The organism is Mucilaginibacter sp. UYNi724 (assembly GCF_054057495.1).
In genome coordinates this window covers 230,687-288,357 of sequence record NZ_JBSRZI010000001.1, presented here as the reverse complement: position 1 = coordinate 288,357, position 57,671 = coordinate 230,687, and the positions used below count along the sequence as shown (strand labels likewise).

The following is a 57,671-nucleotide window of genomic DNA, read 5'->3' as shown; positions in this document are numbered from 1 at the left end:
ATTTCAGCGTACCGCAAGGGGCGTGCAATACCGGATCATCAGCACAAAACCGGGAGCAAAGTTAAAGCAAAACGATGTGATCACCTTTAACGCCACCCAGGCAACGGAAACAGATTCGGTATTGTTTAGCACTTATAAGCAAGGCCAGCCAATAAAAACGCAGATCGTCCCATCTACCAATATAGCCGACCTGATGGACATTTTCCCGCTAATGGCGGTTAATGATAGCGCGATAGTAAAAGTACCGGTCGATTCGGTATTTAAAGGGCACGAAACAGAGATGCCGCCAATGTTTAAAAAAGGGAGCAACCTGGTTTTTAAACTGCGGATACTTTCTTCGCAAACATTAGAACAAGCCATGGCCGAGCGTAATGCCGCTATGGAAAAAATGAAGGCCGAAGGTGAAAAAGTTAAAGCGACCGAAATGGCAACTTTATCAAATTACATTAAAACCAAAGGCCTTGTTGCTAAAACTACGCCATCGGGTTTGCATTATGTGGTTAAAACCGTAGGTGCAAAACCTAAGCCGCTTAATGGCGATACCGTGTATGTAAACTATACAGGCCGCACGCTGGAGGGTAAAATGTTTGATAGCAGTGTTGAGGCCGATGCAAAAGCAGGTGGCTTAAACCAGCCGGGCCGCAACTATGAGCCCATCAGCTTTGCATTAGCTACCGGCCGCGTTATTAAAGGCTGGGACGAAGGTTTGGCCCTGCTCAACGAAGGTTCTAAAGCAACGTTCATCATCCCATCGGCATTAGCTTATGGCGAGCGTGGTGCAGGCGAGGACATTAAACCATATTCTACCTTGTTATTTGATGTAGAATTGGTGAGGGTAGCGCGGATCAAGCATCCGGCTATTAAACCGGCAACTAAAGCGCCGCTAAGTAAGAAAGGCCCTGTTAAGAAACGGGTAATAACCAAAAAGAAAAATTAATTCAATTGAAAAGCCTTCCGCAAAGAAGGCTTTTTTACTTTTGTACCATGGTATTTACTGACACACATACCCATTTATATTACGAAACGGAAAAAGAGAAGCGTACCGCTTTGATGCAGCGTTGCCTGAATAGTAACGTAAGCCGTTTATTTTTGCCAAATGTAGATGCTGCTTCGGTACCGCTGATGTTTGATCTGCTGGCGGCTTATCCAGATAATTGCTACGCGATGCTGGGCCTGCACCCATGTTCTGTAAAGGAAGATTGGGAACATGAACTGTCGCTTATTGTAGCATCCTTACATAAATACCCCGTGTATGCCGTTGGCGAAATTGGGATAGACCTTTACTGGGATAAAACCTTTTTAACCGAACAGATCCAAGCGTTTAAATTGCAGATAGATTGGGCCAAAAGCATGAAAATGCCGATAGTGATCCATTGCCGTGATGCTTTTGATGAGGTTTACCAGGTTTTGCAGGAAACCAAGGACGGAAATCTGCGCGGAATATTCCATTGTTTTACCGGCACGCTGGAGCAAGCCAATAAAATAACCGAAATGGGCTTTTATTTGGGTATAGGCGGGGTAGTTACCTACAAAAATGGAGGACTGGATAAGATATTACCTCAAATTGATTTAAAGCATGTGGTTTTAGAAACCGATTCTCCGTACCTTACACCCGTTCCGTACCGTGGTAAACCTAACGAAAGCTCTTATTTAACTTATGTAGCCCAAAAAGTGGCGGAGCTATATCAAATATCTATCGAGGAGGTGGCTGCTATCACCACTCAAAATTCGAAAAAGATATTTGGTGTATAAAAGGACGCGAGACTTAAGCCTGAAGAATCAAGAAAACAAGTTGACAATTGAGTTTTCTTGATTCCTGCTTAATTCAAATAAATTAATATTAACAGCATAAACCTGACCTGAATGAGCCAGATACTGATCATCTATACCGGAGGGACAATAGGTATGATGAGCGACCCGGTTACAAAAACACTGGTGCCCATTAACTTTGAACAGATAATGGATAACGTGCCCGAACTGGAAAAGCTTAATTGCAAAATTAAGGTGCACTCGTTTGAGCATATCATCGATTCATCAAACATGAACCCCGAGGTTTGGGCAGAACTTGCCGCGCTTATAGAAGCCAACTACAACGAGGTGGATGGCTTTGTGATACTGCATGGATCTGACACTATGGCCTTTACTGCATCGGCGCTTAGTTTTATGCTGCAAAATTTGGATAAACCGGTGATATTTACCGGGTCGCAGTTACCTATCAGCGCGGTACGTACCGATGCCAAGGAAAACCTGATGACCTCTATCGAGATTGCCAAAGCCAAAAAGAACGACAAAGCGCGCGTGCCCGAAGTTTGTATTTACTTTGATTACAAGCTGTTCCGCGGTAACCGTGCATTCAAATATAATTCTTCAAAGTTCGAGGCCTTCCGCTCGCCCAATTACCCGATATTGGCAGAGTCCGGCGTACACTTGCGTTTTAGCGTGAACGATATTCGCGAGCCGGGTACAGGCCCGCTGAAAATTCATAACACTTTAGTTAACGATGTTGCCGTATTAAAACTTTACCCGGGCATCAGCCCTAAGGTTGTCGAAACCATTTTAGGTGCAGATGTACGTGGCATTGTTATGGAAACATTTGGCGCGGGCAATACTACCACTGATCAATGGTTTATCGACCTGCTTAAAAATGCTATCGATAGCGGTAAGGTGATCCTCGATATCTCCCAATGTAAAGTGGGTACTGTTGAACTTGGCCGTTACGAAACCAGCAAGCAACTTAAGGACATGGGCGTTGCCAACGGTTACGACATGACCTACGAAGCAGCCGTCACCAAAATGATGTACCTGCTTGGCGAACTTGATGACCCGCAAGAAGTAAAACGCTGTTTAGAAAAAGACCTAAGGGGCGAGTTGACGGAATCGTAAAGAGCATTATTACCGCTTTACTCCATCCAGCGCGTTATTGAAATGACGTGTATAGACAGATTTCTACCCGCTTTTAAAACAAACGCTTCCTAATCAGCCCCATAAACCCATCCCTAAACTTTTCGCTTACGGGGATCTGTTTATCGCCAATGTAAATATGATTGTCCTGAATCTTGCTTAGCAGTTTTGTGTTGACGATATACGAGTTATGTACACGCACAAAGGGTGTGGACAGTTGCTCTTCTATATCTTTTAAACGGCGGTATATCAGCAGTTCCTCATTTCCCGTAACCAGGCGAACATATTCTTTTTCCCCCTCGAAATAAAGCACTTCATCCAACAGGATCTTGCGTAGCGTTTTACCCGATTTTACAAAGAAGTAACCCTCATCGGCCTTGCTTTCTGCCTTTTCAACTACCGGTTGCTTAGCAAAAGCGGCCTCAATTTTTTGCGTGGCTGTTACAAAGCGTTTTAGGGTGATAGGTTTTAAAAGGTAGTCTATAGTTTGGAAAGCGTAGCTTTCCGCAGCATGTTCTGCGTATGCGGTAGTGAATATGATCTTGGTTTCTTTAGGTAGCAATCCCGCCAGTTCCATCCCGGTTAGGTGCGGCATATTGATATCCAGAAAGATAAAATCTACCGTGTGTTTTTTTAGGAAATTCATTGCTTCCAACGCGTTGTAGCACTTGCCTAAAAGCTGCCATTGGGTGGTTTGCCCTATAAGCACCTCCAGCAGGTTTACCGCATTGGGTTCATCGTCAATAATGATACACCTTAAATTCATGCCAGCGGGATATTTAGGTTTGCCACGTAAATATCGCCTTTATTTTGCACCTGCAATTCAAAATTGCTGCCATATAATAGCACCAGCCGTTTGCGCAGGTTATCAATCCCAAAACCTGTCGAGGAGATGCTTAGCGGGGTTTGCGGTAGCGTATTGGTTGTAGTAAATATCAACCTGCCATTTTGCTGTGTTAGCGAGATCTCTATTTTATTTTCGTTGCTGCTTTTATCAATTCCGTGCTTAAAAATGTTCTCGACGAAGGTCATCAGTAACATGGGCGGCAGGCTTTGGGCGGTACTGGAATCCTTATGGAACGTGAGATCGATATCATACCTAATGCGGATCTTTTCTAACGCGATGTAATTCTCCAGAAACTGGATCTCGGTACCCAGGTTAACCTGTTCTTTGGGGCTTTCGTCAACAAAGTAGCGCATAATATCGCTCAAACGTTCTATTAACGCAGCCGTGCGTGGTGCCTCGAGGTAGGCTTCGTAATAAATATTATTGAGGGTATTGAAGAGAAAATGTGGCTGCACCTGTGATTTTAGCAGGTTGATTTCTGCCTGTGTTTTTTGGGTAAGGATCTCTTCCGACTGCCGTTTAAGGGCGAAATAAGCTATAGCTATCCTGAACACAAAGCTGAGCAGGAAGATCATAATGCCGCCGACAATCATGCTGATCACGGCCTTCATGGTCATAGGCTCGGGGTGTTTGGCGAATAAAAGGTTGTAAATATTTAAGGTGATAAATGCACGCATAGCGCCCACGGCAAGCAGGAAAATAACTACCGAAAGTACATAATACATAGCTTTTCCCTTTAAATATAGCCTTGGGAACAGCCATAAAATGTTACCATAAATAATAGTAGCATAAAAGCAGGTGTTCAAAAGAGCGTAGGTAATGGCCTGCCAAAAGCTATCCATTGCCAGTAACGAGAGGGTGATGACCAGGAAAACAAAACCCCAAACCATCCATTGCAATTGCACAATGGTGGGTTTACTTTTAAACGATAACATGCTTAAAAGTACAAAGCTTTTTCTGAGAAGCCTACCTGTTTAAACAATAGCGGCATTTATTTAAATGCATGCCGCTTTTTCTTAAACGAATGGGTTAAAAGGCAAATATCACAGGAGTAAATGACATCGTTGAAAATATCGCTCTATTAATTAAATACATAGCCAACAAGGTTGAAACAGTTTCATGTGATGGGTGATGAATTGCAGATTTGTAGCAACATGAAAACTTAAATGCACACAACATGAAAATTCAAACATCAATAACGGGCATTATCATATGCCTTTTAACTACATTGTTTTTATCGGCAAACCCAAAATTTGCATTGGCACAGGTAGATACCATAAGGCTTAAAGATCGTCGCTTGAACACAGCGACATTAAAACCCGGCTTGCGCCAGTACCTGGTTTACTTTCAATCGCCCAAAAAAGCCAAAAGCCTTGGCTTTTGGCTTTGGCTGCGCGATACCAAAATAGCAACCCGCAATGGCGAGCAGGTATTAGTTACCAGCCAGCACTGGTACGGCAGTGATAGCACCAGTCACCGCACGGTGTATTCCGTAAACCGGATGAGCGATTTTGCGCCGATCTATCACGTCGAAAACGTTGGTGGTAAAAACAGCGCTTACAATTGGGGTGCCGATAAAATTAAGGGCGCCGATACCGTGGCTAATAATACGAACAAAGATTTTTCGCTTGATTTTAGCTCGCCAAACTTTAACTGGAATTTGGATATAGAAACCTTCCAGATGCTGCCATTGGCCGCCGGTAAAACCTTTGCCATTAACTTTTACGATGCTGGGCTTGGCAAACCCGATTATATTATTTACAAGGTGATAGGCAGCGAGGTGATCATGACCATGGATAACCAAAAAGTAGATTGCTGGAAACTATTTAACGAAAGTGACTACAAAGGCCAGCATGCTACCGAAACTTTCTGGATCAGTAAAAGAGGCCACGAGTTTATAAAAGAGGAAGATGCCTTTCCGGGCGGCTACCGCTACAAAGTAAAGCTGCCTGCCGCCGCTTATAATGTTTTATCGAGGTTTGGTAAGTAGAACAATTTGCCCTTAAAGCATGTTTTAAAGCCATGCATCCCAAAAGTATAACGCTCATTTTTCCGCACCAGTTGTTTCAGAAACACCCGGCCGTGAAAAATGAGCGTTTGGTTTACCTGGTAGAGGAAGAATTGTATTTTAACCAATATACCTTCCACAAGAAAAAGCTGGTGCTGCACCGGGCCTCTATGATGTTTTATGCTGATTTCCTAAGCGAAAATGGCATCCAAGTAAAATACATTGAAGCCACAGATGAACTGTGCGATGTACGTAAACTTATTCCTTATTTAGCAGGGCAGGGGGTGGATAGCATCCATTATGCCGATGTAGCCGACGATTGGCTGGAGAAACGCTTGGATACTCATTGCGCCAAACACAACATCGCATTAGCAAAATATCGCTCCCTTAATTATTTGAATAGTGCCGGTGATGTAGCCGAATATTTTGATGGGCGCAAAACGTATTTTCAAACCGATTTTTACATCGCGCAGCGAAAGGAGCGAAAAATCTTATTGGAAGCCGACGGCAAACCCCTCGGCGGTAAATGGACCTACGATAGCGAGAACCGTTTAAAATTCCTAAAGAACGAAGTTGTTCCTGTGTTGGATGTTCCAGCCGACAACAAATATGTAACCGATGCACAGCAATGGGTAGATAGCTACTACCCCGATAATTATGGCAGCACGGCATCGCCATTTGGAAACCTTGGCGGGTTTTATCCCGTTACTTATAAAGAGGCAGAGCATTGGCTTGGCAATTTCCTGAAACAGCGTTTCCATAGTTTCGGAATCTATGAGGATGCAATGGTTGCGCAGGAGGGTTTTCTGTATCACTCCATACTTACCCCGATGCTAAACATTGGCCTGCTAAACCCGCAGCAGGTAATTGATAAAGCCCTTGATTTTGCTGCGGATAATGAGATCCCCCTCAATTCGCTCGAAGGTTTTATTCGGCAAATTATGGGCTGGCGCGAATTCATCCATATTGTTTACAAGCGCGAGGGCGTAAAACAACGCACCAAAAACTACTGGGGCTTTAAACGGAAGATCCCCGCATCGTTCTGGAAAGGCAAAACAGGGATTTTACCTATAGATACTGTAATTAAACGGGTACTAAATACGGGTTACAGTCACCATATAGAACGGCTAATGGTAATGGGCAACTTTATGCTGCTTTGCGAGTTTGATCCGCATCAGGTTTACCAGTGGTTTATGGAGATGTACATCGACGCCTACGATTGGGTAATGGTGCCCAATACTTATGGCATGACGCAATTGGCCGATGGCGGCCTCATGATGACCAAGCCCTACATCAGTGGCAGTAATTATCTTATGAAAATGGGCAATTGGCCCAAAGGCGACTGGCAGCAAATTTGGGACGGCCTGTTTTGGCGGTTTATGCATGTGCACCGCAACTTCTTTTTACAAAACCCAAGACTGGGAATGCTTATCAAAACCTTTGATAAAATGCCTTTAGATAAGCAGGAGAAACATCTTGCGAATGCAGAATTTTTTTTAAAAGAACTTGATAAATAAATAAAAATAAACTTTCAATATATTTTGAAAGTTTAAAAAGATATGTACATTTGTATATGGAATTACCGGAGGCAAAACAAAAGTTTATTGAAGCATGGGGCAGGTTGGGATCTGAGTGGGGGATAAACCGCACCATGGCGCAGGTACACGCTTTGCTATTGGTAACCCCCGGCGAGTTAACTACCGAAGAAATTATGGAAAGCCTGAGCATTTCTCGCGGTAATGCCAACATGACCCTTCGCGACTTGATGAGTTGGGGCCTTGTTGAAAAATTACATAAAGCAGGCGAACGTAAAGAATACTTTTTTGCTGACAAAAATACCTGGAATATTGCCCGCCAGGTTGCCAAAGAACGCCGCAAACGCGAACTGGAACCCGTACTTAAAATTTTAGACGAGCTTACAAAAGTAAAAGGCAGTAGTAAAGACCCCGAGTTTGCAACTTTCAATAAATCTGTAACGGATATAAATAAGATGGCTAAAAATGTGGATAAAACTTTAGAGGCAATGCTTAAAGCCGAAGAGAGTTGGTTTTGGGGCTCTATTTTTAAAATGTTCAAGTAACATTTTTTTTGCTTTTTAATTTCAATTATTACTGAAAATATAAATAATACCATAATGAAAACCCTTGCCAATTACACCATACTTTACGATGCGGAATGCCCCATGTGCAAACTTTATACAAACGCTTTTATACAAACCGGCATGCTTGATAAAGATGGCCGCGAAGCTTACCAGCAGCTAACACCGGATGCTTGCCCACTGGTTGATAGGCAACGGGCTGCAAATGAGATCGCACTGGTAAACCGCCAAACCGGCGAGGTTACTTACGGGATAAAAAGCCTGTTCAAAATTATTGGCAATGCTGCACCGGTTTTTAAACCGCTCTTTAATATCAGTCCGTTTGTGTGGATAATGAGCAAGGTTTACGCCTTTATTTCATACAACCGCCGTGTAATTATCCCAACCGTTGGTGATGAGGCAGATGTACAACCTACCTTTAAATTGAAATATCGCGTAGCTTACCTCATATTTACCTGGGCAGTTACCTCATACATCCTAACTATTTACGCGGGCCTGCTGCAAGGCATTATGCCGGTTGGTAATTTATACCGTGAGGCTTTGATTTGCGGTGGGCAGGTGCTGTTTCAGGGTATCATTATTAGCATTGTGGCTCTCAATAAGAAATGGGAATACCTGGGCAACATGATGACCATCTCTTTTGCAGGCGGGTTGCTGTTGCTGGTGATGTTACTTGTAGCTAAAATAATTGGCGCACACCCGTTTATTTACGCTGCGTACTTTATGATGGTAGCCGGGCTGATGTTTTTAGAACACATCCGCAGGAGCAAACTACTTAACATTGGATGGGCGTTGACTATCACTTGGGCAATCTATCGAGCGGCTATCCTGGCGGTTATTTTATTCCTTTAATTATACACGATCATGAAATACCAAAAAATAATATTAGCGGGTGGTAGTGGCCAGTTAGGCAAAGCCCTTGCCGAGCATTATAAGTACGATACCGAACAGATCATTATTTTGAGCAGGCGGCCCCAGCCGGACAAAGGGAATATTAAAACTTTGGTGTGGGATGGCCGAACCATGGGCAGATGGGTAACAGAACTGGAAGGTGCCGATATGCTGATAAACCTTTGCGGTAAAAATGTGAATTGCCGGTACACGCAAAAGAATAAAGAGGAGATCATTATTTCAAGGGTAGAGCCTACGACTTTGTTGGGCAAGGTTGTGGACGGACTGATAAACCCGCCAAAGCTTTGGATAAACGCGGCATCTGCAACCATATACCGCCACGCAGAAGACCGCCCGCAGAATGAGGCGACCGGCGAAATTGGTTATGGTTTTTCTATCGAAGTTTGCAAGATTTGGGAGAAAACCTTTTTCGACCAGCAAACGCCAAGCACCCGCAAAGTAGCCTTGCGTATTGGCATAGTGCTTGGTCGTAACGACGGCGCTTTACCACGGCTGGTAAACCTGGTTAAAACGGGTATGGGTGGCCGACAGGGCAACGGGCAGCAGTATGTATCATGGGTGCACGAGCAAGACGTGGTAAAAACTACCAAATGGCTGATGCAGCACCCCGAAATTGATGGTGTAGTAAACTGCACAGCACCTGAACCCGTTAAAAATACCGAACTGATGAAAAAACTGCGGCATGCTATTGGCATCCCGTTCGGTTTACCTGCACCGGCCTGGCTGTTGGAAATGGGCGCAGCAGTAATAGGTACCGAGACTGAGTTGATCCTGAAAAGCCGCTGGGTGTTACCCAAACGTTTGGTGGATGCCGGCTTCCAATTCCAGTTTGCCAAAGTGGAGCATGCCCTTAAAGATATCCTAAGTATTCGTTTTTAATTATTCCTAAAACATGAAACCTACACAAGCACAGTTAACAACAAAAGCCCGACGTTGGATCATCTTCCTAATCGTCGGCTTGGTATTAAGCGGCATAACCGCGTTCCCGATAGAGAGCGAACTGGCCATTGCAATGAACAACCTTGCTGCCTTTTCACCCAAAATGCAGCATTGGCTAACCACTATTTACACAGCGATAAAAACCACTAATGCCCAATACCCCTATTTAAGTTACGGTACCGACTGGCTTGCCTTTGCCCACATCATTATCGCGCTGGTATTCATAGGCCCAATGCGCGATCCGGCACGTAATATCTGGGTGCTGCAGTTTGGGATGATCGCTTGCGTGCTCATCTTTCCACTGGCATTTATCGCCGGCGCCATCAGGCATATTCCGCTGTTTTGGCAACTGATAGATTGCTCCTTTGGAGTGATAGGAATTATACCTTTGTATATTGCTTACCGGTATGCCCGGAAACTGGAAGATATTCAAATCACAACACAAACGGTCAAATAATTTAAACATAGTTCGGTAGCTGCTGTTCTAATTACTCAACTAATCAAAATTATCATGAGTGTTACATTAGAACAGGCAGAACAATTGTCTAAAGCTGCTAAAGAAAAAGCAACTGCGATTGGCGTACCTATGAACATAGCAATTGTAGACGAAGGTGCAAACCTGGTAGCTTTTCACCGTATGGATAACGCGTGGTTGGGGTCGATAGATATTGCCATTAAAAAAGCTAAAACCGCAAGATTTTTTGACATGAACTCGGGAGAGATAGGTAAACTATCGCAACCGGGCGGCCCTCTTTACAACATCGAACACTCAAACGGCGGGCTAATCAGCTTCCCGGGTGGTGTGGTTTTAAAGGATGGCAGCGGTAAAGTTATTGGTGCAATCGGCGTATCCGGTGGTTCGGTAGACCAGGATCATGAAGTAGCATCAGCAGGTGCCGGTGCTTTACAATAGTCGTCTACAAAACTTCTTGAGGTCAGTTTAATTAAAACTTTGCCCAAAAAAAGCCCCGGCAATAATTATTGCCGGGGCTTTACTATTAGTACTTGTCGCGGATTTTAGCGTTTAGTTGTTTTAGGTCCAAGCACATAATCGTAGGGTGGCTCGGCACCTAACAGGTTTTTTACAAAATAATCCCATCGGCGGCGCATCATGTAATAGGAGTATTGGCCGTAACCATGCGCGCTGTTGGGGAATATCACCAGGTCGAAGCTTTTGTTGGCTTTCTCCAATGCTTCGGCAACCAATAAGGTGTTGTATGGCGGTACGTTGTTATCCATCATACCATGTGCAAGCATTAGTTTACCTTTTAAATTTTTAGCGAGGTTTTGGTTCGCCTGCGCATCGTAGTTAGAGTTTTCTACCAACCCGTTGTAGCGTTCGCCCCAATCATCCTCATAGTTGCGGTTTTCGTGGTTGCCGGATTCTGAGATACCAACCTTAAAGAAATCGGGGTATTTAAACATCGCGTTAGCAGTAGCAAAACCACCACCCGAGTGGCCCCAAATGCCCACTTTCGCTGTATCGATAGGGTATTTTGCAGCTAATTGTTTAATGCCCGTGATCTGGTCTGGCAGCGTATTATCACCCATGTTGCCATAGTTCATATCATGGAAACTTTTTGAACGCAGCGGGTTGCTGGTGCCTTCTATCAATACCACAATAAAGCCCAGTTCGGCAAGTGCCTGGTGGTCGCCACGAGATGCGGAGAACGACCAGCTGCCAACGCTACCACCCTGCGGGCCCGGATAGATATAATCTATAACAGGATATTTTTTACCTGCATCCATTTTGGTTGGTGTAAACACCAAACCGTAAATATCTGTAGTGCCGTCATGTGCCTTTAGCTTAACAGGAGTTGGGGCTTTCCAACCGGTGGCGGCAAGCCTCGATACATCTGCTCTTTCTAAAGTAGCTAAAAGGCTGCCTTTCATATCGCGAAGCACGGTAACAGTCGGTACATCTGGCTGTGAGTAGCTGTCTACAAAATATTTATCATCGGGAGAGAAGCTAACACTGTGGTTGCCATCCTCGGGCGTTAAAAGCGTTAAGCCTTTTCCGTTGAACCCTATTTTATAAAAATGAGAAAAGTATGGGTTGCCCGGCTCGCGGCCGCCCGCAACAAAGTATAGGGTGCGGGTTTTCTCATCAACCTTAAGCAGTTTGGTAACAACAAAATCGCCTTTGGTGATCTGGTTCTTAAGTTTGCCGGTTGTGGCATCGTAAAGATACAGGTGCCCCCAATTATCACGCTCCGAAAACCATATGATCTCTTTAGATGCAGCAAGATAACGCCAGTTGATAGCGCCCCAGCCAGATTCGTATTGTGTTTTTACGGTTTCTTCAAATACCTCACGCACCGCGCCGGTAGTAGCGTTAGCGATGCGGAATTTCTCATTCTTGTGATCGCGTGAGGTTGATACGAATGCAAACTCGCTGCCGTCGGCTTTCCAGTCGGCATCATCAAAACTGCCGCTGCTGGCAATATCATCGCTTAGTGTTGCACGATGCGGATCAGGCGCGATGTTAAAGCGCACCACTTTTGGGTTATCAATATCAATAATAACACGTTGTATAGTAACAATGTCCTTATCGCCCGGCAGTGGGTATTTCCATGCCATCAAAGTTGGTTTGCCTACGTTGGTGGTAACCAGGTACATATCGCTTACCTTACGCTGGTCTTGCTGAAAGGTTGCCACTCTTTTAGAATCCGGCGACCATGAAACAATCGGCCTGTCGCTCATGGTCCAGCCCGCGTTATCGGTAGCATAACCAAAATCTTTTACGCCATCTGTAGTCAGTTGGGTTTGTTTGCCGCTGGCAACATCACGCACCCAAAGATTGTAATCTTTTATAAAAACAGCTTTGCTGCGGTCTGGCGACATTACTTCGTTGCCACCACCACGTGCCGCACGGCCGGTTAAGGCAGCGGTTTTACCCGCAATAGCTTTTGAGGTATCGGCACTTACCTGGTTGCTTACCGGGTTATAAGCCCATTTTTTAGCATCCGCAGAAAATAATACCGATTTGCCATCGGCAGAATAGCCAATGCTTTGGAATGGCAATTTGTTTGCATCATAAGTTTTGCCTGATGCAGTTGATAAAGCGGAGGCAAGTTTTTGCGGGTCGAAAGCCGAGGTACGTGTTTTTTTAATTGGGTCTACCAGGACATATTCGCTGCCCTGCGCGGTTGATACGCGATACCAGAATTTATCGCCGGAGAGCCAGTTAGGGAAAACGTTTGCCCTATCAACCAAGCCGGATGTGTTGTAGCTTAAAAAGCTTTCGGCACGCTCATAATCTTTAGCGGTTATTGGAGCGGTTTGCTGCGCGCCGGCTGTTAATGCCATCGCGAAAGCAGATACCGTAAGTAAGTATTTATTCATTTTTGAAGTCAGTTTGTAAAACAAACCAAGGTAAGGCAAATTCTTAAATTATGCGATAGCTATATAGTATAATGTATGTTACAGAGAGGGCAGCATTTTATAACTGGTAATAATTGTTGATCGGGCCTAAAAAGGAGATAGGCGACTCAAAGTTTCGCGCGATACACCGAGATAAGAGGCTATCATGGCTTTTGGGATGCGTTGAAAAAGAGAGGGGTATTGCGCAAAAAGTTGCTTGTAACGGGTTTCGGCATCGTTACTTAATAGGGAGAGGATGCGGTGCTGTAAAGCCACGTAACCACCGGTTGCTTTTATCCTGAAAAAATGCTCCATTTTATGGCTTTCGGCGCAAAGTTTATTTTTATTTTGGATAGTGATGGTTAATAGTTCGGTGTCTTCAATGCAATCAATATCAAAAGCTGATGGTGTTTGGCTGTTGAGGGCCTTATAGTCAGACACCCACCAGTTTTCCATTGCAAACTGCAGTATGTGTACTTTGCCTTGCTCGTTTATAAACGATGATTTAACAAGGCCGCTTAATACGAAGTAATCAAGCGTTACCAAATCTCCGGCTTGTACAATGTACTGGTGCTTTTTAAGCTTTTTGATTTTAAAAAAAGATAAAACGTGGTCAAACTCAGCATCGGTAAGCGTTATTATTTCTTCGATATGATGTCTGAATGCCTGGCTCATTTAATTGGTATAAATACCCCTGCAAATTAAGTATAATCTGCCATTGCCCCAATATTGATGTGATATACATCACATTTTATTAGTGACTTACTTCCTTGTAGTGGGTAGCCAAAAGCAACACCTTTGCACAATAAGAGTTATGAAAATTTTATCCAATATTTTACTGGCAATGCTGTCGCTTATTGATGTGGCGGCTTACGGCCAACAAACAAAAACTACCATGAATACTCCAAAAAAAGTACTAATTGTTGTTACCTCTTTTGATGAGGTAAAAAGTGTGGGCAAAAAATCGGCCTTTGGCTGGAAGAATTTTCTACCCCGTATTATTTATTTACAGGTAAAGGTATAGCGGTTACCATTGCATCGCCAAGGGGTGGCAAATCGCCAATTGACCCTAAAAGTTTATTGCCTGATTACATTACCCCATCTGCAAAACGTTTCCTGGATGATAAAGAAGCGCAGGAAAGCTTAAACAATACGGTTGAACTAACATCTGTAAACGCTAACGATTACGATGCTATATTTTACCCGGGTGGCCACGGCCCAATGTGGGACCTGCCCGAAAACAAAAAGTCGATTGAACTGATAGAAACCTTTTATAACACCGGCAAACCTGTTGCCATGGTGTGCCATGCGCCCGCGGTACTTAAAAATGTTAAAGCTAAAAATGGTGATCTGCTGATAAAAGGTAAAACTGTTGCCGGCTTTACCAATACCGAAGAAGCAGCAGGCCAATCTGAAGATATGGTGCCCTTTTTATTAGAAGATATGTTGATAAGCAACGGTGGCAATTATAAAAAAGGCGAAGACTGGAAAGGATTTATGGTGAACGACGGCTTGCTGATAACCGGCCAAAACCCGGCTTCGGCAGAATTAGTTGGCGAGAAAATTGTTGAATTGCTAAAAGTTAAATAAGCTTGATTAACAATTAAGAAGGGCCGGTTTATAATATAAACCGGCCCTTCTTAATTGTTGGCTGAAGTATTAATTAAAGGGTATTAGGTGTGTAAACTTTTATAACACCATCATTTTCGCTGCTTACAACCAAAAGGCTTTTTTTGGTAGGGCTGTTTTTTGCAGGGATGATCAATACACCTTCGGGTGCATCACCGCATTTTAGCAGTTGTAAAAACGAGGGTTTGGTTGGGTCGGTAACATCATAAACGGCAACTGCATCGGCACGTTCCATACCTACAAATGCTATGCTTTTATGGCCAATTTTTCCAATTGTGATACCCTCCGGCTCAACCGATTTATCGTCGCTACGGCCATCATCATAAGCATTTGCTGCAATGGTTTTTGTATCAAGTTCGTTCTTGCTGTCAAATACTTGTTTACCATCAAGCCCGTTCCACACACTGAACGAACGTGCGCCTAATGAATACAATGCGTCAAAGTCGCCATCGCCATCGGTATCACCCAGGGTGGTTGTAATATTTAAACGGCCAAGTTGCGCGTCTTTTTTCAGGTCGGCACCGTTAGGGAACAATACGGCATCAAGCTTAATATCTTTAATACGTTTTATCTCGCTAAACCCTGCGTACTCTCTTGCATCGCCTTCATTAGCGGTAAATAAGTAGGGTATTCCACCTTGCTCTAAAATAGCGATACCATCGGGCATGTAAATACCTTTTACCGGCCATTTTGCGGCAGCTATTTTATCATCTTTATCGCTTGGGTCTATTTCGGTACCGGCTACGTTATAATCTTTAAAGCCCAGCGGGAATATGTTGGTTATGGTTTTGGTAGTGATATCAATTTTAGCTATACCGTTGTTTTCCTGCAGCGTAACCCAGGCGGTTTTAGAGTCGGCAGATATGGTGATGTACTCAGGTTCGATGTCTTTTGCAAAATCGTTACCCAAACCAAATATCCTGAAACCTTTAGCCACTAAATCGGCCTTTTGGCCTACAAAAGATGAAAAATCTATTGTGGTAACGGCATAATCATTAGCTACCGATATAATAGATACCGTACCTACAGGGTCATTAGTATAAGCGTCATTTGGTTCACCTTCATTAGCGGTTAATATAAATTTACCGTCGGGCGAGTAGGTGATCATATCCGGCAATGCACCAACGTTTATCACTTTTACCTGGCTAAGGTCATCCGTTTTAAAAACAGCGACCTTGCCGTTTGCCTGTTTATCGGTAGCCTCAATAGCCGCGGCTAATTTACCACCAGATACAGCTACGCTGTTAACCGCACCGCCATAGGGTGCCACACTTATAGAGTTAATGACAGACATGTACAGCGGGTCTTTAAAGTCAATCACGTCAATTTTATTAACAACGCCATTATTAACCACAAAAAGGCGGTTGGTAGCCGGGTCGAAGGCGCTGATCTCGGCTGCTCCTACGTCGCCAATATCAAGAGAGCCTATTTCTTTAAAGGTGGCAGGATCTTCATTTACAAAAAATTCGGGTTCAACCGGGTCTGGTGTGGTGCTGATCTTGTCTTTTTTACAACTAAATAAAAAAAGGCACAGGAATGCCGATAGTAAGTAATGCTTCATAGTATTTGTTTTGTTTGAACCGCAAAACTACCTGTACAAGGTTAATACAACTTACGGCCTGTGTTAAAGATATGTTAACACACCTATGTTAAAAAAAAGGAAAGCCAACGCATGATTTATACGTTGGCCTTTAATATTTATAACGTGTTCTATTACTGCACCTGTTTTTACTCCCCTAAAAATTATTTATTTTTAAAAGCTTAAAACGCCAGCGTAACGCCGCTTTTAAGCCCCTCGTCATATTTCTCTTTATCAAATTTATATAGGAATGGCGAACGATGGGCGCCTATCTTTTTGGTTTCTTTTAATTTGATAATGATACCGGTAGCCATTAAACGTTTAGCAAAATTGCGGTCATCAAGCGGTTTGCCTAATATGGTTTCATACAAGTTATGGATTTCGGGAAGGGTAAATTTCTGCGGAAGCAACTCATAACCTATCGGGTAATGCGCAATGTGCAGGCGCAGGGCACGCAAAGCCTCGTTAATAATATGCTGATGATCAAACATCATAACGGGCAGTTCGTTTACTGGCCACCACCTGCAATCTACTTCATGCTCATCTTTTTTGGTAGCCACCAATGAAAACTCAGTTAACGTATAAAAGCCAACCGACACAAAGTAATCAAACGCGAAAAAATCGTTAGGAACTTTAGTGCCCAAGAGTTCGCTTAATCGCTTTCCATTAAAATCACTGTCGTTTGCCCTATCCGGGCTGCCAAATGCTCCAAACTGCTGGAAGTAGAGGTTATCTAACCCTGTCCTGGTAAGAGCTATCCTGTTGGCGGCTTGTTCAATGGTTTCAGTCCTTTTGATGTAACCCCCGGTAACTGTCCATTTAGATGATGTGAAAGGTTGCTGCAACAATACCTTCAGTTCTTTATCGTGATAGCCAAAGATCACGTTATCAACCGAAACGTTGCGCAGATATTGTTCAGCGTCTTTAGTAAGGTCCTCAAATTTTAGTGCTTCCATTGTTATTACAAAGCTAAATAAAATCCATTACGTAAAAAGTACGGAATAAATTTGATTTGTAAATTTTGTTATCTACATTTAATCCGTCATTTCTACGGAATGTAACCAGCCAATTCTTAACCTTTAATAAACCAGTATGAAAAAGATCGTTTTAATTTTTGCGGTATTTGCCTGTATGTGCTTATCTATAAGTGCAAAAGCGCAATCAACAACCGACTACTTTGCCGGGAAATGGAAGATAACCATTTTAGGCACCCCCAATGGCGATGCCACCATGAACTTTTTGTTTGAACGGAAAGATGGTAAACTAACCGGTAGCATGCGCGACTCTACCGACAAGGAAATCTCTAAAATTACGCAAATTGATGAAAAGGAGAAAACGATAACCGCTTACTTCAATGCACAGGGTTACGATGTAAACCTATTGTTGGAGCCCATTGACGCCGACCGCGTAAAAGGTAGCCTGATGGGCATGTTTGAAGCCAAAGGCGAACGCGTAAAAACCAAATAGATCATCATAAAATATAAACCAATGTCGACTATACCCCTTCGTAAAGCATTGCTTTGCGCATTCGTACTTTATGGCGTATCAGCCCAGGCGCAAAAAGCACCGCAGTTAGGTAAAAGCCCTATACAACAAATTATTAACGCCATGACGCTTGAGGAAAAAGCAAAACTGGTAGTAGGTAATGGTTTCAGTATGCCGGGTGCAGGCCCCACAATTGGCCAAACGCAAGACAAAGTGTCAGGTGCAGCCGGTACAACCTATGCTATACCACGCCTTGGCATCCCTTCTATCGTCGTATCAGACGGCCCAGCAGGTGTACGTATCGATAGCGTGCGTAAAGGCAACCCCGGTAAAACCTATTATGCAACCGCATGGCCGGTTGGTACTTTACTGGCCTCGAGCTGGGATACCGCCCTTGTTAGAAAAGTGGGCGCAGCTTTTGGGCACGAGGTAAAAGAATATGGTATTGATGTATTATTGGGACCTGCCTTAAACATCCACCGTAACCCACTTGGCGGCCGTAACTTCGAATACTTTTCTGAAGACCCGTTAGTGGCGGGTACAATGGCTGCAGCAATGGTAAACGGGATCGAGTCTAACGGTGTGGGCACCTCTATTAAACACTTCGCGGTAAACAACCAGGAAACAAACCGTAACACAGTTAACGCTATTGTAAGCGAGCGGGCGTTAAGGGAGATTTACCTTAAAGGATTTGAGATTGCAGTGAAAAGATCACAACCGTGGACAGTGATGAGCTCTTATAACCTGCTTAACGGTACCTATACATCAGAAAGCCACGACTTGCTATCAACCATCCTTAGAAAAGAATGGGGCTTTAAAGGATCTGTAATGACAGATTGGTTTGGCGGTAAAAACGCGGTCGCCCAGATGAACGCCGGTAACGACCTGCTTATGCCGGGCGGCAAAGCCCAAACGCAAGCCATAATGGATGCAGTAAAAAGCGGCAAGTTATCTGTTGCGGTACTTGATAAAAACGTAAGCAGGTTGTTATCGTTAGTGTTAATGTCGCCAACGTTTAAAGGCTACAAACACTCCGATAAACCCGACCTTAAAAAAGACGCCCTTATTGCAAGGGCTGCAGCTGCAGAAAGCATGGTGTTATTGAAGAACGATGCACAATCGTTACCGCTTAAATTAGCCACGCACAACGTAGCTTTATATGGCATAAATGGTTACGAAATGATTGCCGGTGGTACCGGCAGCGGCGATGTAAATAAAGCATACAAAATTTCGTTGAAGCAGGGCTTAGCCAAGGCAGGCTATGCAGTGGATAAGGATATAGAAACAGTGTATACTGATTATTTAACCGATTATGCTAAAAAGAACCCTAAAAAAGGCTTTTTCCAGGAGTTTATGAACCCGACGCCGGCTGCGCCCGAATATGCGATGGATAAGGATATGATGGCTAAGAAAGCCGCAGTAACTGATATCGCGATCTTAGCAATTGGCAGGAATGCGGGTGAGGGCCGCGACCGTAAAACTGAGAATGATTACGAATTATCCGGCGCGGAAAAAGATATGTTAAAAGACCTTATTGAGGCCTATCATGCGCAGCATAAAAAAGTTATTGTAGTACTTAACATAGGCGGGGTGATAGATATACAGCCTGTTAAAAAGTATGCTGATGCCATATTACTTGTATGGCAGCCGGGATTAGAAGGCGGCAATGCGATTACCGATGTACTAACGGGTAAAGTTAACCCATCGGGCAAGTTAGCAACTACTTTCCCAGCCAATTATAAGGATGAGCCAAGCGCTAAAAACTTCCCGGGTAAGGAGTTTCCTGAAAAGGCAACAACCGGGATGATGGGCATGAAAGCCATCCCTGCCGAGGTAACTTACGAAGAAGGGATTTATGTGGGATACCGTTATTATAACACGTTTAAAAAGGCTACTGCTTATGAGTTTGGTTACGGATTATCTTACACAGGGTTTGCTTACAGCAACCTTAGTCTAAGCAACCCAACTTTTACGGGTAAAATTACGGTTAGCGTAAAGGTTACCAATACAGGCAAAGTTGCCGGTAAAGAGGTAGCACAACTGTATTTAAATGCCCCGGCAAAAAGCATGGATAAACCCGCAGAAGAACTTAAAGGCTTTGCCAAAACTGCTTTACTACAGCCGGGCGCTTCGCAGGTGTTAATGTTCAGTATCAATGCCAAAGATCTTGCTTCGTTTAACACAAAGCAATCGGCATGGGTTGCTGAGGCGGGTACTTATAATGTAAAGATCGGAGCATCGAGCGACGATATTAAGCTGCAAAAGATATTTAAACTGGCTAAGGATATCACGGTACAAAAAGTGAATAAAGCATTAGTGCCACAAATAGCTATAGACGAGCTTAAAAATTAACAGCTAATATATTTAGTACTAAAGGCCTGCGTACTACGAGTATGCAGGCCTTTGCGTTTAGGTGGATATTTAATGAATAGCAAACCATCTGTGTAGCAACGGTGTTACTTGATTGGATAGCAAGCCATTGCCGCTATTATTAAAATTGACAAAAGCCTTTTATTATGAGCCAGATCAACAAAGAAGATATTAAGCAGGAAGTGTTTGACTTGTATGATGATTATGCGCACAACCGCGTAGATCGCCGGATATTTTTAGAGAAACTGTCACTTTATGCGGTTGGTGGATTAACCGTTAATGCCCTCATGAGTTTCCTGATGCCCGATTATAAAAATAACATACAGGTAAAGGTTGACGATCCCCGTTTAGATTCGGGGTATATCAACTACGCTTCGCCAAAAGGCGGTGGCAGTATAAAAGGGTTGCTATCAAAGCCTAAAGGTGCAAAAGGCAAATTGGGTGGTGTGATAGTAGTCCACGAGAACCGCGGCTTAAACCCATATATCGAAGATGTGGGCAGGCGTGCTGCTGTTGCAGGTTTTATTTCGCTGGCGCCGGATGCGCTTACCCCGCTTGGCGGCTACCCCGGTAACGACGATGCAGGGCGCGATTTACAAAGCAAACGCGACCCAAAACAAATGCAGGAGGACTTTATAGCCGCTTATGAATACCTTAAAAATCATACGGACTGCAACGGCAAAATTGGTGTTGTAGGCTTTTGTTATGGCGGCGGCATAGCCAATATGATGGCCGTGCGTATCCCGGAATTAGCTGCTGCAGTACCTTTTTACGGTGCACAGCCCGAGGCTGCCGATGTACCCAAAATTAAAGCCCCGCTAATGTTGCACTATGCATCGCTTGATACAAGGATAATCGGGGGCTGGCCCGCATACGAAGCCACCCTAAAAGAGAATGGTAAAAAATATCAGGCTTTTATTTACGAAAACGTAAACCATGGGTTCCATAACGATACCACACCACGGTATGATAAAATCGCTGCCAAACTGGCTTGGAAACGTACAATAGATTTTTTCAGCGAGAATTTGAAATAAGCTATTCGGATCTAAATAGAAATCCCCCTTAATGATATTTTAATAATAAATATAAAGTCTATAGGACTTGCTTACCGCGATATCGATGATCACCAGGTTTATATCCAAAAACTTAAAAACAGAATGATAGCGAAATTGCAGGAACAAATAGCCGATGTACAGGTTAACGGTAATTCGGCCATTGCAGATAAAAGCCTTTACACCGTGCTAAGCGCGAGCCTACCTGTTAGCCATGCAACCGGCGACTTGCTGGCCTACCTCAACCAAAACAGTATTTCGGTATCAGGCGGAAGTGCGTGCTCAACAGGTTCGGCTTCGCATGTTTTAAAAGCAATTGGTGCCGATGTTTGCAGAAACACCGTCAGGTTCTCATTTAGCAAATACAATACGGCGAATCATATCAGTGTGCCTAATAATTACGTTATTTAACCCTTCAAATCAGTTATGATTTTTAGACCGTAAACAAATTACATCGTCAAAACATTAACTTTACGATATGCGAAAATTTAAGGCGAGGCGACTGGCTTTATGACTTACGACCCAAATTTATAACCATACCTATAGAAAAATTACTTCAGGAACGCGTAAATTGTATAAATTAGAGTTAGTAAAATAAAAGCGGCCGAATGAATCACTTAAACACTATTGGTAAAATTTTTAGTTTATCGTTAATACTAAGCTGGGCAGGTATGGAAACGTCCCCGGCTCAAGCTGTTAGGGTTGCCGTGCTTAATAAAATAAATAATAGCACCTTAAACGCTAATTATGTAAGCAACCGTGCACCATTGCAAAAGGCATATTTTATTAAGTTGCCTGTAGGTAGCATACAAGCCGGAGGCTGGCTAAAAAAAGCGCTTGAATTACAGCGCGACGGGCTTACCGGCAACTTGGGCGAAATAAGTATCTGGCTGTCTAAAAACAATAATGCCTGGCTCAATAAAGAGGGCAAAGGAGAATATGGCTGGGAAGAATTGCCATACTGGCTTAAAGGTTACGCCAACATTGGCTACATGCTGGGCGATAAAAAAATCATTGCCGAAGCTAAATTTTGGATAGACGCCGTATTAAGTAATCAGCGCGACAATGGCGATTTTGGCCCCGCCGTTGAACATGATGGTAACCGCGACCTGTGGACCAATATGCCGATGCTTTGGTGCCTGCAATCGTATTACGAGTACAGTAAAGACCCTCGCGTTGTCCCTTTTATGACCAGGTATTTTAAATTCCAGTTGTCGTTGCCTGATAATAAATTGTTGCAGGATTACTGGGAAAACAGCCGCGGCGGTGATAATATTGCCAGCGTTTACTGGCTTTACAACCGTACGGGAGATAAGTTTCTGCTGGACTTAGCTACCAAGCTCGATAAAAATACCGCTAACTGGCGCCAAGCCAACAACCTGCCCAACTGGCACAATGTAAATGTTGCACAATGTTTTAGGGAGCCAGCTACTTTTTACCTGCAAAGCCACAAACCGCAAGATCTTGCGGCATCATATAACGATTTTAAGCTGATCCGTAATGTATATGGGCAGGTGCCGGGCGGCATGTTTGGTGCGGATGAGAATGCCCGCAAAGGCTACGATGACCCCCGCCAGGCCGTTGAAACTTGCGGTATGGTTGAGCAAATGACATCAGACCAAATGCTGCTGGGTATTACAGGCGATAGTTTTTGGGCGGCAAATTGTGAGGATGTGGCTTTCAATACATTCTCGGCAGCCTTTATGCCCGACTATAGATCGTTGCGATATTTAACAGCGCCAAACATGGTGGTAAGTGATGGTAAAAACCATAACCCGGGTATTGATAACAGCGGTCCGTTTTTAATGATGAACCCTTTTAGCAGCCGTTGCTGCCAGCACAACCATGCTGCAGGTTGGGTTTATTATGCAGAAAACAGCTGGATGGCCACACCCGATAATGGCTTGGCGGCCCAACTTTATACTCAGGGGCAGGTAAACGCAAAAGTTGGCGATGGCACAGCTGTAACTATTACCGAAACTACCCGTTACCCTTTTAGAGACGAGGTGAACTTTACGGTAAATACGGCCAAAGCCGTAACCTTCCCTATGTATTTACGCGTGCCTCAATGGTGTAAAGGAGCATCAGTTAAAGTGAATGGCTTGGCTGTAAAAGTGAGCAACGTAAAAGGCGATTATATACGCCTGGCGAAAACCTGGAAAAACGGCGATAAAGTAACCCTACATTTACCAATGCAAATTGAAGTGCGCCAATGGGTTAAAAATAAAAATAGTATTAGCGTAAACTACGGCCCGTTAACATACTCACTAAAGATCGACGAGAAATACATTAAAGAGGATAGCAAAAAAACAGCTATTGGCGATTCGCGCTGGCAGGCTGGTGCCGATCCTGAAAAATGGCCTTCGTACGAGATCCACCCGGTATCAGCATGGAACTACGGGTTGGTAATTGATGAGCAGCACCCCCAAAAGTCATTCAAAGTTATAGAACAGGAATGGCCTAAAGACAATAACCCATTCACCAACACTGGCGCGCCAATACGCCTTGTAGCCACAGGTAAAAAAATCCCGGAGTGGACCGTTGACCAGTATGGTTTATGCAGCGTATTGCCTCAAAGCCCTTTTAAAAATACCGAACCTTTAACACGGTTAACGTTAGTGCCTATGGGCGGCGCAAGGCTAAGAATTTCGGCCTTTCCGGTAGCCGAATAGTTGTCAGGCTCTAACACGTTTAAGGAACCTTTTATTGATGGTGTAAATGTTTTTGATTAAAGGCTTCTTTTTTGCTACGCCTATTAATTAATTTGAAAGTAAGTTACGAGAGCTTTTAACATCTATAACCATTTTAGGCGGTTTGCTTTTAGTGGATGATGCTTTAACGATAGGCCTACACTTATTCTCATTTTCAGTAGATCCCAGCTATTTGAATAACGGCCAGCTACTTGCTAACCCTTTGGGGTTATTACAAATAATACGTTATTGGTTACCGTTGGGCTAAGATGTTTATTTAGAAATATCTATTACGACTTTTAATTATATAAAGTAGCTGTTTCGGCACACAAAAAAGGGTGTAATTAATAATTACACCCTTTTCAATTTTTAATAAATTATTATACTAATTTATTTCCCCTTTAACTGGGTCATAACTTTTATGGTTTTAAATATCAAACGCATTTCATTATTAAAATTAATATTATTTAGGTATAACAGATCATACCGTACACGATTACACATTTGGTCAACATTTTCAGCGTATCCGTAATTAACCTGCCCCATTGAGGTTAACCCTGGTTTAAGGCGCAATAATTTCTTGTAGTTTGGAGACCTTTGCATAAGCTGATCGATAAAAAACTGGCGTTCTGGCCTTGGCCCAACAACAGACATATCACCCTTTAACACATTCCAAAACTGTGGCAATTCATCTAATCTGGATTTTCTGATCATACGTCCCCATTTAGTGATTCGTGGATCATAATCACTTGAAAGTTGTGGTCCAAGTTTTTCCGAATCTATAAACATGCTTCTAAATTTATAAATTTTAAAAGGCTTATTATTTTTACCAATTCTCTCCTGTGCGTAAAAGGCCGGGCCTTTTGAAGTTAACTTGGTCGCCAACATTAATAAAATAAAAACAGGCATACCAGGAATCATCACAGCTAACGAGAAGACAACATCAAAACATCTTTTAAACACAAGGATATTAAAACTAAGTTCGACGTTGTTAGATAATTGTATAACCGGGAAATTGCCGTAATTGATTATTGTTGGATTGGCACTTTCAAGCATCAGGTCTGGTATAAACTTTACTTTAATTAAGTTTTGATCTCCAAAATCAACAAGATTTTTTAAAAAGATCCGATCCATTGATTTGTAGCATATAAATACCTCATTAACATCCGTGCTAATAATCTGTTCAAATAATTCCTGTTGAGTTAAAAGTGAAAGTTCCTCTTCAGAAATATTTTTCGTAAAACTGTACCCGTACTCGGGATGTTTTTTGAATGAATTTCTTACTCTGGTAGCGATGTCGTTATTACCAAGGACTAAAATGAATTTGTTGTTAAACCCTTTTTTACGGATATAGTCCAGAATTTCAAAAATCAGTGAACGTTGGATAATTATTAATATAAAAAACAACAAATAAGTAGCAACCATTTGTAGCCTGCTCACCTCAAAAATTTTAAAGAAATAAACTACTCCTAATACAAGAACAAGATGGTAAACAACTGTTTTCAAAAAATAGTTAAGATTCTGGCTTAATACTAATGGCCTGTTAATCGTGTAGTTTCTTGTTAATGAGGCTATAGAAATCCAGGTCAAATTAACCAATAAATAAAATTCGCTTGTCTCTATCTCTGCTGAATAGTATTTTAGAACCAGCAAGCTGGATATAGATAAAGAAATATTTAATATTAAAAGATCACATAAAAATGTAAGGGGCTTAAGCAATTTCGAGTAGCGCATTTTGAGGGGGTAAAATTTTTGCAAATATAAGTTTCTTAAAATGACTTTAAATTAAAAAGTACGATACTTATTTAAGTATATACGGTGGTTTAACTCGAAACGCTACAGCGCACTCAATTGTTTTTCATTTTTTTATCGATGTAGTTAACTATCTGATCTTTAAATACTTTCGTTGAAAATGATTTAGCATGGCTTACAATTTCATGATAGTCAAATAAATTTTTATTTGATTCGAACTTTATAACCGCACTTTTTATTGCTTCTGTAGTCTGTTCATAGAAGAATATGCCTGTTTTATTTTCTACAACACTTTCTAATGCGCCGCCTTTGCCGAACGCAATTACAGGCGTCCCGCAAGCCTGTGCCTCGACAGGTAAAATCCCGAAATCTTCTTCGGCGGCAAAAACGAAAGCCTTTGCTTCACCCATGTATTTTTTTAAAACATCAAAAGGTTGGTAACCTAACAGAATTGTATTTGTGGCTGCCAATTTACTCACTTTTTTAAAATCAGGGCCTTCGCCTATTACATACAGTTTTTTATCGGGCATTTGTGCAAAGGCCTCAACTATAAGATCAATTTTTTTATACGGTACAAATCTGGAGCAGGTAACGTAAAAATCTTCTTTGGTAAATACGGGCGAAAAGTCGTTAGTAGCAACGTTCGGGTGAATCACTACACTCTCCCTTCCGTATATTTTTTTTATTCGTCTGGCTATGTAATTAGAGTTAGCTATAAAGTGGTCTACCCGGTTAGTGCTGATAATATCCCACGTACGAATACGATGAAGCAGGTATTTTGCCAAAAAACCTTTTAGGCCTTTGTTAAGCCCCGATTCCTTTAAATACTGGTGATGCAAATCCCACGCGTACCTTATAGGCGAGTGGCAATAACAAATATGCATTTGGTTTGAATGTGTTAATGCGCCTTTGGCCACCGCGTGAGACGACGATATTACCAAATCATACGAAGAAAGGTCAAACTGCTCTATGGCCAGCGGAAAAAGCGGAAGGTAAGACCGGTATTTAGTTTTTGCGAATGGCAGCTTTTGTATGAACGAGGTAGTTATCTTGTGGCCCTCAAGGCTAAGTTTTTTAATGGTTTCACCGCGGGCCACAAGGGTGAAAATATCAGCATCGGGGTAGAGGGATGCAATTTCTTTAAATACGTTTTCGGACCCGCCAATAACGGTAAGCCATTCGTGTACTAATGCTACTTTCATTATTAGCTATATATCAATTTGTTAAAAAGGTTGATGTGTTGTTGCGCACTTTTATCCCAAGTAAAATATTTCACACGTTTTGTGCCATTTGTTACCAGGCTGGAATGCAAGCCTTGGTCTGATAACACTTTTTCTATCTGGGCGGCAATATCAGCCGGATCATGCGGGTCGAAATACAAGGCCGCATCTCCGCATACTTCGGGCAGGCTGTTTTGATTGGACACCAGCACGGGGCATTTATTCAGCATAGCTTCAAGGGGCGGCAAGCCAAACCCTTCATATAAGGATGGCAAAACAAATACCGACGCTTTGGCATAGATCGTGTCCATATCATCGTCATCAACAAAACCTGTAAACACGATACTCCGTTTCAAAATATCGTTGTTGTTAATTATGCGTAGCAGATCTTCGTCACCCGTTATAAAACCGTCAATTTTACCAACCACTACAATTTTATATGTTTCTTTTAATTCTTCTGAGAGTTTTAAATAAGCCTCTGCAAGCGTTTGTAGGTTTTTATGGGGTTTGACATTGCCAACATATAAGATGTATTGTGAAGGTAGCTTATATTTAGCTTTAACATCTTTCCAATTTCCAACCATTGGATATTGTTTAACACCATTGTAAATGACGTTTATATCAGCCCCCTTGGCGCTGCCAAATCTAATTATCTCATCTTTAGAGAAATTAGACACAGTGATAACTTGATCACTTGCACTTAATGCCCGGTTTATTACCAACTTAGCGTATATCTTTTGTTTGATGCTGAGCTGTTTGATGAATGCCAGGTGGAAAACATCATGAATTGTTGCCACCCTTTTACGGGCTTGTACAACAAAGAGCGGAACATTATAATGCGGCGACCAAAAAAGATCACATTTTGGGATCAGCTTTCTGTATTGTTTTTGCTCGCCTATAGAATAAATAGGCGGCAGGAAAGAAATTATTTTGGCCGAGTCACTGTAAGCCGACAATAACGCTGGGTCTCCAAGTAATATACTATTATACTCTGGTAAAATTATTGGCAAAAGCATACGCAAGTACATGCCAATGCCCGAATGTTGTATCATCCTGGCATCAATACATAAGGATGGTTTATTTGATAGTAAGCTTGAGGTTAGTTTCATGTTTATCAGGCAGGCTAATCTTATTTTTTACTATAATCTTTTTTTTCGCGGACTTGGCGTTAAAACGAACTGAGGATACTATTATATTGATCAGTCATCGTATCGATATTAAATTTACGAAATACTTTTTCTCTTGCATGTTCGCGCACATGGTTCAGGGAACTAAAATTGCCTATCACGTATTCCAGTTTTTTCAAAAGCGCGTTTTGATCGTTGTACTCAAATAAATAACCGTCGGTATTGTCAGTAATAATCTCCGGGCTACCGCCGGTGTTTGATGCTATTACTATTTTCTTGATCGCCATTGCCTCGTAAATGGTTGTACCGAGTGGCTCACTACCGGTTAAATTGCTATTATTAATAAGAATATCGCAGCCGTTATACATTTCGGGCATGTCGCTTATTTTACCCAGATATGTGACGTGCAGGTCACTATTCACCGCATTTAACACTTCATCAACATATTGTTGGTGATCTGCCGAAGGTGGGCCCGCTAACACCAAGCGCGCATCCGGACTTGTATTATTTAAGTTTTCGAATATCTTGATAAGTGGCAACTGACCTTTACGCGGCTCGATAGTTCCTGCAAGCCCTATAACGATTTGATGTTCCGTAAAGCCATGCTTTGTTCTGAACAAACTCTTACTCGTCTCATTAGGCGTAAATTCAGATAGGTTAATGCCATTATATAATGTTAACACTTTTTTACTACTGGGGTATTTTGCCTTTACTGCATCAGAAACTACCAGCGTGCGGTCGAAAATTTTGAAAGCTAATTGGGCCAGCTTATTTTCGAACGCCGAAAAGTATTTCAGGTCGTGATCTGACCATATAAATTTTACTTTTTTATTGAATACTTTGAAATATGTAACTGCCGGGATCAGGTAAAATGCAGGCACTATGGTATTGGCATGCACAATGTCGATTTGATTTCGGTTAATGTATTTTATGACCTGTGCAGCAACTTTCAGGTTGTTTGTTATAGCCTGCCAAAAAAAAGTAAATTTAGCCGAACTGCTTCTGTTAAGCTTTTTCAAAGGGTTGACAATAGTAATCTTAATATCACCATTACGGCTAACCAGCTCGTCAGCATAACTTCCGGGGGCCACAAATAAATGTGGTTTTACAACTTCTAAATTGTGATTAATAAGGCGTTCGATCACTTTCTCGGCACCGGAGGCTTTTTCGCCGCCAAACACATAAAGTATATTCAGCATTATAAATATTTTAGAACTTTAGCCGGGTTACCTGCTATTACACAATTAGATGGCACATCTTTAACGACAATAGAACCTGCGCCGATCATTACATTATTACCAATAGTTATGGGTCCTATGACACACACATTTGCCCCTATATCTACATTGTCGCCAATTACCGGGCAGCCGCTATTATAATCCCCCTCGGCGCTTTTTTTATTGCCCAGGGTAGTGCAATGCCTTAAAATGCAATTTTTACCTATTTTAACCCCTGGGTTTACCACCAATGAAAAGCCGTGATGTAATTGGAGGTTTTCGCCGGCCCTCACGTGCCATGATAATTCAATGGCCATAAACCATTCTACTACAAAAATATATATGATGAGATACCAAAAAAAAAGTATGGTAAGCAACTTATTGCTTCGCACCCAAACTGCGAGCCTGTATAGTACCAATACAAGTTGCCCTTTTACGTTTTTTGAGTTGGCTCTAAAATCTTGAAATATATTGTAATTGACGGGCATGATCTTTTTATTGTTAAGTATTGGCGCGTATCCGTTTATATGCAACGTATGGGCCGTAAATAGAAAATGGTAGGATACACACCGCCGATGCCAGCACAACCCCTGCAGAACCCAGATTTAAATGGATAAAATATATACATAAGGGTATGTTGGCTATAATGGTAAAAAACAGATAAGGCAGCTGTACGCGTATGGCCGAAATGCTGTTTAGAAATACCGAATAGTTGTAATTCCAGGCATAAAGTACGTGATATACCACCATGCCTGTTATTAATAATACTGGTATATCGTAATTTTTTTGTACCCATAAGTAAAGGATAGGATTTATAAATACCCCCATTAAAATGAATACTATAGCAACCCCAGCCACAAAATAATTAAATCGTGTAAATACGTTTTTTATCCAAACGTTGTCCTTTTTTTCAAATGCTTCAGTAAAAACTGTCCACAAGGGCATAGATATAAGGCTCAGCATCACTATAACAGCATTAAAGAGTTTATATACCAGGCTATATTTGGTCACCTCAATGTTGCCAAGATATTTATTAATGATAATGGTATCGGTAAAAGATATCACTATCACCTGGATCTGCACAATAAAAAAACCAAAACTTAATTTCAGTATGTTATTCAAATAATCAGACCGAAAGTGCCTTAAAGCTGGCAATAGCGAAGGGTTTTTTTTGTAAAATATAATATTGGCTGTTACCATACTTACAATGAGGGATATGGCCATAACTTGAGCCATCATATTGATGTTTGCTTTTATTTTTAATACATTGAACGTAATAAGGATCAATACTGTAATTAAATTATTGAGCACCATACCAAGGTTAGAGAACGATATGTTTTGCATAGATGCTGCAATGTTGTACACAAAGTTGAGTGTAAAGGAAATGATAATGATTGTCCCTATTGTTAAAATAGATCGTTCCACATCTTTAGGAGAAATACCCGCGGTATCGATAAATGATTTTATATCTATCAATTTGGTGGTTAAGAATAAGCCGGCTATAAGTATTAGTGATAATGAAGCAAATACAATATATCCTGTACTGATGTAGCGCTTCACCTCTTCTATCTCATTGTTGGCCAAGGCTACTGTAATTTTATTTTTTAAGCCGTTACCTAGCCCAAGATCAAAAAACAAAAAGAAGTTCACTAACGAAAATATGGTTAACCAAAGCCCATATTCAGTTGAGCCCAATAAATTTATTGATAAAGGTACAATAGCAAAACTTAAGATCATGGACAGGCCCTTATATCCAAAAGATAATCCTAACTGCACCAATAATTTAAGATTTCTTTTTTTGCCATCAATGACGTGAATTCCATCATTGTCTTTTTTGAAAACTTGCCGTAAGAGGCTTTTAAACTTTAACATTACCGGCATTTCAGGACTGCTGACTTTTTTGAGTGAAAAACTTCAGTGCAAACCACGCTGCAGCTAAAAAAGAGAATAACATAAAGCCGGCAATAAAGGCTATCTTTTTTGGTATTTTATTGCTTTCGAGCGGAAGAATAGGTGCATCTATTACCTGTATAAGCGGTGTTTCTTTCAACAAGCCAAGTTTTGAAATTTCCAGGTTTTTCACTATTTCCCCATATACAGCCACGCTTGCCTGAACGTCAACCTGTTTACGTTGTGATGGAACCCTTAGCGTTAGCATCTGCGGGTTAGCATTGGGTGCAGCGTCAAGTGAGCTTGCTACCCCGCCTATAGATTGATTAACAACGCGCTTAACGCTATCAGCTTGCTTTTGCAAAAGCTGAACATTAATCGTTGATTTTTTTGTTTTAGTTTGCACATAAAAATCATTTACATCTTTTACAATTTCGTTTGCGAAAGCCTGAGCAAAAAGCTCGTCCTTGGACTTAACAGTTACGTGGATAATGGCAAGTTTTTTGTCAGGTTTTATAACAGTTAATGCTGTTTTATTAATACGTTTTACAATATCTGTCATCAAACTGTCTTGGACGCGCGAGAATCGATCAACCCGGGTATTGAAATTTATATTGCCCAACTTTTGATCCGCCCAAGTTTTTCTAAACTTATTTTCCTCAATGTAGCGGTCAATCAATAATTGTGGTTTTCCATTAAATAACACCTTTTTCAATAGTGTTTTCTCGAGCATCGTGCGCGATTTATACAATTCAAAAATATTATCGCCCTGGAACAATCCGTCGCCGCCGCCATCAAGGCTTATTCCAGCCAGGGATGCCAAACCAGCATATTGTCCAAGGCCGCCTTTATCTCCGTCCTGTAAAACGAAAGTACATTCCGCTGAGTAGGTGTTTCGTTTAACTTTTGCAAAAAAATAACCTGAAGCCGCACCTATTGACCCGCATACCAAAATGAAAAGCCATTTTTTTATTAAGTAGGCAAATAACAGTTTTACCCTGAGTATAATGTAACTTAACGAAATTACATCTGAGTGTTTATTATCCATTTTCTTACAGGTACTAATCGCTATCTGCGTAAACTTAATATGCCCAAAATTACAGCGCCTAATGAAGCCAGCCCTGTTGATAACCCTAAGATTGTTTGCAACGAACTACCTCTGCTCTCAGGTTTTTTTGGCACAAATATCTCGCTGCCAGGCTTTACTTCGGGATGGTTGTTGAAAAATAAAAATTTGCGAGTGCCTTTTACTGTACCGTTAGGATACACAACGTACGCAGCACGCTTTAAAGCTTGTGGTGCATACCCTCCAGCATTAGAAACAAAATCATTAAACGATTTTGACTTGTCATAAACAACCGCGCTTGGGTATAACACTTGGCCATTAACACGCACCACTTGCTGTTGTTTTGGGATTCTCAATACGTCGCCATCTTCTAATAAAAGGTCTCCGTTCGAGCCGGGTTTTTTAAGAATCTTATCAAGTTCTATCCCTACATAATTATTGCGCTGCTGATTATCTTCGGTATTTGTAGAGTCGCGATATGTTCTTTTTAACCGGTTGTTTTGGTTGGTACGTTCAAATTCAATTGCTATGGTATCAGATTTATTTTTATCAATACCCAGGATCGCAATGTTCTCTCTTTTTAAAGAGCCACCTGTAGCATCGGCAGAGGCAGTGAGCCCACCGGCTCTTTCTACCAGATCCGATACTTTTTCGTTTTTATTCTTTATGGTATAGCTACCCGGATACAATACCTCACCCTCTACTTTAACAGTTTTTTGTTTTTCATAACCAGGCAGGTTGTAAACAGAAACAATATCGAATGGGGATAATACAAAATTCGCATCCGCGGGCTTAAGCGCGCCATCAATATTTACACTAAACACTTGCGCAACCGAGCTGTTTTTTGAATTAGGATCGGCATCAGATATACGGCGTGCCACCTCAACTCGGTTAGTGCTGGCTCCTTCTGTAAAACCGCCTGCTTTTAAAATGAGATCCTCTACCTTCATGTTTGCGGCAAAAGCGAATTTCCCCGGCCTGCGGACATTCCCGTTGATCGTAACAACGTATTTATCCCGCAGATCAAAAATTGAAGATATGTTTACTACATCTTCGCGCTGCAACGGGATATTAATTTTTTTATTGATCACATCACGTACGTTAAAGCTAATTATCTCGGTACTATTGTCTGGTTTCAACCGGGTTATCACGCCACGTTCGGTAAATGCGTCTTCTTTTAACCCGGCAGCGTTGGTGATTAATTGCAGCAGGGTCAATCCGTCTTGCAATTCGTAAATGCCGGGTCTGAAAACCGCGCCATTAATAACCACTCTGTTGGAAAACCTGTTTAAAATAGGCTCCACAATATATTTGTCTCCCCGTAAAGGCATGTAATTTTTATAATCGGCTTCAACAACATCCGTTATTTTACGTTGCTGGTCGCTTATTTGCGAAACCTTGATACGTGCAGTGTAAGCGCTGTCTGTAAATCCACCAGCGAATGCAATCACATTGTCTAAGGATTCGCCAGGTAAAACCTCAAATAGAGCCGGGATTTTTATTTCACCAGAAAACTCTACCCTTGTGCGGTAAGTTGGCACACGCACAATATCCTGGTCCTGAAGTGTGATGTTGTTTTTTTGATCAGCTTTCAAAATAAAATCGTATACATCAAGGTGTCGGATGATACGATTGTTTCTGATGATTTCTATCTGTCTTAAGCTGCCATTTTCATTAGGGCCGCCTGCAGCATACAAGGCATTAAAAACACTTGCTAAAGACGGTAAGGTATATGTGCCTGGTTTTACAACTTGCCCTATCATAATTACCTGTATGCTCCGAATATTTCCGAGGGTTACCTGTACAGTAGTTCCCTTATCAACTGAATAATTATTGGCTGCAAGTTTATTTTTTATAGATGCTGTAGCCTGTTCAATAGTTTTACCGCCAACGTTTAAAACACCGGCACCAGGTATGTTGATATTTCCTTCTGGGCTAACCTCCAGTTTCCAATTTACCAGCGAGCGCCCATAAACGTTTATATTTAATTGGTCGCTTGGCCCCAAGATGTAATTTACAGGTGTAGCCAACTTTAAGTTAGGCTGAAAAGTACTGTTCTTATTTTTGAAAATATCTGCGCCAAATATTTTAGGTTTTAACTTCTCTGACAAATCTTTTCGGTTTCCTGCATTATCCTCTAAACTATCCGGCTGATAATTTAAACGCCTTTGAGTGAAGCCAGTAGTATCGCTGTTATTTGAACCCTCGCCGATGTTATTATCCCTGAAGGCTTTGATGCGCGCCTGTAATTTTTGTACCTGGCCTTCTGACAGGCCCTTTGCCTGTGCTTGCTGTAGTATATCCGCATCGCTTAAGCCGGCTTTAGAAGCCTGTTGCAATATTTGGTTAATCTGCTGGTCTGAAAGGTTATCTACATTAACAGATGAGATGTTTTGCAAACTACTTTGTGCGTGAACTTTTGAAAATATGCCGCAAGAAATATATAAAGCAAATAAAAGTACTAAAAGTCTATTCATGGATTGGAGGATATCATGCTCAAACAACCTTTAGTTAAATGTTGTTTTGTGCAAAAGTAAATGAATTTATCTCTAATAATTAAGGTGTCGATTTTTTTAATTGGAAATATCATCGTGAACCGAATAATAGTTTACCACGGCCTGTTGCCCGTTTTCAATCAATAAGTTTATTTCATAGTGTAATACAACGTTATGCTGTAATAAACGTCAGGGTTCAAAATTTTATATTATTCGGATTTAATTATTTTTCACGGTTGGTTCAATTACTTGTTTTTGTTTCTAATCGTCGGTTGCTCACTATAGATTATTTTTTTGAGTTTCAAGATTTACAAGGCGCGCCGGTATAAGTCCTGGTTTCTGGGGGCAAGTTTATTCCTCAATTTGAGCATACATTTTTTTTAAAAAATGTTATAGCAGAACGTTTGGCGCCTAAAGTGAACTTTGCTTTTATGAACTACAACGCTTTATCATCTTTAGAATTGCTGTTGGGTTGTACCATAGATTTCCAACAAACACTTCCCCTGGATTACCTAATATCGAAATCATTGGGCCGGAATTTAAAAAAAATAGACACATGTTATCTTAAAAACATGATTCGCGCAAAAAGTACAATTCCATTGTGTTTAAGATTGATACAATGGTTTTCAAAAACTATAAGCTTTTATAAATAATATATTAAAAACACCTCACTATTCAGCATGTCCCTCTTTTTTTATTAATTTGTAATCTTGGCTATGAATGCCACAATCAGTTTAATTAGAAATTTGAATAGTCGTATATGACAAAGCTATTGAGGCCGGTGTTTTACAGATCAGAACTTGGGATCGTTTTGCTTTGTACGGTGTGCCTTCAGTTGCCCGATTTAAAAATTGCTGGGCTGCAACTGGCAGAAATTATAATGCTTGCGTTATTCCCCTTTTTTCTTAAAAAAAATTTAAAAAGTAAAACTACAATATATTTTATATTATACTATGTCGCGTTTTTTTTAAAGACTTTGATATTCAATTATTTCACTGATTTTTACATCAACGATCAGGAACTAACTTTTATCAAACATCCGGGTTTAATAAGCCTGGCCAGGCTTATAGAAATGTTTGCCTGCGTTACTTTTTGTGGCTTTATCGCAAGCGTGTTTTCAAACTCGAAAGATCCGTATAATTTACTCAAGACAGTCTTGTTTGTACAATTGTTTATTATGGGTGCTGTATTTATCAGTGTTTATCTACTATATGCTGCACGTTTGCTATCTACAACAGATTACGAAAATCTAATTGTGTATGACGCCAGTCAGGGAGATGGAATTTATCGTTTAAAAGGCTTTTTTGTAGAGGGGGGGCCTTTCGGGCTTTTCTATGCATTTCTGTTTACCATTTGTATCGCTTTTTATAAAAAATTAAATTTAACTCCTTGGTACTTGTTAATCAGTTTGTTACTGATAATATTGGCGCAGTCTAAAGCTGGATATGTGCTGGTGTTACTAAATGCGGGCGTATTTTTAATATCTAAAGTCAACGTACTTTTCAAAAACTTAGGCGCGAAAATCGTGCTGTCAATACTTATTATTGCGGCATTAACGGCTGGCTCTATTTCTGTATTCAAGATATACATCAACAGTTTGTCGGAAATAGAACAGCGGGCTGCATTGTTCGGTCCTGGGGAAATAGATCCTAATTTTATGATGGGCAGGACATCAGCAACGGTTATTGTGCCTAATATGCTTAAAAGTAACGCTGTGAAAGGAATAGGTTGGGGGAATTATCCTTTGACACGTAATAACCCTGCTTATAGGGATTTTATGCCAGAAATTCCGGTAAGTATGTGGGACGGGACTGGGTTTGGTGGAATTACGGACATGTTAATTGAAGCCGGGCTAATCCTTTTTCTGATTTATATAATCCTCTATATACGGATAATTAAGCTTATCAGGCAAAACCTACAACAGCCAAATTACCTAATTTTGGCGCTCGTAGGCCCACTATTATTAGGAGTTTCTATTTACTTTTTTTACACATGGTTTTTATTAGGGGTTTTGCTGTTTTATTTTCAGTATAATAATGGGGATTCCTATCAACTTGTAACCTCGGCCAACAAACTTTCTGAAGATGACTTTTCCGCCTTGTAACAATTGATAACTTTGTAATAAGAAGGTGTTAAACAGCAGGAACTATAATTCTGCTTTAAGCGGGATACGTTTTAAGATGTCGTTTAAACTTTATAAGTCAATATATATATATTGAAACAAACTATTTACAAAATTGCACCTGAATTGTTCAGTTGTAGCAAATAGTTTCATAAAAGCTTAAGCGATTATATTCACATCTCGCATTAAGAACGGTAGATTATGGTAACCTCTCGTTCTGATTTATTTATTTCCTTTAATGTAATATGCTTCCAGCTCTTTTAGTCGCTTTAACTGGCTCGGTCTCGGATTAATGAAGGGACGGGCTTTCCGGATTAAGACCAAGGCATCTTCAACAGTCAGGCCGCTTTTTAACAGATAAGCAACCGTCATGGTTGGACCGCGCCCCAGTCCCTGGCGACAGTGGATATAAACCTTGCCGCCTTTTTTAATTTCGGAATCAGCAAAGTCAGCACCCCGGATTAATGTATTTAGCGGCGGAGGGGTGTTGTCTGGTGTAGGCAGGTGCAGGTAATGGAAACCTTCATATTGGGCTTCGGTATATACTGAATGCATCCGCATATTGATAATGGCTGTAATACCCAAGGCTTTCATTTTTCGCAAACCCACTCGATTATATTGACTGCCTAAAAACAAATTAGCTGTTATCTCGCAGCGTTTCAGTCGGGGCATCCCGAATATTACCCGGTAGGTATTATCATAACTATACTGTAGGAAAAGCGAGCTTAATTTCAACAAGCTTTTGATTTTAGTTAGTACCATGGTTCATTTCGTTTTGGCGGGTACCAGCATCCGGATTGAGCCTGGCGCAATCTCCAGTTTAAGTGTTTTCGCAAATTTTTCGGTGTCATCACAAATATAGGATTGTTCTTTAGGCATCTTGATCACCACTTTTTTGGCTTTCCAATGCTGTACGGCATCGGTTTCCTGTTGCATTAGGGCACTGCCAGCTATTTTTAAAACGGAGGAAAAGTTATTTTCTTTCATCAAAATTACGTCTAAAAATCCGTCGGTTATACTAATCCCGGGCTGTAACGCAAAATTACCGATCCCGATATTTCCGGAATTGGTTACAGTTAAAGAAACGCCGGTTGCTGAGATTTTTTCGCCATCGATATCGAGCTCATAGTTAATGCTTTTCGCCTCGATCAAAGTTTTTACTGCCGTTACACCGTAAGCCAGTTGACCAATGCTATCCTTTAAGTCACGGTCGGCGCTGGTCACCATGGCTGCCATAATTCCCATGTTAATCCGAAGAAGGAACGGCGTTCCGTTAACCAGTCCCATATCCACTGCAATGATGCGATGTTTTCCTTTACCCAGCAAAGCTAATGCTTCAACAGTATCCAGGGGAATGTCAAGCTCTTTAGCCATTACATTTGCGGTCCCTCCGGGTATAATAGCTATGGGCAAGTTGCTTCCAAGCAACGCCGATGCCACGGATGTTACGCCGCCATCGCCGCCATAAACCGCTACGAGATCCGTTTTACCGATCAGCTTCCGGGCAAGTTCACCGGCATTAAGGTTTTTTTTAGTGACCGAAATATCCCAGTCGACTTGAGCCCCAGCCATCGCTTTGTTTATATATGACAAAATGGGCTCTTCCTTACCGCTTGCCGGATTAATGATAAAATGAATATGTTTCAACTTCAACGTTTGCTATGTATTTACTTACGCAACAGGTGTGTGACAGATAAGTTTAACCAAGTTCTTAAATTCATTGAATGGTAATGTTAAATTAATTTTTTATCTCCTTTTAAATTATTTGGTGTAGATAATTGGAGCCGAGCCTTCATTATTCATTCGTGAAAACATAAATAGGGGGCAGCACCGATGCCTGCCCCCTATCTATGGGTAGATATTGACCACTATTAATTTATTTACTGCCGGCAAACAACGGGTTCTTCCTAAAGTAGCTTCCATCAGCAAAGCTGATGATGTAATCAGACTTAAAGTGTGTGCTCTTTTTATAGTAATCGGTAGAGATGATCTGCGCGCCTGATTGCTGAGCTGCTGCAAAACTGCTTTTGTCATTAGTCCTTGCCTCCTGGGTATCACTATCGGCGCGGGTACGGATGATGTAGCCTTTTTTCACAAGGTTCTTAATTTGAGCCAGTTGTTTTTTTGCGTCATTCATTACGTAAATGGCGGCCTCCGGTGTACCAGGCTCCGAATTGGTAAAGAAAACCCTTCCTTTAAGTGAAGGATGACCGCTGATATATATGGCTGTTTTAACAGGCGGCTCGTCCAGCAGGAAAATGAATTTTCCTTTGGCTTGTTTTAAGGTTGGCCAGTTTTGGTGTAATACGGCCTGCTCTAATGTTTTGTAGGTACCACGTACATTGTCTGGCCTTAGCACATGATCTATTCCTAAATTATCAGCGATCTCTTTATCCAGCTTATCATAAATGCGCGAATCAAATTTGTCAGGAATGGTAAAGCCCGGCTTTTTCATTGCTTCGTCTTTAGCATTCATAGTAATGTAGATAGGTGGATGTTCCGGGTGCGCGTCCGACCACTTTTTGAGTTGTTGCAGGCATTGTTTAAATGTGGCACACTGGCTTCTGAAATCTATATCCTGGATATGAAAAACTTTAAATCCAGGTTGCTTCATCACACCTTCAGTATCATAGGCAGGTTGGCCGGGCACCCAGTCCAATCCTTTGGGGTGTGCATATTTACCGCCAAGGGTATCGGCATAAACATCTATCTCAAGGTCCAGCAGCCCCAGGTCCAATTGGTCTGTAAGGCTGCTGTGCTCGTAATCGATCTTGCTCATCGCAACAGAATCCCGGCTCTGCAACATTTTAAACAGTCTTGGGTCGATAGCCTTTTTGTAGCTGTTATGAGAGCCGATTACCTGTACATGGTTAATTGGGGTGTCGTCGCCTGGTACGTTGGTGCCGATGAAAGAGCTTGCTGCAATTAGTAATAAACTTAATGTAATTTTCATAAAATTATAAATTTAAAACAGCCCTACTATTATAAAGCGGGGCTGTTTTTATGTAAAACTTAATTAATAACCCGGGTTTTGCACCAGGTTAGGGTTTAGTTTTATTTCTTGTGCAGGTATAGGGTAAAGCCTGCGGTTAACATCTTTATTTAAGGTTAATACATCATTAGGCAGCGGATATTCTTTTTCGAACTGGCCAAAACGTATCAGGTCGTTTCTGCGCCACGCCTCCCATGAAAACTCCCGGGCACGTTCATCTAATAAACCGTTCAAGTCTATACCGTTAACACCCGGCGCACCAGCACGTACACGGATCTTGTTTATCAACACATCAGCAGTTTGTAACTCGCCATTAACATTTGTTGCCGGTGCACCGCGCAAAATGGCTTCAGCTTTCATCATCATCACATCAGCCAAACGGAAAACCGGTACGTCATTACCGTTTAAACGGGTAGCCTGGATTATGGTAGGGTCTGGGTAGTATTTTAATGAGCGTACACCTTCGGACTGGCTGGCAATGGTGTTACCCAGGTCCATAGGTTTGCCCGGTACCAGGGTCAACTTAGGCTCTATAAAAATTTGCGTGTTTGTGCTTGGATAATAAACCGGCTGACTGGTAAAGCCACCGTTGCCATCAGGAAAGAATTGGGGGCCTGCTAACCATGTTTTATTTCTAACGTCATTTGGCAGGTTAAACCGTGCATAAAACTCGGGCGTAGTGCTTATGGCAATACTTAAACCAACGTTAAAGCCGTAAGCATTAACCAAATAGTAAAAGAAACCAAAACGGGTGAACTGGTTACCGGGGATCTGCTGATCGTAAGGGATAGCGAAGATGGTTTCATTGATCTGCGGACCGTTATTGGGTAAGAATATGTCGCGGTATTTGGTATCCAGGCTATAGTTATTATTTTTTAAAACACTATCAGCCATGGCAACGGTCTCGGTGTATTTGGCAGTACCTGTATAAACCTGCGCGTTCAAATACATTTTTTCTAACAAAGCAAATACAAGCCCTTTGGTTGGGCGGCCATAATACAATGTAGCGTTTGCGTTTGTTTTTGCAGGTAGCAAAGGCAGCACAGCTTTCAACTCGGTCTCTATAAATTCAAATACTTTTGCCCGTGGCTGTGTAGCCGGCTGGGTGGTTACCGGGAACTCGGTAATGATGGGGACGTTACCATACAAGTCCATCATAAAATACATGTACAAGGCACGCATGGCTTTAACCTCGGCAACAGACGCAGTTTTTTTTGCATCTGATGCCAGGCTGGCGTTAATTACACTAATAATACGGTTACAAGTATTTACACCACCAAAACCCCACTGCCAAATAGCGGTAACATTCGGGTGATCAAACGTCCAACTGTGGTAATGTAACTGGCGGTACTGGCCACCATCGTCAAAATTACCGTCACGGGCCGGCAGGATAGCCTCGTCTGTAGAAAGCTCCTGCATGCGCCAGTAAGGCACGGCAAATTGTGAAGATAGGTTAGAATATATAGTACCTATCAAAGCGTTATAATCTGCATCTGTTACCGGGAAGTTTGATTTTACGTACTGCGATTCTACAGGTACATCTAATTTGGTGCACGAGTAGCTGCTAACCAGCATAGCTACCGTGGCAAATAATATGAATATCTTTTTCATCTGTATAGAGTTTATTGGATGTTATTAAAATGTAGCGGTTATACCTGCGCTGAACGTGCGGGTTTTAGGGTAAAAGTCGCGGTTATCAATACCCGGAGTTAAGCCGCCGATATTGATCTCCGGATCTACACCGCGGTATTTAGTGATAATAAAGATGTTGTTGCCTGATAAGTACAAGCGTATGCTTTTAACACCTTTAAATGTTGGCCTAATGGTATAGCCTAAAGTGGCATTATCTAAACGCAGGTATGAGCCGCTTTCCAGAAAACGGTCTGATACCAGGTAGCCGTTAACATCCTTAAACGATTCGCCTAAAGTAAATCTTGGGATGTTTTGGAATTTTGAATCGGCCGGGTTATTCAGCGCTGCTAGAGTAGCATTCAGGATCTGGTTTCCATATACACCGCGTATCAGAAAGTTGAAATCAAAGTTTTTGTAGTTGAAGCTGTTGCTCCAGCCGTATATTAATTTAGGCTGAGCGCTGCCAGTGATTCGCTGATCTGTAGTTAAGGGCTGGCTGGAGGTTGTTGTGCCATCGGCCTTTTGGTAGGTACTTACGCCGTTTGCATCTTTGCCAAGATAGTGCCACAGATAATAAGTGCCTATAGCGTATCCCGGTTGAATAACCTGGCTGCTAAGGAACGACTGGCCCTTACCGCCAAGTTGCGCGGTGAGAATGTTGTTGATAGTAAACTGCGAGTTCGACAAGCTTTCCACAACGTTTTTGTTGTGCGATGCATTAATGGATGTGCGCCAGGTAAAGCTGTTTGTTTTTACCGGTATTGCGCTTAAAACCACCTCAATCCCGCTATTCTTTATTTTACCAACATTGGCAGTTAACAAAGGCACAAAGTATTGGGTGGTTGATACTGTGTAATTGGTGATCAGGTCGGATGTTTTCTTTACGTAATAATCTACTGAACCGGTTAAACGGTTACCGAATAAACCAAAATCCAAGCCGATGTTGGTGGTAGCTGTGCTCTCCCATTTAAGGTCGGGATTATCGTTACGCACAGGGCCAATAGGGTTGGTAATAACACCATTGCTCAAAAATTTGCCACCACCGGGAGGAATCCCATAGATCAATTGTGCGGTAAAGGCATCAAAACCAAGGCTGTTGCCGGATACACCGTAGCCTGCACGCAATTTTAAATCGCTTATGACAGGAAGTTTTTCCATGAATTTTTCGCTGATGATTCTCCAGCCTGCCGAAACGGCCGGGAAGTAACCATGGCGTTGGTTTAAACCGAATGCCGATGAACCATCTTCCCTTAGCGATGCTTGCAATAAGTATTTATCATTATACTGATATTGCGCGCGGCCATAGTAGGATATTAATCTTAAAGTAGAAATATAATTTTGATTAAATGCTATTTGAGAAAGATTGGTTGGATTAGATAAGTACAGGTTGTTATAGGTAAGGTTATCATTGGAGAAGTTTTGGGTTTGAATACCAAACCCATCGTTAGTACGATCTTGCTGGTAAGAATAACCGCCTAATAATTTGATGGCGTGCAGGCCAAATTCCCGATCATAGTTTAAGAAAGCCTCCACTACATTGCTTGTGCTTTTGTAAGAAGAGCGGTTAGCCACGCCTCCTAAATTTACAGCAAGGCCAGATTTGCTATTGTAATAGGTATTAACATTATTCTGATCTTTTTGGGTAGACCCGTTTAGTGTAAATTTCAAGCCCTTTAATATATCAACCGAGGCAAAGCCGTTGATTAAGGTTTTATTGTTATCGGTTTTTATAAAGTTGTTATCTATTAACGACAACGGGTTTAAAGTACCGCTGCCTGTACGGGCGAAGTTTTCTTTATAACTGCCATCCGGGTTAAACGGGCTTACAGTTGGAAGATAAAATAAGATACCCGATAAAACCTGGCTTTGGATAATGTCATCGCTTTTTGTACCGCTATTAGTAAGGGTGATGCCCAGTTTCAACCTATCGTTAAAGAAACGTTGATTGATATAGCCTTTAAAAATGGTACGCTCCAGGTTGGTGTTTTTAAGTACACCATCATTTTTAAAGTAATTTACACTGGCCCCGTACTCGGCATTGTTGCCTGCGCCGCTGTATGATAGGTTGTGGCTTTGTGAATAGCTGGTTTTCTCGGCCAGTTTTTGCCAGTTGGTGTTAGACCCATCATCATCCAGGGGTTTTGCCAAGGGAGCCACGCCATTGTCTGAGAGGTATTTGCGTAATTCGTCGGCGGTTAAAACATCTATATTTTTTGAGATCTTCTCCACCGCGCCATATGCACTGTAAGTAAGCCTGGTTTGGCCGGCGCGAGCTTTGCGCGTTGTAACTATTATTACGCCATTTGCAGCACGCGAGCCGTAAATAGCCGTTGAAGATGCGTCTTTCAATACATCGATACTTTCGATATCAGCAGGCGCAAGCAAATCGATAGAGGCACCGGGCACACCATCAATTACATAGAACGGCGACTGTGCTGCACCTTCGCGCAGCGTGGACGGGCCGCGCAGAATAGTTGTTGGCTGCTTGTTTGGGTCGCCGCTTTTAGTGATATTTAAACCGGCAACTTTACCCTGCAAAAGCTCGGCCGGGGTAGTCAAAACACCGGCGTTAAACTCTTCGGCCTTTATCGAAGTAATAGCACCCGTAACATCCCTTTTACTGGATGTACCGTAACCTATCACTACAACATCTTTAAGTTGCCTTGCATCTGGCAGCAAACTGATGTTTACAGTGTTATCGGCACCAACTTTTATATCCTTTGACGTATAACCTATGAAGCTAAACCTTAAGGTAACAATGTTGCCGGATACGTTTAGGGCATACTTACCGCTTGCATCGGTCATTACCCCGGCGGTGCTGCCCGTGAGTAATACAGAAACACCCGGAAGGGGTTGGTTTCTTTCGTCGGTCACGGTACCACTTATGGTACGCCCGGTTTGGGCAAATGCAGGCAATACGCTAATGAACATAGCGCAGAGCAACATTACCCATTGCCTTGAATGATAGTTTTTACCATTAATAAAGCGCTGGTAGATTTGTTTCATAAATTAAATGGTTTGGGGTGATGAGTGTTCGATTAAATTAAATGCAAAGTAACTGCCAGGCTATTATCAAATTATCAACTGGTGGTTAGCTTATTAATAACATTTGCAAAGAAGGAAGCAGCTTTTTTTTAAGTGACCCTGTTGGGTTAACATTATTTTAATATCTAATTAAGATTGTATACAGCTGATGGCATAAAGCAAAACAGGCGACCATTCTCATGCCCGCCTGTTGAAACGTCTGATGCTGCTTAGCTTAGTCGTCAGTATCTTTGCCCGCTAAATTTGCCGGATAAGCTCTTTTTCCTTTTGCGGCAAACCACAGTATTCGATTCATTATATCGTCATTCCCCCCGTCTATATGATCGTACTCCGGCCGTAAGGAGAGTTTGGCATAATGCAGATCAGCCCCTTTTAATTTCACTATACTTGGATTGATCTGGTCTAAGGCAACTTTGTTGGGCACGCTTTTATAAGGTGTTGTAATTTTCCGCTGGTTAAAGCAGTTAAACATAGGGAGCGCGGTTGCATCCATAATGTTCATAGGGGGAATGCCAAGGATTTGTTCAATAGAGCGTAGCATGCTTACCTGGTTGTAATTGGTGCTTACTTTTTGTTGAAATACGCTGTACGGACTAATAACAAACGCGGTAGTGCGGTATGCGGATACATGGTCCCATCCTGCTTGTGAATCATCTTCGGTTATAAAGATCACCGTATTTTTCCAAAAGCGGCTTTTAGTTACCGCTTCTACTATCCGGCCCACGGCCAAATCATTATCAGCCACCATTGCATTAGGTGTGGGCAGGCCGGGGCGGGTACCCGCGGTATGGTCTGCAGACAAGGCCATTACCATCAATTGTGGCAAAGCATCGCCGGGTTGGTTCTCGTAATCCTTTAGCTCCTTAATAAAGGAAGAAGCCCTTACTTGTTCAGGGATACGATGTTCGTCAGATCCGGGAAAATTTTGAGATAGCATGGGCCTAACACGAGATATGGTACTGGTATTTATAAATTTAAGTGGCTTGCCTGCTTTGTAATCGTTATAGATAGAGGTCCAGGTTTGGGTGTTATCCATGTGGGGCTGGCAAGCTTCGCCATAAATGCGAACGGTTTTACCATGGTCGGCGGCGTTATTCCAAATGAAGCCGTTGCTGCCGTATACCAGCGCATCCTCCTGTACATGCGGATAGCTGCGAAACCAAGCCCTTACGTTCTTCTCCACGTAATCGGTCACCATTCCTGCGTCCGTCCATTGGTGCCCCTCTGCAGAACATTTTCCGGACGCATAATAATTATCTAATAGCAGGTATTTGCGAGCCAGGTTATGCTGGTTTGGTGTGATACTATCTCCATAGATACATAAGGATGCGTTGCCATTGCCCTCCGGCATATCGCCTAGTACCTGGTCATAAGTGCGGTTTTCTTTGATGATGTAAAGCACATGGTTAAAAACCGATGGCTCGCCTATACGCTCGGGCATGGGCTTGGGTGCCACATTTCTCCGGGGAAGCAATCTGGCTATTTCCTGCCTGAAGGTGAGATTAAGCTCCTTTACCTTTTTGGTATAGGCCTGTAAAGTACTGCCATCAGGGATGCCGATGATTGATACAGTAGCTTGTTGGTGGTGCGAGTTGAAAGACGCTACGGGACTGTCGCCCGATTGGTCGCTTCCGCTTAGCTCTTTACTGCTAACGCGTGCACCTTCTCCTTCAAGGTTGGTAACAAATAGGTTATTGCCACCTATCGCCAGGCCGCCCGGATAGGCTTCAGTTGGGATAAAACCTTGAACCCGGCTTGCGCCGGCGCCCTTTGTTGCCGCCTTGCGGCCGAATTTTACCACAGCAACGGCATTATCCATTCCATTGGCTACATATAAAGTAGTGCCGGCAGCGTTAATAGCCAGCGCGTTTGGCGTATCACCAATAAAGCTTTTTTTGCCGGGCATTAATTTAACAGGTATCGATTCGGTTGGTTGAAGTGTGTTGGTTGATATAACAGATACTTCGTCGCTATTACCATTGGCTACGTAAACATGCTGCCCATCGCTGCTTGCGATAATTGCATTGGGATGGAGGCCAACAATAATCTGCTTAACAGTGGCGCCTGTTAATGAATTAATCACAGATACAGTGCCCATTGAAGTAGCCCCGGTTTTTGGATCTATATAACTTTTACCATAAGGTATACCGGCGGTTTCTTTTATATCTGTGCCGGTATGCACCGGGCCTGCCCAATTGGTAACAAAAGCTTTGTCTTTTACAATCACCAGCCCATATGGAGCAACACCTGTAGGTACCGTGTAAATTGTTGCGTTGGTGGCCAAGTCGGTTTTTACCAATTGATTATTGCCGTTCAATACCACGTAGAGATAATCTTCGCCATTTTCTTGGGTAATGGCTATTTCATTCGGCAGTGCCAGCGGTGCTGGGCTTTTAGGCATAAATGCAATGCTGTTGATGATACTTATCTTTTTGCCTTTTAATGCCGCCCGGAAAACAACTGATCGCGAATTTTTGCCATCAGACAAAGCGGCGCTCCAGAATATATTGGTCTCCCCGTTTATTTGGGCAACCTTTAAACCGGAGTAGGTGCTCATCAGTCCGCGGTATTTGCTGTCAGTATTGTAGGTCCAACGGCTGGCAAGTGTTTTTGTAACAGTGTCTATTATGGCTATACCATACCTGTCTTCTATAGCCAAAAATGTTGTGCCTTCTATCAATTTAACGTCTAAACTGTGATTTTCCTCTTTCGGGTCGCCGAAGCGTACTACTTTGCCCGCAGGATCTATTAACCTGTTATAAGGCATCATTACAGGAAGAAGTTTATTAGTTAATGTGCTATCGTCATATGGGTGATGCATGTTCAGTACATCGTTGTTAATACTGTTGATTTTATTTACAGACGATTTGCAAGTTGTTAATAAAATTGCTGCAATAATTACCGAGGATACTGTTAAGAATATTTTATGGCCCATAATTAAGTTACAAATTAACGTAACTAACATGTTGATAAAAAGTTATTAATGTTAATTTATAGTTAGTTGATCACTTTTTATTGAACAATCAGGATTCGTTTAGAAAAAACGCCTTAAATGATGCATTAAGGCATTTTTGAATTATTATAGGCGGAGAAGGAGGGAAACAAAGACGATTATCTTGCGCTGTCTAAATCAATGCTTTATTTATCTTAAAGTTACTCACCTCATCAGAGGCGAGTAACTTTTAATTAACACACATTTAAATTTAGCCTTTAAGTGCCTTATCTAAATTCTACCCCTTGCCAGATTCGTTTGGCGAAGCCGCCTTTGTATTGATAAATACATTATTCCTGCCGTTAACGAAAAAAATAGTGCGGCGATTAATTTTCCTTGGTTGTATCCGGTTCAATAGTCGATCCCTAGCAACGGTTTTAGCTTTGTCCCCGACCAAAATTTAGCGACAGCAGTGATCGGGCGAACAAAATTGATACGCATAGGCAAAAAAGGTTGTCAGAATAGAGTTTCTTGAAGAATAGACGCTTTCCTGAATGTAGCAAAATTCCGGGATAAAGCTTACTTTAACCGGGAATTAATATCTTATTCTTGAAAAATCGCACTCTTATCATAATGGAACAAAGTAAAACCCGGCATGACACTCACAATAAAGCTTCTACATACGGGCAACGCCTGGCTGACTCGGTGGCTAACGGCATGGGCTCATGGCGCTTTATTATTATTCAAACTATTATTATCGTCCTTTGGATGGGACTTAATGCGGTCGCTTTTGTGCATCATTGGGGCGTGTACCCGTTTATCCTCTTAAATCTATTATTTTCCACACAGGCAGCCTATGCGGCGCCGATCATTATGATGGCGCAAAACCGCCAGAGCCAGCGCGACCGTGCACAAGCCGAAAGCGATTATAAGATAAATATCGCAGCGAAAGAGGAGATCGAGGAACTCATGACCCGGCTCGATAACATCGAGCTCAAAAAACTGGACAAAATCATCTCAATACTCGAAGAAATGGAAGAAAATAGAACCAAGGCTTTTGCCAAATAATACACCAAACGATGGAACTTAAAAATTTTACCGGCTTGCCTTTTTATATTAAACTTGCAGCTGTGCTGTTCAGCCTCTTCGCCATTGGCTACCTGGTCATCCTGGCCAAGGATATCCTGTCACCGCTAATCTTTTCCTGTTTATTTTCTATCCTCCTGTTGCCTGTTGCGCAATTTTTTGAGTTCAAGCTCCGATTGCCCCGAAGCGCGGCTTCTATGATTTCCGTGCTTCTCCTATTAAGCTTAATTGAAGCCTTGATCTATGTTATCGGATCGCAGATAGCCGACCTCGTAAAAGACTGGCCTGAATTCCAAGCGCAGATAAGCCGTTCGCTTTGGGAATTAAGGGGCTGGGTACAGGATCATTTCCATATCACCCGGGGTAAACAATTAAAGGTCGTTAATTCAGCGACCAGTAAAGTCCTTTCGCCGGACACGGCGGCAGTGGGTGCTACCATACTCTCTTTATCATCAATCCTTTTGTTCCTCATATTTACTTTTATTTATTCATTTTTCTTTTTGCTTTACCGTAGCCTGATCTTGAAATTTTTGGAATCAGTTTTCTTAAAAGAAAACAAAGCGACGGTTTATGAGGTCATAGAGCAGGTACAGTACATCATTCGCAAATACATCATCGGTTTGCTCATTGAAATGGGTATCGTGGCAGCGGCAGTTAGTGCAGCCTTTTCATTGATGGGTATTCAATACGCCATCCTGCTGGGGCTAATCACCGGCCTGTTTAATATCATTCCCTATATCGGGATATTTACCGCGCTGGTCATTAGCGTGCTGGTTACCCTGGGCACTTCACCCGATAGTACCAAAGCGATCTGGGTTATTGTAACACTGGTACTGACGCACTTGATCGACAGCAATGTGCTGCTGCCCCTGGTAGTAGGGTCCAAGGTCCGCATTAATGCGCTTATCACTGTATTGGGCGTCGTTGTCGGAGAAATGATCTGGGGCATACCCGGCATGTTTCTGTCCATTCCCGTGATCGCCGTTTTAAAGATCATCTTTGACCATGTTGAAAGCCTTCAGCCCTGGGGCATTATTTTGGGTGATGAAGAGAAGAAACAAAACAAACTGGCGGCCAGGCTTCGGGCCAGAAACAAAAAAGTAAAGATTGATGGAGGTTAGTGTCGTGCTTCAAACTTAAATCTACACCATATTTCTTGAGTGCGAATCGCCGCATGAAGGGCTGCCTTTTTAATATCGCTACAAAGTAATTAATTATTAATATGGACTGCAAATCAGTGCTTTTTCATTATGGAACGTAATCATAATTGATATTTTCGCGCCTTTCCTTGGGTCAGTAGTTAATTCGAATGTTCACCACAGCAGGTAGTTTTTGCTTTCAGTGAATTATTACGAACAATAATTAATTATGAGCTGAATTAACACTTTATTGAACCATAAACTTATATTCTTAAATGGTTCATTGAGTCTTATGATAACAGACCCGGTAAAAAGAAATAACGTAAAAATAATTGGTAGTGGCGACCAAATCTTGATTTAGCACATGGCTTCGGTTGCGACCAAAACGTATGGCGACATCTCGTCGCTGCATTTCAAACCAATTATACCTGCGTTATTTTCGATTACGCAGGGGCTGGAAAATCAGATCAAGCACCTATCAATCAAGAAATATTCCTCACTTGAGGCACGCTTAGTGCTATGGCTGTTGTAGCCTTTACTTTTAAGAAGTTAACGCTTACATTGGGTGATAAAGATTTAGTTTATTCACCAATTTGGATCAGGTTCTTTTTATTCAGCCAGCCTTTGCTTACCTCCCCCTGTTCGTTTTTATAAATCACGTATATGTAACCGTTTTGATCATCTATAGCCTTTAGGCGGGCATTATTCCAGCGGTTAATATTAGCCTTTCTGATACTGGCTTCATCAGGGCGGTCATGAAAATAAGCGTATGTCGAAAACAGAGTGAACTTTTTACCCACGTCGCTGCTGTTAGTAGCAGTAGCGCTAGGCTCAACTACTTTTTTAACAACAGGCTTTGTTTTTAAAGGATTGCTTTTTTTCAAAGGCGCTCTTTGTTTTTTTGTAACAGTTGCTATAACAGGTCCTTCGCTTTTAACAGTAGCTATCGGCGTAGTTGCCGGTTTTGAAGAAAAAAGCAACCGCCCCGCAAATGCGCCGCATCCTAACAGCAATAATCCTATACCGAACATTGCTGCTTTGGGCATCGCCACTGGCGATTTTATATTTCCGGTGCTAGCAAGTGTTGTTTCCAGTCTAACTATCTCCAGATGCAGCATTTTTACTTTATTTTGTTCCTCATACAGGGTAGTCAGTAAGCTTTCGTTCTCATTCTCCAGTACTAATGCCCTTTCTGTGTCGTTTTTTATGGCAAGGGCGCTATTCTGCAACAATATTGCCTGTTGTAGTTCCATGCCGTCAGCATAACGGTCCTGAGGTTTTTTCTCCAGACATTTTCTAATCAGTTCCAATAACCATTCAGGTAAGTGCATTTCCCTTTCTCGCTTTTCTTCGGGCCATTCTTGCGGTAGGTTTCGCCTGCGTATTTCCAAGAGGTCCGGAACTGGCATTTCTACATGCGCTATCATTACATTGTTGCGTGCCGAATTACCGTTATCTGTTAAAGGGAAGGGGACAACGCCGGCCACTAACTCGTATAAGATGATTCCGTAGCTGTATACGTCCGACTGGGGAAGCATATTTCCTTCATTCTGTTCGGGGGCCATAAATTCAACTGCACCGGCATTTTTCAGGCTGTCGCGCCGCTGTTCATCAGACATGATAGCCAGGCCAAAATCGAGTAATACATAGTTTCCGGTGTGTATATTAAATTTAACATTATTGCTTTTAATATCGCCATGTTTAACCGATACTTTATGGCAATGTGCCAAGGCGGCGGCCAGCTGGTTAGCCACCTTTATAATTTCTGGAACAGTAAAAATTGGGTCATGCGGCTTTTTTAATAATTCTCCCAGATCTGGCCCTTCAATAAATTCCATCTCAATAAAAGGCAGTGAACCGCTCTCGGTTATGCCGGAATTTAATATTTTAACCACATGCGGGGTAGGGTTCTCGTTAACCTTTTTTAGTTTTTCAACCTCATTAATAAAGTCTTTAAAATTCTTATCATCCTCGCTTTCGGCATGGATAGGGGTAGGAAGAATCTTAACTGCCACAAAAATCTCTCCGATACGGCGGCCTTTGTAAACAGAGCCTTGGCCGCCTGTACGCAGGGCACCCAAATTTTCAAGGCCCGCTGTTATTGTAAATATTTTACCCATCAGTAGCTATCTATGCTCATTAATGTAAACGGTGCTACAACTAAATAGTTTGTGTTATTGATCAATCTGCGCAGGGCATAGATACAAACTGAAAAGGAATGCGAATAACTGAAAAATGGTGTTGATATTTTGTAGGTGGTTAGACTTAATTCAGGTTTGTATCGCAAAAAAATACCTGAACGCCTAATCAGGGAGTAAAGGGTAAGTCACCTAAAAAATAATTCAATTTCGCTAATGCTTATTATCTAATATCATAAAATTTATTGTTAGATGCAAATTAAAACTGGTTACGGTAACTTATTAGAGGTTTTAAATAAGTTTCTATAGCTGTGTTAAAGCACATAAGAAACATATTTTAATATTTTCCTTAATTTTTCCAAGGCAATACTCATGTGCCTCTCCACGGTTTTGGAAGATATCTCTAGCTTCATGGCTATGTCCTTGTACTTCATATCCTCATAACGGCTCATGATAAATACCTGGCGGCACTTATCGGGCAGGCTATCAACAGCAAACTTAATTTGTTGGGCCAATTCTTTATCATTATATCCAGCTTCTATATCGGCAGCACAGATATCCAACAAGTTGTTTTTTCGCAGATAATTTACATACAGGTTTTCTATTTTTTGATGCTTTAAATAATTGATGCACCTGTTTTTGGTCATGTTGTAGAGGTACGCACTTACAGAACATGTTATATTTAATTGTTCGCGTTTTTCCCAAAGTATAACAAATACTTCCCCGATTATCTCTTCGGCGATATTCATGTCATCAACAAAGCGGTTGGCAAAAAAGGTAAGCTTTGGATAATAGCTATTAAAAATCCATTCGTAGGCTTTCTTGTCGCCTCCAACCAATTTTTTTATCAAAATCTCATTTTCTTCTGACATTTACGTCCTTTTAAAGGTGCCTGGACTTTTTAAAAAACATTAACAAGTTACAATTAATCCCCAATTCTTGCAAGTTTGTTAATATAATTTTATCATGGTGTTAATTTACATAGCTAATCGCTAAAAAATTGTTACCGAATGCAAATTGCTAAATAAGAAATTTTTATTGGGGGTATTTTGATAGTTAGTTGTCTTAAAGGTATTAAATGAGGGAAGAAGAAGATATAAAGATGTTGCTGGTAAAGTATATTACTAAGCAAGCTACGGATGAGGAGAGTGTTGTTGTTAAGAACTGGGTTAATGCACATCCGGAGAATGAACAATATTTTGCCCAATTGTATGAGGCGTGGCAAAATAGTTTATTATCAAATCCGGATAAGGTAGTTGATACAAAAAAGGCTTTCAATTTATTTGTAAGCAGAACTCGCCCTCAGGAAAACAGAATTAAACACTTAAAAAAATGGCCAGCTATGGCTGTGGCAATTGCTGCTTTAGTTGTAATAGTTACGGTGATCTTTAAAAATATAACCCCAAAAATTGCGCCCCTTAACCAGTTGGCAGCAATACCTGGTAAAATAAGTAAGGTTACATTAACAGACGGTACCGTGGTTTGGCTTAATTCAGGGTCCGTACTTAAGTACGGCGCAGATTTTGGCAAAACAACGCGTACGGTTTACCTGGAAGGGGAAGGTTTTTTTGATGTCGCACCGGGTAAAAAACATCTTCCGTTTTTAGTGCACACCAAAAATTACATCATCAGGGATATTGGTACACGGTTTAACCTAAAAGCTTATCCTAACGATCCATTTTTTGAAACAGCAGTTGTAACTGGCGAGGTATCTATAGAGGATAAAGGGCAAAAGGATAATGCAACTAACCGCATTTATATTAAGCAAAAACAATCCCTGCGTATCTGGAACCGGGGAGTGGAAAATGTAGATAGCTTAACAGGCGTTAACAATACTTCCGTAAAAAGCTATAACGATATACAAATCACACAGTTTACTCGAGATAAAGAAGATGGCTATATTGGATGGAAAGATAACCTGCTTGTGTTTGATAGCAGCACAATGAATGATATAGCACGTGTTTTAGAACGACGCTATAATGTAAAGATTAATATTGCTGACACCACGCTGCAGCACATTCGTTACTCGGGCAATTTTAAGAATGTAAAAAGTATTGATAGGGTGCTGGATATTATTAAACAGAACACGCCCATTACCTACTCTGCTAATACCGGAGGAGTAATTACCATAACTAAGACTAACTAACTAAATAGCATAACTAAAAAAACAATATGGGGTAAGGCTAATAAAACAAAAACCCGGACTGCGTTAACAATCCGGGCATATTTATCAAATCGATTAATAGCTAATACCCTAACGCTTGGGGAAGCATTGTATTAACTAATTAACTAACGCAAATTTATGATTAAATTTTACAGAAAAGCTGTGACGGCCAATGCCGTATGGCGAAAAACGCTCAAAATTATGAAGCTTGTAACCGTTTTGCTCCTGACGGGGATGATGCAAATACATGCTGCGGTTTATTCTCAAAACGTTTTCAACTTTAATGAGAGTAGCATCACAGTAAAGCAAATGTTTAAGCAGATCGAAAAAAGCAGCACATACAGTATCTTTTACCGCCTTGATCAGGTAAACCAGGATAAAAAGATACAGGTTATTGCAAAAGACGCCACGATTGATGATGTAATGAAAATGGTATTGCATAACCAGGCGCTTACTTACCAGATAATGGATAACGTAGTAATTGTAAAGCCCGCCGGCGATAACGCCATAACCGTATTAAGTGTTACCGGCGTGGTAACTGATGTAACAGGCCAGTCTTTACCCGGAGTTACCGTTAAACTTAAAGGAAGCAGCCTTGCAGTAACTACCGACATTACTGGTAAATATAATATTACCCTGCCAGATGGTACCGGCACGCTGGAGTTTAGCTTTGTAGGATTTACACTACAAACAGTGCCTGTAAACGGCCGCCAGGTTATAAATGTAAAACTTACAGAAGAATCAAAATCACTGAACGAGGTTGTAGTAGTAGGTTATACCACCCAACGCAAAAAAGACCTTACCGGTGCTGTAACCGTGGTTAATGTAGCAAACTTAAATAAAACAGCTTCCTCATCGGTAAACTCGCAGTTACAGGGGCAGGCTTCAGGTGTTACGGTTATAGGTTCGGGCCAGCCGGGCGAAGAGCCGCAGGTGCGCATAAGGGGGTTTAATACCTTTGGTAATAACACTCCATTGTACGTAATTGATGGTATCCCTACACAGGATGCAAGTACGTTAAACCCAAATGATGTAGAAAGTTTCCAGATCCTGAAAGATGCAAGTTCGGCATCTATTTATGGTGCAAGGGCCGCAAATGGTGTAATTATTATTACCACAAAGAGGGGTAAGGGCAAAGTAAACATCCAATATGATGCTTACTATGGTACACAGGTGCCTAAAAGTGGTAACGTTTGGAACACGCTTAGTCCACAGGAAATGGCCGACTTAAAACATCTGGCACAAACCAGCTCGGGCATTACAGATTTTACGGACGAGCAATATAACCCAACCGGAACAGGCTCAACTTACACTTTGCCTGATTATATAGTACCGGCGGGCACCAAAGCAGGTAATCCATCTGTAGATCCATCTTTGTACTACGTTAATCCGTATTATACAACCGGGGATGATTTTAACAGCTTTTACAGGATAACCAAAGCCAATAAAGCGGGTACAGATTGGTATCACGAGATTTTTAAAAGCGCGCCTATAACCAGCCATAACGTGGCCATCAGCGGAGGAAATGATCAGGGTAACTACCTGGTATCGGCCAATTATTTTAACCAGCAGGGTACACTGATGAATACTTATCAGAAGCGTTATACTTTAAGGACTAACACCAATTTCAATATTAATAAACACGTTAGGGTTGGCGAAAACCTGGCATATTCGTTAACCAAAAATCCTAAAGTTGGTGGTAATAACCCGGATGGTGTTATTACAATGGCTATTAGACAACAACCTATTATCCCGGTTTATGATATAGCGGGCAATTATGCGGGTAGCTACGGCTCTGGCTTGGGCGACGCTAATAACCCGGTTGCTATACAGCAGCGTTCAAAAGTAAACGGCGATGTAGGTTACCGCCTTTTTGGTAACGTATATGCCGAAGCTGATTTTTTGAACGATTTTAATTTCCGCAGTACTTTTGGCGGCGATATAGGTAACGGCAATTCGCATTACTTTAATTACCCTACTTATGAAAGTAAAGAGAATTCCCAAACCAATAGTTATGGTGAAGATTCTTACAGTAACTGGAATTATACCTGGACAAATAATTTAAGTTATCATAAAAAGATAAATAAGCACGATATTAAATTTGTTGCCGGGGTAGAAGCCTTTGAAAGTTATGAGAATAGCATTGGCGGTACCAGGCAGGGCTATTTTAATTTTGATCCTAATTATGTTAACCTGAACACGGGATCAGCAAATGGATCAAGCAATTATGGCTCACATAGTACTTATTCTATTTTTTCTGAATTTGCAAGGTTAGATTATACATATAATGACAAGTACCTCTTCAATGCTACCATTCGCCGCGATGGCTCCTCACAATTCTCCAAAGAACATCAATATGGTTACTTCCCGGCTTTTAGTGCCGGCTGGCGCCTATCTCAAGAGAGTTTCTTAAAGAGTGTTGCATGGTTGTCTGATTTGAAGATACGTGGTGGATGGGGAATTATGGGTAACCAACTTAACCTTACGCCAGATAATGCCTACAATACCTATGGCAGCAGTATCGGCCAATCCTATTACCCAATTGGTGGTGGTACTGCTATACAACCCGGTTTTTACCAGCAACACATAGGTAACCCCGATGCAAGGTGGGAAAAAGACATCAACAGCAACCTTGGGTTCGACGCTACCTTCTTTGGCGACAAATTATCCGTAACTGCCGATTATTACCGTAAAGATATTAAAGACCTGTTGTTTAACCCAGAGCGTTTAGGAACCGAAGGTAATGGTACCGTTCCGTACGTAAATATTGCACAAATGAAAACCGACGGTTTTGATGTATCTGTAACAGGTAACTTCAAAATAAATGAGGATCTTAAATTAAATTCTACTTTGTCTGTTACCACCTTTAGTAATAAAATTACAAAAGTATCAAACAGTGCTACCTACTTTTATTCAGACATTTCGCGCCGTTTTGATGTAAACATGGTACGCAATGAAGTTGGCCACCCTATAGGCCAGTTTTATGGTTATCAAACAGCCGGTTTCTGGAATTCGCAGGCAGAGATTGACGCTGCAAATGCTAAAGTACAGGCAGCAACAGGTAACCCGGATGCTGTTTATCAAACAGATGTTAAACCGGGCCGTTTCCGCTATGCGGATGTTAACAGCGATGGTATGATAGATGATTCTGACAGGACGTTTATTGGCGATCCTAACCCTAAATTCACAGCTGGTTTAAATTTAGGATTTACCTATAAACGTTTCGATTTTAATATGTTACTGTATGGTTCTTTTGGTGGCAAGATCTGGAATAATGTAAAATACTGGAGAGATTTTTATTCCTCATTTGAAACTGCCAAAAGCAAAACAGCCTTATATGATTCCTGGACGCCGGAAAATCACAATGCTAAAGCGCCAATACAAGAATTAGATGCATCTACAAGCAGTGGTTCTACGCCAAACTCGTACTTTGTAGAAAATGGCACTTATTTACGTGCCCGTAATGCTCAAATTGGCTACACCTTTAACATGTCGAAAAAATCCGGGATACAAAAATTAAGGGTTTACGCATCTGCTACCAATTTGTTTACCATAACTGGGTATACAGGTACCGATCCGGAGCTTAATGGTGGGGTACTAAACTTCGGTATAGACGAGGGTACTTATGCAAGCCCGCGTACTTTCTTGATAGGTGTAAATTTCTCTTTATAACCAGTTGATAATTGTAAAATATTGATAGATGAAAACAAAAAATTTGATCATAATAACATTAGCCGGTGCCTTAGCATTTAGCTCATGTCAAAAATATTTAGAAAAGCCA

45 protein-coding genes (2 of these 45 running past the window's edge) are annotated in these 57,671 nt (G+C 41.6%); 23 read left to right on the top strand and 22 right to left on the bottom strand.

Annotation, left to right across the window (positions count from 1 at the left end; translation table 11 throughout):
- From ACVW0P_RS01230 to ACVW0P_RS01220, 3 genes are all read left to right on the top strand, one after another.
- Positions 1-937, top strand: partial view of an FKBP-type peptidyl-prolyl cis-trans isomerase gene (locus ACVW0P_RS01230; protein WP_457130464.1) — the 3' portion only. 62 nt of this gene lie to the left of the window's left edge; only the last 937 of its 999 coding nucleotides appear in the window; its start codon lies beyond the left edge, outside the window; it ends in the stop codon at positions 935-937.
- Positions 938-984: 47 nt separating this feature from the next.
- Entirely contained in the window at positions 985-1,752 is a 768-nt protein-coding gene (locus ACVW0P_RS01225; RefSeq protein ID WP_457130463.1) for a TatD family hydrolase, read from the top strand.
- A 111-nt stretch (positions 1,753-1,863) separates the two neighbouring features.
- On the top strand, positions 1,864-2,883 hold the full coding sequence (locus ACVW0P_RS01220; RefSeq protein ID WP_457130462.1) for an asparaginase: 1,020 nt from the start codon (positions 1,864-1,866) through the stop codon (positions 2,881-2,883).
- A 73-nt stretch (positions 2,884-2,956) separates the two neighbouring features.
- On the opposite strand, the gene ACVW0P_RS01215 is transcribed toward ACVW0P_RS01220, so the two are convergent.
- Both ACVW0P_RS01215 and ACVW0P_RS01210 read right to left on the bottom strand, forming a co-directional pair.
- Positions 2,957-3,667, bottom strand: a complete 711-nt coding sequence (locus ACVW0P_RS01215) for a LytR/AlgR family response regulator transcription factor (protein ID WP_457130461.1) — start codon at positions 3,665-3,667, stop codon at positions 2,957-2,959.
- Complete coding sequence (locus ACVW0P_RS01210; protein ID WP_457130460.1) at positions 3,664-4,683, bottom strand: sensor histidine kinase; 1,020 nt, start codon at positions 4,681-4,683, stop codon at positions 3,664-3,666. Before ACVW0P_RS01210 ends, ACVW0P_RS01215 begins: the two co-directional genes overlap by 4 nt.
- A 242-nt stretch (positions 4,684-4,925) precedes the next feature.
- Between ACVW0P_RS01210 and ACVW0P_RS01205 the strand changes: the two genes are divergently transcribed.
- From ACVW0P_RS01205 to ACVW0P_RS01175, 7 genes are read left to right on the top strand one after another with little or no spacing between them, the layout of a single operon-like run.
- Positions 4,926-5,738 (top strand): DUF3108 domain-containing protein, encoded by an 813-nt coding sequence (locus tag ACVW0P_RS01205; protein WP_457130459.1) that lies wholly within the window; start codon positions 4,926-4,928, stop codon positions 5,736-5,738.
- A gap of 32 nt (positions 5,739-5,770) precedes the next feature.
- The gene (locus tag ACVW0P_RS01200) at positions 5,771-7,273 is read left to right on the top strand and encodes a cryptochrome/photolyase family protein (RefSeq protein WP_457130458.1); all 1,503 of its coding nucleotides are present in this window, start codon (positions 5,771-5,773) and stop codon (positions 7,271-7,273) included.
- Positions 7,274-7,329: 56 nt separating this feature from the next.
- On the top strand, positions 7,330-7,836 hold the full coding sequence (locus ACVW0P_RS01195) for a GbsR/MarR family transcriptional regulator (RefSeq protein ID WP_457130457.1): 507 nt from the start codon (positions 7,330-7,332) through the stop codon (positions 7,834-7,836).
- A gap of 54 nt (positions 7,837-7,890) precedes the next feature.
- A complete protein-coding gene (locus tag ACVW0P_RS01190) occupies positions 7,891-8,706 on the top strand; it encodes a DCC1-like thiol-disulfide oxidoreductase family protein (RefSeq protein ID WP_457130456.1) in 816 nt (271 codons plus the stop codon).
- 12 nt (positions 8,707-8,718) lie between these two features.
- Positions 8,719-9,645 (top strand): TIGR01777 family oxidoreductase, encoded by a 927-nt coding sequence (locus ACVW0P_RS01185; RefSeq protein ID WP_457130455.1) that lies wholly within the window; start codon positions 8,719-8,721, stop codon positions 9,643-9,645.
- A 13-nt stretch (positions 9,646-9,658) separates the two neighbouring features.
- Positions 9,659-10,162: a hypothetical protein gene (locus ACVW0P_RS01180; RefSeq protein WP_457130454.1), complete on the top strand. Its 504-nt coding sequence runs from the start codon at positions 9,659-9,661 to the stop codon at positions 10,160-10,162.
- A gap of 54 nt (positions 10,163-10,216) precedes the next feature.
- Entirely contained in the window at positions 10,217-10,618 is a 402-nt protein-coding gene (locus ACVW0P_RS01175; RefSeq protein WP_457130453.1) for a GlcG/HbpS family heme-binding protein, read from the top strand.
- Between the two features lie 104 nt (positions 10,619-10,722).
- Here the strand turns inward: ACVW0P_RS01175 and ACVW0P_RS01170 are convergent, their stop codons facing one another.
- Both ACVW0P_RS01170 and ACVW0P_RS01165 read right to left on the bottom strand, forming a co-directional pair.
- The gene (locus ACVW0P_RS01170) at positions 10,723-13,050 is read right to left on the bottom strand and encodes a DPP IV N-terminal domain-containing protein (protein ID WP_457130452.1); all 2,328 of its coding nucleotides are present in this window, start codon (positions 13,048-13,050) and stop codon (positions 10,723-10,725) included.
- A 126-nt stretch (positions 13,051-13,176) separates the two neighbouring features.
- Positions 13,177-13,743 (bottom strand): Crp/Fnr family transcriptional regulator, encoded by a 567-nt coding sequence (locus tag ACVW0P_RS01165; protein WP_457130451.1) that lies wholly within the window; start codon positions 13,741-13,743, stop codon positions 13,177-13,179.
- Between the two features lie 139 nt (positions 13,744-13,882).
- On the opposite strand from ACVW0P_RS01165, the gene ACVW0P_RS01160 reads away from it, so the two are divergent.
- Both ACVW0P_RS01160 and ACVW0P_RS01155 read left to right on the top strand, forming a co-directional pair.
- Entirely contained in the window at positions 13,883-14,092 is a 210-nt protein-coding gene (locus ACVW0P_RS01160) for a hypothetical protein (protein WP_457130450.1), read from the top strand.
- Positions 14,032-14,658: a type 1 glutamine amidotransferase domain-containing protein gene (locus tag ACVW0P_RS01155; protein ID WP_457130718.1), complete on the top strand. Its 627-nt coding sequence runs from the start codon at positions 14,032-14,034 to the stop codon at positions 14,656-14,658. Before ACVW0P_RS01160 ends, ACVW0P_RS01155 begins: the two co-directional genes overlap by 61 nt.
- A gap of 73 nt (positions 14,659-14,731) precedes the next feature.
- Here the strand turns inward: ACVW0P_RS01155 and ACVW0P_RS01150 are convergent, their stop codons facing one another.
- Entirely contained in the window at positions 14,732-16,258 is a 1,527-nt protein-coding gene (locus ACVW0P_RS01150) for a choice-of-anchor I family protein (RefSeq protein WP_457130449.1), read from the bottom strand.
- A gap of 200 nt (positions 16,259-16,458) precedes the next feature.
- The gene (locus tag ACVW0P_RS01145) at positions 16,459-17,232 is read right to left on the bottom strand and encodes an NUDIX hydrolase (RefSeq protein WP_457130448.1); all 774 of its coding nucleotides are present in this window, start codon (positions 17,230-17,232) and stop codon (positions 16,459-16,461) included.
- Positions 17,233-17,368: 136 nt separating this feature from the next.
- Between ACVW0P_RS01145 and ACVW0P_RS01140 the strand changes: the two genes are divergently transcribed.
- The 5 genes from ACVW0P_RS01140 (at position 17,369) to ACVW0P_RS01120 (ending at position 23,855) form a co-directional block, all read left to right on the top strand.
- A complete protein-coding gene (locus tag ACVW0P_RS01140; RefSeq protein WP_457130447.1) occupies positions 17,369-17,743 on the top strand; it encodes a hypothetical protein in 375 nt (124 codons plus the stop codon).
- Positions 17,744-17,764: 21 nt separating this feature from the next.
- The gene (locus tag ACVW0P_RS01135; RefSeq protein WP_457130446.1) at positions 17,765-20,113 is read left to right on the top strand and encodes a glycoside hydrolase family 3 C-terminal domain-containing protein; all 2,349 of its coding nucleotides are present in this window, start codon (positions 17,765-17,767) and stop codon (positions 20,111-20,113) included.
- 164 nt (positions 20,114-20,277) lie between these two features.
- Positions 20,278-21,165: a dienelactone hydrolase family protein gene (locus ACVW0P_RS01130; protein ID WP_457130445.1), complete on the top strand. Its 888-nt coding sequence runs from the start codon at positions 20,278-20,280 to the stop codon at positions 21,163-21,165.
- A 15-nt stretch (positions 21,166-21,180) separates the two neighbouring features.
- Positions 21,181-21,594 (top strand): aminotransferase class V-fold PLP-dependent enzyme, encoded by a 414-nt coding sequence (locus ACVW0P_RS01125; protein ID WP_457130717.1) that lies wholly within the window; start codon positions 21,181-21,183, stop codon positions 21,592-21,594.
- A gap of 197 nt (positions 21,595-21,791) precedes the next feature.
- The gene (locus ACVW0P_RS01120; protein ID WP_457130444.1) at positions 21,792-23,855 is read left to right on the top strand and encodes a beta-L-arabinofuranosidase domain-containing protein; all 2,064 of its coding nucleotides are present in this window, start codon (positions 21,792-21,794) and stop codon (positions 23,853-23,855) included.
- 408 nt (positions 23,856-24,263) lie between these two features.
- Here the strand turns inward: ACVW0P_RS01120 and ACVW0P_RS01115 are convergent, their stop codons facing one another.
- From ACVW0P_RS01115 to ACVW0P_RS01080, 8 genes are all read right to left on the bottom strand, one after another.
- A complete protein-coding gene (locus ACVW0P_RS01115) occupies positions 24,264-25,607 on the bottom strand; it encodes a sugar transferase (RefSeq protein ID WP_457130443.1) in 1,344 nt (447 codons plus the stop codon).
- 113 nt (positions 25,608-25,720) lie between these two features.
- Positions 25,721-26,827, bottom strand: coding sequence for a glycosyltransferase family 4 protein (locus ACVW0P_RS01110; protein WP_457130442.1), 1,107 nt, complete (start codon positions 26,825-26,827; stop codon positions 25,721-25,723).
- Between the two features lie 2 nt (positions 26,828-26,829).
- On the bottom strand, positions 26,830-27,954 hold the full coding sequence (locus tag ACVW0P_RS01105; RefSeq protein WP_457130441.1) for a glycosyltransferase family 4 protein: 1,125 nt from the start codon (positions 27,952-27,954) through the stop codon (positions 26,830-26,832).
- 59 nt (positions 27,955-28,013) lie between these two features.
- A complete protein-coding gene (locus ACVW0P_RS01100; protein ID WP_457130440.1) occupies positions 28,014-29,171 on the bottom strand; it encodes a glycosyltransferase family 4 protein in 1,158 nt (385 codons plus the stop codon).
- On the bottom strand, positions 29,171-29,677 hold the full coding sequence (locus ACVW0P_RS01095) for a serine acetyltransferase (RefSeq protein WP_457130439.1): 507 nt from the start codon (positions 29,675-29,677) through the stop codon (positions 29,171-29,173). The genes ACVW0P_RS01100 and ACVW0P_RS01095 overlap by 1 nt, the downstream gene beginning before the upstream one ends.
- Before the next feature lie 13 nt (positions 29,678-29,690).
- On the bottom strand, positions 29,691-30,926 hold the full coding sequence (locus ACVW0P_RS01090; RefSeq protein ID WP_457130438.1) for a lipopolysaccharide biosynthesis protein: 1,236 nt from the start codon (positions 30,924-30,926) through the stop codon (positions 29,691-29,693).
- Between the two features lie 145 nt (positions 30,927-31,071).
- Complete coding sequence (locus tag ACVW0P_RS01085) at positions 31,072-31,794, bottom strand: hypothetical protein (protein WP_457130437.1); 723 nt, start codon at positions 31,792-31,794, stop codon at positions 31,072-31,074.
- A 353-nt stretch (positions 31,795-32,147) separates the two neighbouring features.
- The gene (locus tag ACVW0P_RS01080) at positions 32,148-34,622 is read right to left on the bottom strand and encodes an SLBB domain-containing protein (protein WP_457130436.1); all 2,475 of its coding nucleotides are present in this window, start codon (positions 34,620-34,622) and stop codon (positions 32,148-32,150) included.
- A 778-nt stretch (positions 34,623-35,400) separates the two neighbouring features.
- Between ACVW0P_RS01080 and ACVW0P_RS01075 the strand changes: the two genes are divergently transcribed.
- On the top strand, positions 35,401-36,744 hold the full coding sequence (locus ACVW0P_RS01075) for a hypothetical protein (protein WP_457130435.1): 1,344 nt from the start codon (positions 35,401-35,403) through the stop codon (positions 36,742-36,744).
- Positions 36,745-36,984: 240 nt separating this feature from the next.
- Here ACVW0P_RS01075 and ACVW0P_RS01070 read toward each other — a convergent pair whose 3' ends face one another.
- From ACVW0P_RS01070 to ACVW0P_RS01045, 6 genes are all read right to left on the bottom strand, one after another.
- On the bottom strand, positions 36,985-37,434 hold the full coding sequence (locus ACVW0P_RS01070; RefSeq protein WP_457130434.1) for a protein-tyrosine phosphatase family protein: 450 nt from the start codon (positions 37,432-37,434) through the stop codon (positions 36,985-36,987).
- 93 nt (positions 37,435-37,527) lie between these two features.
- Positions 37,528-38,409, bottom strand: coding sequence for a diacylglycerol/lipid kinase family protein (locus tag ACVW0P_RS01065; RefSeq protein ID WP_457130433.1), 882 nt, complete (start codon positions 38,407-38,409; stop codon positions 37,528-37,530).
- 229 nt (positions 38,410-38,638) lie between these two features.
- A complete protein-coding gene (locus ACVW0P_RS01060; protein WP_457130432.1) occupies positions 38,639-39,715 on the bottom strand; it encodes a phosphatidylinositol-specific phospholipase C1-like protein in 1,077 nt (358 codons plus the stop codon).
- 63 nt (positions 39,716-39,778) lie between these two features.
- Positions 39,779-41,365: a RagB/SusD family nutrient uptake outer membrane protein gene (locus ACVW0P_RS01055; RefSeq protein ID WP_457130431.1), complete on the bottom strand. Its 1,587-nt coding sequence runs from the start codon at positions 41,363-41,365 to the stop codon at positions 39,779-39,781.
- 24 nt (positions 41,366-41,389) lie between these two features.
- Positions 41,390-44,392: a SusC/RagA family TonB-linked outer membrane protein gene (locus tag ACVW0P_RS01050; protein ID WP_457130430.1), complete on the bottom strand. Its 3,003-nt coding sequence runs from the start codon at positions 44,390-44,392 to the stop codon at positions 41,390-41,392.
- A 253-nt stretch (positions 44,393-44,645) separates the two neighbouring features.
- Entirely contained in the window at positions 44,646-47,252 is a 2,607-nt protein-coding gene (locus ACVW0P_RS01045; protein ID WP_457130429.1) for an alkaline phosphatase family protein, read from the bottom strand.
- A gap of 744 nt (positions 47,253-47,996) precedes the next feature.
- Here ACVW0P_RS01045 and ACVW0P_RS01040 point away from each other — a divergent pair.
- Both ACVW0P_RS01040 and ACVW0P_RS01035 read left to right on the top strand, forming a co-directional pair.
- Positions 47,997-48,431 carry a DUF1003 domain-containing protein gene (locus ACVW0P_RS01040; protein WP_457130428.1) on the top strand — a complete coding sequence of 145 codons (435 nt, stop codon included), beginning with the start codon at positions 47,997-47,999 and terminating at the stop codon, positions 48,429-48,431.
- 11 nt (positions 48,432-48,442) lie between these two features.
- Entirely contained in the window at positions 48,443-49,570 is a 1,128-nt protein-coding gene (locus ACVW0P_RS01035; RefSeq protein WP_457130427.1) for an AI-2E family transporter, read from the top strand.
- A 599-nt stretch (positions 49,571-50,169) separates the two neighbouring features.
- Here the strand turns inward: ACVW0P_RS01035 and ACVW0P_RS01030 are convergent.
- Positions 50,170-51,708 (bottom strand): serine/threonine-protein kinase, encoded by a 1,539-nt coding sequence (locus tag ACVW0P_RS01030; RefSeq protein ID WP_457130426.1) that lies wholly within the window; start codon positions 51,706-51,708, stop codon positions 50,170-50,172.
- A 332-nt stretch (positions 51,709-52,040) separates the two neighbouring features.
- Positions 52,041-52,598 carry an RNA polymerase sigma-70 factor gene (locus tag ACVW0P_RS01025; protein WP_457130425.1) on the bottom strand — a complete coding sequence of 186 codons (558 nt, stop codon included), beginning with the start codon at positions 52,596-52,598 and terminating at the stop codon, positions 52,041-52,043.
- Between the two features lie 206 nt (positions 52,599-52,804).
- Here ACVW0P_RS01025 and ACVW0P_RS01020 point away from each other — a divergent pair, with 206 nt between their 5' ends.
- The 3 genes from ACVW0P_RS01020 to ACVW0P_RS01010 form a co-directional block, all read left to right on the top strand.
- On the top strand, positions 52,805-53,872 hold the full coding sequence (locus tag ACVW0P_RS01020; RefSeq protein ID WP_457130424.1) for a FecR family protein: 1,068 nt from the start codon (positions 52,805-52,807) through the stop codon (positions 53,870-53,872).
- Between the two features lie 156 nt (positions 53,873-54,028).
- Positions 54,029-57,562 carry a TonB-dependent receptor gene (locus tag ACVW0P_RS01015; RefSeq protein WP_457130423.1) on the top strand — a complete coding sequence of 1,178 codons (3,534 nt, stop codon included), beginning with the start codon at positions 54,029-54,031 and terminating at the stop codon, positions 57,560-57,562.
- A 28-nt stretch (positions 57,563-57,590) separates the two neighbouring features.
- A protein-coding gene (locus ACVW0P_RS01010; protein ID WP_457130422.1) for a RagB/SusD family nutrient uptake outer membrane protein crosses the window boundary here: on the top strand, positions 57,591-57,671 show its 5' portion. Its footprint extends 1,692 nt past the window's final position; only the first 81 of its 1,773 coding nucleotides appear in the window; the start codon lies at positions 57,591-57,593; its stop codon lies beyond the right edge, outside the window.

What these genes read in the sequence shown, in the direction of transcription:
- ACVW0P_RS01195 (WP_457130457.1), top strand. Translation starts at nt 7,330, where the DNA reads ATGGAATTACCGGAGGCAAAACAAAAGTTTATTGAAGCATGGGGCAGG.
- ACVW0P_RS01090 (WP_457130438.1), bottom strand. Translation starts at nt 30,926, where the DNA reads ATGATCTTAAGTTTTGCTATTGTACCTTTATCAATAAATTTATTGGGC.
- ACVW0P_RS01185 (WP_457130455.1), top strand. Translation starts at nt 8,719, where the DNA reads ATGAAATACCAAAAAATAATATTAGCGGGTGGTAGTGGCCAGTTAGGC.
- ACVW0P_RS01100 (WP_457130440.1), bottom strand. Translation starts at nt 29,171, where the DNA reads ATGCTGAATATACTTTATGTGTTTGGCGGCGAAAAAGCCTCCGGTGCC.
- ACVW0P_RS01050 (WP_457130430.1), bottom strand. Translation starts at nt 44,392, where the DNA reads ATGAAACAAATCTACCAGCGCTTTATTAATGGTAAAAACTATCATTCA.
- ACVW0P_RS01130 (WP_457130445.1), top strand. Translation starts at nt 20,278, where the DNA reads ATGAGCCAGATCAACAAAGAAGATATTAAGCAGGAAGTGTTTGACTTG.
- ACVW0P_RS01105 (WP_457130441.1), bottom strand. Translation starts at nt 27,954, where the DNA reads ATGAAACTAACCTCAAGCTTACTATCAAATAAACCATCCTTATGTATT.
- ACVW0P_RS01175 (WP_457130453.1), top strand. Translation starts at nt 10,217, where the DNA reads ATGAGTGTTACATTAGAACAGGCAGAACAATTGTCTAAAGCTGCTAAA.
- ACVW0P_RS01220 (WP_457130462.1), top strand. Translation starts at nt 1,864, where the DNA reads ATGAGCCAGATACTGATCATCTATACCGGAGGGACAATAGGTATGATG.
- ACVW0P_RS01045 (WP_457130429.1), bottom strand. Translation starts at nt 47,252, where the DNA reads ATGCATCACCCATATGACGATAGCACATTAACTAATAAACTTCTTCCT.
- ACVW0P_RS01205 (WP_457130459.1), top strand. Translation starts at nt 4,926, where the DNA reads ATGAAAATTCAAACATCAATAACGGGCATTATCATATGCCTTTTAACT.
- ACVW0P_RS01040 (WP_457130428.1), top strand. Translation starts at nt 47,997, where the DNA reads ATGGAACAAAGTAAAACCCGGCATGACACTCACAATAAAGCTTCTACA.
- ACVW0P_RS01060 (WP_457130432.1), bottom strand. Translation starts at nt 39,715, where the DNA reads ATGAAAATTACATTAAGTTTATTACTAATTGCAGCAAGCTCTTTCATC.
- ACVW0P_RS01170 (WP_457130452.1), bottom strand. Translation starts at nt 13,050, where the DNA reads ATGAATAAATACTTACTTACGGTATCTGCTTTCGCGATGGCATTAACA.
- ACVW0P_RS01110 (WP_457130442.1), bottom strand. Translation starts at nt 26,827, where the DNA reads ATGAAAGTAGCATTAGTACACGAATGGCTTACCGTTATTGGCGGGTCC.
- ACVW0P_RS01035 (WP_457130427.1), top strand. Translation starts at nt 48,443, where the DNA reads ATGGAACTTAAAAATTTTACCGGCTTGCCTTTTTATATTAAACTTGCA.
- ACVW0P_RS01135 (WP_457130446.1), top strand. Translation starts at nt 17,765, where the DNA reads ATGTCGACTATACCCCTTCGTAAAGCATTGCTTTGCGCATTCGTACTT.
- ACVW0P_RS01020 (WP_457130424.1), top strand. Translation starts at nt 52,805, where the DNA reads ATGAGGGAAGAAGAAGATATAAAGATGTTGCTGGTAAAGTATATTACT.
- ACVW0P_RS01115 (WP_457130443.1), bottom strand. Translation starts at nt 25,607, where the DNA reads ATGCGCTACTCGAAATTGCTTAAGCCCCTTACATTTTTATGTGATCTT.
- ACVW0P_RS01075 (WP_457130435.1), top strand. Translation starts at nt 35,401, where the DNA reads ATGACAAAGCTATTGAGGCCGGTGTTTTACAGATCAGAACTTGGGATC.
- ACVW0P_RS01140 (WP_457130447.1), top strand. Translation starts at nt 17,369, where the DNA reads ATGAAAAAGATCGTTTTAATTTTTGCGGTATTTGCCTGTATGTGCTTA.
- ACVW0P_RS01215 (WP_457130461.1), bottom strand. Translation starts at nt 3,667, where the DNA reads ATGAATTTAAGGTGTATCATTATTGACGATGAACCCAATGCGGTAAAC.
- ACVW0P_RS01145 (WP_457130448.1), bottom strand. Translation starts at nt 17,232, where the DNA reads ATGGAAGCACTAAAATTTGAGGACCTTACTAAAGACGCTGAACAATAT.
- ACVW0P_RS01080 (WP_457130436.1), bottom strand. Translation starts at nt 34,622, where the DNA reads ATGAATAGACTTTTAGTACTTTTATTTGCTTTATATATTTCTTGCGGC.
- ACVW0P_RS01200 (WP_457130458.1), top strand. Translation starts at nt 5,771, where the DNA reads ATGCATCCCAAAAGTATAACGCTCATTTTTCCGCACCAGTTGTTTCAG.
- ACVW0P_RS01095 (WP_457130439.1), bottom strand. Translation starts at nt 29,677, where the DNA reads ATGCCCGTCAATTACAATATATTTCAAGATTTTAGAGCCAACTCAAAA.
- ACVW0P_RS01165 (WP_457130451.1), bottom strand. Translation starts at nt 13,743, where the DNA reads ATGAGCCAGGCATTCAGACATCATATCGAAGAAATAATAACGCTTACC.
- ACVW0P_RS01150 (WP_457130449.1), bottom strand. Translation starts at nt 16,258, where the DNA reads ATGAAGCATTACTTACTATCGGCATTCCTGTGCCTTTTTTTATTTAGT.
- ACVW0P_RS01160 (WP_457130450.1), top strand. Translation starts at nt 13,883, where the DNA reads ATGAAAATTTTATCCAATATTTTACTGGCAATGCTGTCGCTTATTGAT.
- ACVW0P_RS01120 (WP_457130444.1), top strand. Translation starts at nt 21,792, where the DNA reads ATGAATCACTTAAACACTATTGGTAAAATTTTTAGTTTATCGTTAATA.
- ACVW0P_RS01055 (WP_457130431.1), bottom strand. Translation starts at nt 41,365, where the DNA reads ATGAAAAAGATATTCATATTATTTGCCACGGTAGCTATGCTGGTTAGC.
- ACVW0P_RS01225 (WP_457130463.1), top strand. Translation starts at nt 985, where the DNA reads ATGGTATTTACTGACACACATACCCATTTATATTACGAAACGGAAAAA.
- ACVW0P_RS01070 (WP_457130434.1), bottom strand. Translation starts at nt 37,434, where the DNA reads ATGCCCCGACTGAAACGCTGCGAGATAACAGCTAATTTGTTTTTAGGC.
- ACVW0P_RS01190 (WP_457130456.1), top strand. Translation starts at nt 7,891, where the DNA reads ATGAAAACCCTTGCCAATTACACCATACTTTACGATGCGGAATGCCCC.
- ACVW0P_RS01025 (WP_457130425.1), bottom strand. Translation starts at nt 52,598, where the DNA reads ATGTCAGAAGAAAATGAGATTTTGATAAAAAAATTGGTTGGAGGCGAC.
- ACVW0P_RS01030 (WP_457130426.1), bottom strand. Translation starts at nt 51,708, where the DNA reads ATGGGTAAAATATTTACAATAACAGCGGGCCTTGAAAATTTGGGTGCC.
- ACVW0P_RS01015 (WP_457130423.1), top strand. Translation starts at nt 54,029, where the DNA reads ATGATTAAATTTTACAGAAAAGCTGTGACGGCCAATGCCGTATGGCGA.
- ACVW0P_RS01180 (WP_457130454.1), top strand. Translation starts at nt 9,659, where the DNA reads ATGAAACCTACACAAGCACAGTTAACAACAAAAGCCCGACGTTGGATC.
- ACVW0P_RS01210 (WP_457130460.1), bottom strand. Translation starts at nt 4,683, where the DNA reads ATGTTATCGTTTAAAAGTAAACCCACCATTGTGCAATTGCAATGGATG.